Genomic DNA, 52691 nt, shown 5'->3' on the forward strand with positions numbered 1-52691 from the left:
CGACGGCTCCGGCGGCTACTACCGCAATGCGGTGGACCCGGTCGCACGCTCGCGCATGAACGTGCCGTTCACCCTGCACGACAGCGCGCTGGACGCAGCCTTCCTCGCCGAGTCCGAGGCGGCCGGCCTGGTCGCGCTGAAGGGCCACAAGGCGTTGGGCGGCATGCGTGCCTCGCTCTACAACGCGGTGCCGCCGGAGGCGGTGGATGCGCTGGTCGCGTTCATGCGCGATTTCGCGACGCGACACGGCTGAACGTTTCGGGCATCATCGGTGAGCGGCATTTGGCCTTCTATCCATCTAGAACTCCGATATGACTGAAAGCAAGATCTCGCTGGCCGACGTGCGCGAGCGCATCGACAGCATCGACCGGCAGATCCAGGAGCTGATCTCCGAGCGTGCGAACTGGGCGCAGGAGGTGGCCCGGGTGAAGGGCGAAGGTCTGTCCGCGATCGACTACTACCGCCCCGAGCGCGAGGCGCACGTGCTGCGCATGGTGGTGGACCGCAACAAGGGGCCGCTGTCCGACGCCGAGATGGTGCGGCTGTTCCGCGAGATCATGTCCTCCTGCCTGGCGCAGGAAGACCCGTTGAAGATCGGCTACCTAGGTCCCGAAGGCACGTTCAGCGAGCAGGCGGTGCGCAAGCACTTCGGCCATGCCGCCTACGGTTTGCCGCTGGGCAGCATCGAGGAAGTATTCCAGGAAGTCGCCGCCGGCCACGCCGACTTCGGCGTGGTGCCGGTGGAGAACTCCGGCCAGGGCATGATCCAGGTGACGCTGGACATGTTCCTCACCTCCGACGCGCGCATCTGCGGCGAAGTCGAATTGCGCGTACACCAGTGCCTGCATTCGATGGCGGGGCGGCTGGAGGACATCAAGCGCGTCTATGCCCACGCGCAGTCGCTGCAGCAGTGCAAGACCTGGCTGCGCATGAACCTGCCGAACGTGGAATGTGAGGCGGTGGGGAGCAATGCCGAGGCGGCGCGGCTGGCGCGCCATGCCGACGACGTCGGCGCGATAGCCGGCGAGACCGCCGGCAAGGTCTACGGCCTGAAGACGCTGGCCAGCGGCATCGAGGACCGCGCCGACAACACCACCCGCTTCCTGGTGATCGGCCGCAGCCTGTTCCCGCCCTCGGGCAACGACCGCACCTCGCTGCTGATCACGGTGAACGACCAGCCGGGCGCGCTGTACCACGTACTGAGCCCGTTTGCGGCGCACGGCGTGAGCCTCAACCGCATCGAGTCGCGACCCGCGCACAGCGGCAAGTGGCAGTATGCGTTCTTCATCGACGTCTCCGGCCACATCCAGGACGAGACACTGCAGGCGGCGGTGAAGGAGATCGAACAGTCGGTGGCGCAGCTGCGCGTGCTCGGCTCCTACCCGGTGGCGCTGCCGTGAGCGGGCGGCTGGACTGGCGCAGCGGCCCGGCCGGCCCGCTGCGGGGCAGCGTGGGCGTGCCGGGCGACAAATCCGTCTCGCACCGCGCGCTGATGTTCGCCGCGCTGGCCGACGGCAGGTCGCGCATCCGCGGTTTCCTCGAAGGCGAGGACACCCGCGCCACCGCCGTCGTGCTGCAGCAGCTCGGCGTGCGCATCGAGACGCCTGCCGACGGCGAGCGCGTGGTGCACGGCGTGGGCCTGCATGGCCTGCGCGCAAGTGCGCAGCCGCTGGACTGCGGCAATGCCGGCACCGGCATGCGCCTGCTGGCTGGCCTGCTGGCGGGGCAGGTGTTCGACAGCACCCTGATCGGCGACGCCTCGCTGTCGAAGCGGCCGATGCGCCGCGTCACCGATCCGCTGGCCGCGATGGGCGCGCGCATCGACACGCAGGATGGTCTGCCGCCGCTGGTGGTTCGCGGCGGCCAGCGCCTGCACGGCATCCGCTACGAACTGCCGGTGGCCAGCGCGCAGGTGAAGTCCGCGCTGCTGCTGGCGGGCCTGTATGCGGAAGGCGAGACCGAGGTGATCGAGCCGCATCCCACGCGCGACTACACCGAGCGCATGCTGGCCGCCTTCGGCTGGCCGATCGCGTTCGAGCCCGGCCGCGCGAAGCTTTCCGGCGGACACGCGCTGCGCGCCACCGACGTGGACGTGCCGGCGGATTTTTCTTCCGCGGCGTTCTTCCTGGTCGCCGCGGGCATCGTGCCCGGCTCCGAGCTGCGCCTGCCGGCGGTGGGACTCAACCCGCGCCGCACTGGCCTGCTCGAAGCGCTGCGCCTGATGGGCGCGGACATCCGCATCGAGAACGAGAAGAACAGCGGCGGCGAGCCGGTGGGCGACCTGGTGGTGCGCCACGCGCCGCTGCATGGCGTCGAGCTGCCCGAGGCGCTGGTGCCCGACATGATCGACGAGTTCCCCGCGCTGTTCGTCGCCGCGGCCGCGGCCAAGGGCCGCACCGTCATTCGCGGCGCCGCCGAATTGCGCGTCAAGGAATCCGACCGTCTCGCCACCATGGCCACGGGCCTGCGCACGCTGGGCATCACGGTGGACGAGACACCGGACGGCGCGACCATCCACGGCGGCACGCTCGCCGGCGGCACGGTGGAAAGCCTCACCGACCATCGCATTGCGATGAGCTTCGCGGTGGCCGGGCTGGCGGCGCAGGCGCCGGTGCGCATCAACGACTGCCGCCACGTGGCCACCTCGTTCCCCGGCTTCATGGCACTGGCCAACGGCTGCGGCTTCGCGCTGGACGTCGTCGGCTGAGTGCCGCGCATCGCGCCCGCGCAGGCGCGATGCGCTAGGCTTGGCGGCCTTGCCGCGAGGTTGCCATGTCCGCCGTCCCGCCATTCATCGTCGCCATTCCCGCCCGCTACGCCTCCACCCGCCTGCCGGCCAAACCGTTGCGCGCCATCGCCGGCGTGCCGATGGTGGTGCGCGTGGCGCAGCGCGCCTTGCAGGCGGGTGCGACGGACGTGGTGGTGGCGACGGACGATGCGCGCATTGCCGAGGCGCTGGCCGGGCAGGGCGTGCAGGTCTGCATGACGCGCGCCGACCACGCCTCCGGTAGCGACCGCCTTGCCGAATGCGCCGCGCTGTGCGGCTGGGACGACGACGCCATCGTGGTGAACCTGCAGGGCGACGAGCCGTTCGCGCCGGCTGCCGGCATCCGCGAGGTGGCGCGCGCACTGAGCGGGGACGATGCGCCGATGGCGACACTGGCCACCCCGATCTCCGACGCGCACGAGCTGTTCGACCCCAACGTGGTGAAGCTGGTGCGCGGCGCGAACGGCCGCGCGCTGTATTTCAGCCGCGCGCCGCTGCCGTGGGCGCGCGATGCGTTCGCCGCGAACCGTGATGCGCTGCCGCCGGATGTACCGTTCCTGCGCCACATTGGCATCTACGCGTATCGCGCGGGTTTCCTCGCGCAGTACGCGCGGCTGGCGCGCACGCCGCTGGAACAGGCCGAGTCGCTGGAGCAGCTGCGCGTGCTGGAACACGGCCACGCGATCGCGGTGCGGCTGACTCCCGAGCCGTTCCCGCCCGGCATCGACACCGAGGCCGATCTCGCACGCGCCGAGCAGTGGCTGCGCGCGCAGGCGTGAGCATGCGGCGCATCCTGTTCGTCTGCCTCGGCAACATCTGCCGTTCGCCGCTGGTCGAGGCCGTGGCCCGCGCGAGCCTGGCCGAAGCGGGGCTGGCCGTGGCCGTGGCTTCCTGCGGCACCGGCGACTGGCATGCGGGCGAGGGTGCCGATCCGCGCATGCTCGCGGCGGCGCATGCGGCGGGCCACGACCTGTCGCGGCATCGTGCCCGCCAGCTGCGCGAGCGCGATTTCGTCGAGCACGACCTGCTGCTGGCGATGGACCGCGCGAACCTGCGCGACTTGCGGCAGCGCGCGCCGGCACCGGAGCTGGCCGCGAAGGCGGCGCTGTTTCTGGAATGGAGCGGCGCGGCGCCGCCGGTCGAGTTCCCCGATCCCTGGCATGGCGATGAGGCCGGTTTCGCCGCGGCGGTGGCGCTGGCCGAGCGCAGCGTCGCCGCCCTGGTCGAACGGTTGCGCCACGCCAGCCGCTAGAATTGTCCGCATGGCATCCGATTCGCCGCAGGCCTTCGACGGCAAGGCCTTCGTCCGCACCCTGACCACCTCGCCCGGCGTCTACCGCTATTTCGACGCGCAGGGCGAGCTTCTGTACGTGGGCAAGGCCGGCAATCTCAGGAAGCGCGTCGGCAGCTATTTCCTCAAGCCGCGCCTGGAGCCGCGCATCGCCGCGATGATCGCGCAGATCGCCCGCTGCGAGATCACCGTCACGCGCACCGAGGGCGAGGCATTGCTGCTGGAATCGCAGCTGATCAAGTCGCTGAAGCCGCGCTACAACATCATGCTGCGCGACGACAAGAGCTACCCGTACATCTACCTGTCGAGCGGCGAGGATTATCCGAGGCTGGCCTTCCATCGCGGCGCGAAGAACCTGCCGGGACGCTACTTCGGGCCGTATCCCAGCACTTTCGCGGTGCGCGAGAGCCTGGGCCTGATGCAGAAGCTGTTCAAGGTGCGCCAGTGCGAGGACAGCTATTTCCGCAACCGCTCGCGGCCCTGCCTGCTGTACCAGATCGGCCGTTGCAGCGCGCCGTGCGTGGGACTGATCTCGAAGGAGGACTATGCCCGCGACGTGCGCCACGCCGAGATGTTCCTGGAGGGGCGCAGCAGTGCGGTGATCGACGAACTGGCCGCGGCGATGGAACAGGCCAGCGCGAAGCTGGACTTCGAGCGCGCCGCCAGGTTGCGCGATCAGGTGGCGGCGCTGCGCCAGCTGCAGGCGCAGCACCACGTGCAGGGCGCCAGCGCCGACATGGACGTGATCGCCTGCCGCATCGAGTCGGGCCTGGCCTGCGTCAGCGTGCTGTTCTTCCGCGACGGCATCAGCCTCGGCACGCGCGACTTCTTCCCGCGCCTGCCGCTGGATGCCGAGCCCGCCGACGTGCTGGCCCAGTTCGTGGCGCAGTACTACCTGGATCGCCCGGTGCCGCGCGAGCTGATCCTCGGCGAGGAACTGCCCGAACGGACCATGCTGGCCGAGATGCTGGCGCAACAGAGCGGGCATGCGGTGGAACTGAAGAGCAGCGTGCGCGGCGAACGCGCCCGTTTCCTGCAGATGGCCGAGCGCAACGCGCAAGCCTCGCTGACCCAACGCCTCGCCAGCCGGCAGACCCTTGGCACGCGTTTCGAGGACCTGCGGAAACTGCTGCAGTTGCCCGAGCCGCCGCGGCGCATCGAGTGTTTCGACATCAGCCACACCCGCGGCGAGCTCACGGTGGCCTCCTGCGTGGTGTTCGGGCCGGAGGGGCCGGAGAAGTCGCACTACCGCCGCTTCAACATCGCCGGCATCACGCCAGGCGACGACTACGCCGCGATGCACCAGGCACTGACCCGGCGCTTCCGCAAGGTGGCCGACGGCGAGGGCGCGAAGCCCGACGTGCTGTTGATCGACGGCGGCGGCGGACAGGTGGCACAGGCGCTGGAGGTGCTGAAGGAGCTCGGCGTTGCCGGCATCCACGTGGTCGGCGTGGCCAAGGGGCCGGCACGGCGGGCGGGCGAGGAGACGCTGATCCTGGTCGACCAGGGGCGCGAGATCCACCCCGGTCCCGCTTCGCCGGCGCTGCACCTGGTCGCGGCGGTGCGCGACGAATCGCACCGCTTCGCGATCAGCGGCCACCGCAAGCGGCGCGAGAAGGCGCGCGAGCGCAGCGTGCTGGAGGACGTGCCCGGGGTGGGCGCGCGCCGGCGCAGCGCGCTGCTGAAAACCTTCGGCGGCCTGGCCGGGGTGGAGGCCGCCGGCGTGGAAGAGCTGATGCGCGTGAAGGGCATCGACCGCGGCCTGGCCGAACGCATCTACGCCGCGCTGCACGGTTGAAGACGCGTCGACCGGGCGGCAAGCGCCTTTCGCTGCGCCGTGACGCGGCGGCATGCGACACTGTGGCAAACCGACGGACTCCCGCATGCGCATCAACCTACCCACCTGGCTGACCCTGTTCCGCGTGGCCTTGCTGCCGGTGATGGTGCTGGCGTTCTACCTACCGTTTCCCGGCCACAACATCACCGCTGCGATCGTGTTCCTGCTGGCGGCGTTCACCGACTGGCTGGACGGCTTCCTGGCGCGGCGGATGAACCTCACTTCGGCGTTCGGCGCCTTCCTCGATCCGGTGGCCGACAAGCTGATGGTGGCGGTCACCCTGTTCCTGCTGGTGGAGTCGCACCCGGAGGGCTGGTCCAGCATCGTGATGGCGGTGACCGCAGCGGTGATCGTGGGACGCGAGATCAGCATTTCGGCGCTGCGCGAATGGATGGCCGAAGTCGGCATGCGCGCCACGGTCAAGGTGGCGTTCATCGGCAAGCTGAAGACGGTGATGCAGATCGTGGCGCTGGTGGTGCTGATCGTGCAGCACGAGAAGGAGGCCACCGCGTTGCGGCTGTACCACATCGGCGAGGCGCTGCTGGTGATCGCCGGCGTGCTCACCATCTGGTCGGGCCTGTACTACCTGCACGCGGCCTGGCCCACCCTGCGCGGCGACGCGCCGCGGCAGCCGGGCACGCACGGCGGCGCCTGAAGAGCCCGGCGAGGAAGTCTTGACGCGGCGCGTTCGCGTATTAGAATGCGCGCTCCCAAGCGGGAATAGCTCAGTTGGTAGAGCACGACCTTGCCAAGGTCGGGGTCGCGAGTTCGAGTCTCGTTTCCCGCTCCAGATTCGCGCACGAAGCCCCGGTCCGCCGGGGCTTCGGCGTTTCCGGGAGGCGCATGCGCAGCCCGGGTTCGGTACGGAGAGGCGCGCGCCGAGGGCTTCACATCCGCCGCTGTTCTGCTATCATTTGCGGCTCCTCAAGCGGGAATAGCTCAGTTGGTAGAGCACGACCTTGCCAAGGTCGGGGTCGCGAGTTCGAGTCTCGTTTCCCGCTCCAGTTTTCCTGCAGAACCTCGCTAAGCCGGGGTTTTGTTTTATCAAGCCGGCGGCGATGCCTCGCGATCGCAACGGCTGGACAATGGCCTGGTGGCAGAGTGGTCATGCAGCGGACTGCAAATCCGCGTACGCCGGTTCGATTCCGACCTAGGCCTCCATTGTTCGCTGGCCGCCGAGCCAGTCGCGAAACCCGCCACACGGCGGGTTTTTCGTGTGCGAAGTCCGGGAGTCGCGCGCGTGCCCGCGACGGCCGTGCCGGGGGCGCATGCTACGATCCCGCGGCCTGCACGCAGGCATTCCACTCGCCGCCCGGATGGCGAAACTGGTAGACGCAAGGGACTTAAAATCCCTCACCCTCGCGGGTATGCGGGTTCGATCCCCGCTCCGGGCACCAAGGATCCGCCCATTGCGATCCAGGACACGCTGGCCAGCAGAGCACTGAGCTGGTTGATGCGTTAGGGCGCGTCGCGGTTGCTGCCGCGTCGTGCCCAGAGCGGCGGCACGATCGTTCTGCGCTTGAGCGCAATTGCCAGGAAGGTCGACGCCACCAGCAGGCTGCACGCCACTGCAATCAGCGAGTTCTCGGGGCCGAAGGAGCCGCCGCTCAGCCAGTCCGGTCCGGTCAGGTGCGAATTCAGCAGTCCTTGGGGAGGCAGGCCCGAGACGGAGTTGCCGAACACCGGACCCTCCATCACATTCCAGGCTCCATGAAGGCCCATGCAGAACCACAGCGAGCGCGTCACGTGATAGGCCAGTGCGAGCAGCAGACCTGCTTCGATGACGATGGCCAGGCCGCTCCAGAGCGTGGCGTTCGGGTTGCCCAGGTGAACTATGCCGAAGGCAAGGGCCGAGATCAGAAGGGCGGCCCAGGTCCCCAGGCCTTCTTCGGAAATTCGGAACAGCACGCCACGGAACATGATTTCTTCGCCGATGGCCGCGCTCGGACCCACCATGACGAACAGCACCAGAAGTTTCAGGGGGGATGTCGTGCTGTCCACGTGGTAGCTGCCCGCTAGCCACAGCACACCGATCACGGAACCGAAGATCGCTGCGCCCAGGGCGATGCCTGACAGACTGCGTGAAACGAGCTTGCGCCATGCCAGCTCGGCCGGCTGGCGGCGCTCGATGACGCGCACCAGGAATAGATAGGCCAGCAACGCAGGGATGGTCTGAGCGAAGACGACCAGCAAGGTTAGTCCATCGATGTTGGATGTCGATGTTGAACCCAGGCCGGTATGCAGCATCAGGGTCTTCGTGGGGAGTGCAAGACCGACGAGGACCAAAATGAAGATGCCGATGCGCGCCAGTGGCGAGTACACGAGCCAGCGCTTCCAGCGAGGTGCGGTCGCGGGCGTCGTGAAGGCAATGGCGTGAGGGCCCATGTCCCGCTTCTCTATGATGAGGTGCTGCAACACTAGCAGGCACATTGCTTCGTTGGGAGAGGGCTTCCAGCCTATGACGAGGCTGCATCGCCGACGGTTTCGTTTGATGGCAGCCGGTAGAATCACGGTTTCGCCATCACCGCACACCGCCATGCCAGCCAGCCTTCGCGTCTGTTTGATCGTCGCCGTCCTGTGTCTGGGCGTCGCCTTGCCGTCGGTGGCGAGCGAGCCGGCCAGGCCCAGCATCGGCCAGCAGCGCGAGGGCGTGCTGTTCTGGTCGCAGGCCGAGCGCGATGCGCGGTTCCGGCACATGTACGAGCGCTTTCCCAGCGATCGCGCGACGCACGGTGCGCACGTGCATGCGCTGCCCGCGGGCAAGCCGCTGAGGGTGGATGGGCGCGACGGGGCGGCGTGGCTGGCCGGCTACATGGCGAAGTACCACGTCGCCGGGGTGATGGTGCTGCAGGACGGACGCGTGCGGCTGCAGCGCTACGCGATGGGCTTCGGGCCGACGCAGCGCTGGACCTCGTTCTCGGTGGCCAAGTCGGTGACTTCCGTGCTGCTGGGCGTCGCCCTGCAGCAGGGCTACATCCATGGCATGGGCGACAGGCTCGGTCGCTACATCCCTGAGCTGCGCGGCAGCGCCTACGCCGACGTCACGGTGGAGCAGCTGCTGACGATGACCTCGGGCGTGCGCTGGAACGAGGACTACGACGACGCGAAATCGGACGTGGCGCAGATGTACCTCGGCGCCTGCGCCGGCGGCCGCGCGCACGTGCTGTCGTACCTGATGAAGCTGCCGCGGCAATGGCCGGCCGGCACGCACTGGAACTACAACACCGCGGAGACCGACCTGCTCGGCATCCTGGTGCAGCGGGCCACGCACCGCTCGCTGGCGGCGGATCTGTCCGCGGCGGTCTGGAAGCCATACGGCATGGCTTCCGACGCGTACTGGATCAAGGACGAATGCGATGGCAGCGACACCGGCGGCAGCGGCCTCTCGGCCACGCTGGGCGACTACGCGCGACTGGGGCAGTTCATGCTCGGTGGCGGGCGCATCGGCGGCAAGCCGGTGATCGCGCCGGCCTGGCTGCATGGCGCCACGCGCGAACACGCGAGCACCGATGCGCCGGACCGCGGCTACGGCTACCTGTGGTGGACGGATACCGACGGCAGCTATGCGGCGATCGGTATCTTCGGGCAGATGGTCTATGTCGATCCCGCGCGCAGGCTGGTGATCGCGCAGGTGGCGTCGTGGCCGGACGCGACCTCGAAGGAACTGGTGGCCGGGCGGCGCGCGTTCGTCGAAGCGATCAAGCAGGCGGTGGACGCCCAGCCGTAGGAGCACACCCCGTGCACGACCGGGCCGTAGCGGCAGCCGCATCGCGCGTGCGGTGCGCTCCTACGCCACGAACTGCAGCCGCGCCAGCTCCGCGTACAGGCCGCCTTCGGCCAGCAGGCTCTCGTGCGTGCCCTGCGCCACGATGCGGCCACCGTCCATCACCACGATGCGGTCGGCGCGCTGCACGGTGGCGAGGCGATGGGCGATGACCAGCGTGGTGCGGCCCTGTTCCAGCCGGGCCAGCGCCTGCTGGATCGCGGCCTCGGATTGCGCGTCCAGCGCCGAGGTGGCTTCGTCGAGCAGCAGCAGCGGCGCATCGCGCAGGATCGCGCGGGCGATCGCAATGCGCTGGCGCTGGCCCCCGGACAGGCGCACGCCGCGCTCGCCCAGTTCCGCCGCGTAGCCTTCGGGCAGCGCGCTGATGAACTCGTGTGCCTCGGCGGCGCGGGCGGCGTCGGTCACCTCGTCGTCGCCGGCGTCCTGGCGGCCGAAGCGGATGTTGTCGGCGGCGCTGCCGGCGAAGATCGCGGTCTCCTGCGGCACCAGCGCGATCGCGCCGCGCAGCTCGGGCAGGGCCAGCGCGCGCAGGTCGACGCCGTCGAAGCGGATGCTGCCGGACTGCGGGTCGTAGAAGCGCAGCAGCAGCGCCAGCACCGTGCTCTTGCCCGCGCCGGACGGGCCGACCAGGGCCACCGTCTCGCCGGGGCGGATGTCGAGGTTGAAGTCGTGCAGCGCGGGCGCGTCGGGGCGGGTGGGGTAGTGGAAGCGCACGTGCTCGAAGCGGAGCGCGCCACTCACCGGGCGCGGCAGCGCCTGCGGCTGCGCGGGGCTGGCGATGTCGGCATGCTCGCCGAACAGCTCGCCGATGCGCTCCATCGCGCCGGCCGCGCGCATCACGTCGCCCCATACCTCGGAAAGGCCCGCCACCGAGCCGGCGGCGAATACCGCGTAAAGGACGAACTGGCCCAGCACGCCGGCGCCGAGTGTGCCGGCCAGCACGTCGCGCGCGCCCGCCCACAGCACCAGGGTGATCGCGCCGAAGAACAGCACGATCACCGCGGCGGTGAGCCAGGCGCGCATGCCGATGCGCTGGCGCGCGGAAGCCAGGGCACGGGTGATTGCGCCGGCGTAGCGGGTGCTCTCGATGTCCTCGCGCGCGTAGGCCTTCACCGCGGGCGCGGCGTTGAGCGTCTCGTTGGCGATCGCGGCGGCGTCGGCGAGGCGATCCTGGCTGGCACGCGACAGCTTCTGCACGCGTCGGCCGAACACCAGGATCGGCAGCATCACGGCCGGGATCACCAGCGCGGTGAGCCCGGCCAGGCGCGGGCTGGTCCAGACCATCATCGCGCTGGCGCCCAGCAGCATCACCGCGCTGCGCAAAGCCACCGAGATGCCCGAGCCGATCAGCGCCTGCACCACTTCGGTATCGGTGCCCAGGCGCGAGTTGAGTTCGCCCACGCGGCTGCGCTCGAAGAAACCCACATCGAGCCGGATCACGTGCGCGTAGAGCTGGCTGCGCAGCGAGGCCAGCGCGCGTTCGCCAAGCAGGGTGATGCAGAAGTAGCGTGCCGCGGTGGCCGCGGCCAGCACCAGCGCCACCGCGAACAGGCCCAGGAAGGTGGCGTTGATCGCGCCGGGATCGGTGTGCTCGAAGCCGCGCTCGATGATCCGCCGTACCGCCATCGGCAGCACCAGGGTGGCGGTGGACGACACGCCGAGGAAAAACAGCCAGCCCAGCGCCAGCCGCCAGTGCGGCCGGAGGAACGGCCACAGCTGGCGCAAGGCGCCTAGGCGGCGGGCGGGGCGGGGCTGGGCGGAGTCGCTCATGGCGGGTCGTGAGGAACGAGCGGCGGACCGCGATCCGTTGGACATGGGGCTGGCACGGGGCGATTCAATCGCGGACGGCCGCTCAGGCCGACGCCGCCTGCGTTTCGACGACTCCACGCGAACCGGTACGGACCAGCCGCGTACGCAGGCGCAGGAACGGCCGCTCGACGGCATAGTGGAGCAGCGCGCCGGTGGTGGCGATCGCCAGCGCGTACGCAGCGAAGGCGGCAAGCCCGTGCAGCGCGGGCCAGCGCAGCAACAGGCCGTGCACCGCATGCAGCGCCAGCTTGTGGCTGAGATAGAGGCTGTAGGAAATGCCGGCAACCCAGCCCGCGCCGGGAACGCGCCAGCGCCCCAGCCAGGCGGTGCTCCCCGCGCCGGCGGCCACCAGCAGGGCCAGCCCCAGCGACAGCAACGGGAAGCCGAACACGCTGGCGGCGAACGCGGTCTTGTCGCGGAACAGCCAGATCGCGGCGCCGACCAGCAGCAGGCCTGCGCCGGCGAGCAGCTGGGCGTGCCGTTGCAGGGTGGTCCATCTATCCGGCAGGTAGGCCTGGATCGCCGCCAGCAGCACGCCAGCCAGCAGGCCGTCCAGCCGGGTCCAGGTGGGGAAGTAGATGCTTTCCAGCCAGTCCTTGCCATGCAGCGAGGCGTAGCCGCGCAGCAGCAGGCCCGCCACGACGACGAATGCGGCGCCGGCGACGACGCGCCCCCGCGAAGGGTGCCGCGCCAGCCACCAGGCCAGCACCGGGAACAGCAGGTAGAAATGCTCCTCCACGCACAGCGACCAGGCATGCGAGAACGCCTGGTTGTGCCGGTAGTCGATCAGCAGGTTCAGCGTGAAGGTGAGGAACTGCCACGCCGGCTGCATGCCCGGCGCCTCGCGCCAGTCGGGAAACAGCAGGTAGAGCGACAGCACGGCCAGGAAGGCCGGCAGGATGCGGAACGCACGGCGCAGGTAGAACGCGCCGAAGTGCAGCGGTTCGCCGCGGCTCAGCGGTTCCAGCAACTGGTAGCCGATGAGATACCCGCTTAGTACGAAGAACAGGTCCACGCCCATCCAGCCGTAGTCGGCCACGGGTTGGAGCGGCCCGCCGAGGCCGCCGATCATCCACGAGTGGAACAGCATCACCCAGACGATGGCGATGGCGCGCAGCAGGTCGAGGCCGGGCAGACGTTGCATGAGCTCCCCTGTGGACGAGGCGTCCGACACCCGGACCCCTTGTCCGGTGCCAGTACCTGCCCGTGACCGCGCAGTGTGTGGAGCGCATCGGTGTTCGACAAGCCAGATATCTGGCGTTTTGATGACGGCATTGAAACGAGGCTCAATCCAGCTGCCTTGCCGCGATGCGGCCGCGGCTGAGGTCGGCGATGCGCCGTTCGGCCTCGGCCACACGTTGCGCGGGCAGCTCGAGTTCCAGCGCCACGCCGTCCGCGCCGAACTGCTCCTGCGTCGGCACCGCGCCCAGTTCGCGCAGGCGCGCCTTGAGCAGAGCCAGTTCCGCGAAATCGCAGTGCAAGCCCAGCCGTGCCATCGCCACGATGGCCACCCGTTCGGCCGTGCGCAGGCATTCCGCTGCGGTGCCGCCGTACGCGCGGGCGAGGCCTCCGGCGCCGAGCTTGATGCCGCCGAACCAGCGCGTCACCACCACCGCGACGCGGTCGAGACCCTGGCCCTCGATCGCCTGCAGGATCGGCCGGCCCGCAGTGCCGCCGGGCTCGCCGTCGTCGTTGAAGCGGTAGTCCTGGCCGATGCGCCAGGCCCAGCAGTTGTGCGTGGCATCCGCCGCGGACACCGCGCGCACGAAGGCCAGCGCCTGCTCCGGCGAGTCGACCGGCGCGGCCTGGGCCAGGAAGCGGCTCTTCCTGATTTCCTCGGAGTGGCGGCAAGTGGCGGCGAGGGTGTGCAAGGTTTCGCTCATGCCGGGCAGGGTAGGCGATGCACGCCATCGCGTCATGCCTTTGCATTAGGCTGCCGGTCTTGGCGGTGGATGCCGGGAGGAGGGTGCCGATGTCGCTGGACGTGCTGATCGTTCTCGTGCTGCTTGGCCTGCTGTCGCTTGCGCTGGAATGGCGGCGCACGGCACGTGCCGTTTTGGGACTGGCGGCGTTGCTGTTCATGGCCGTGGGTTGCGGCCTGCTGCCGGCATGGCTGCTGCATGTACTGCAGCAGCCGTATGCGCAGCGGCCGGTGATTGCCTGGGCGCCGCGCAATGCCATCGTGGTGTTGGGCGCCGGCGCGGTGCGGACGCCGGACGGCACGGTGAAACCGACGTTGTACGGGTACGGCCGCATCGACGAGGCGCTGGTGCAGTACCGCGACTGCAAGGCGGGCGGCAGGGAGTGCAAGCTGGTGGTGAGCGGCGGCGACGCGCTGCACGCCGGCCGGTCGGAAGCTGCGGTCTACGGCGACTTGCTGGAACGCATGGGAGTGCCCGCCGGCGACCTGCTGCTGGAACCGCATAGCATGAACACCTGGCAGAACGCCCAGTTCAGCGCGCCGCTGCTGCGCGGCTACGGTGCGCGGCACGTGGTGCTGGTGTCCTCGGCCGGCCACCTGCGCCGCGCCAGCCTGTACTTCGCGCATTTCGGCGTCGCGGCCACGCCGGTGCGCAGCGACTGGATCGACGCGCGTGTCGACTGGTGGCCCCAGTCGTGGAATTTCGCGATGACCGACCTCGCGCTGCACGAATTCGTCGGCGTGCTGCGCTACCACGTCTACAACGCGCTGGGCTGGAACGTGCGGGCGACCCGGCCGGGGGCGCCATGAGCATGGTGCAGGTCCTGCCGACCCCGGAGCATGCATGGTCCTGTCCGCGCTGATCGCCTTGCTCGCCTGCGCGTGGCTGGCCGGGCGCTGCGGCCGGCACCGCCTGCGGCTGGCGGGCGGCGTGCTGGCGCTGGTGGCCGTGTTCGCGGTCGGCTGCGGCCCGGTTCCCCACCTGCTGCTGCGTGGCTGGGAGGCGCCGTATGCGCACCGTCCGGCGCTGCACTGGGCACCTGCCAACGCGATCGTGCTGCTCACCGCCAATGCCAACAACCCGCCCGGCGGCGAGCCGGAGCCGGGACTGGCCGGCTATGCGCGGGTGGCCGAAACGATGTCCTTGTACGACGCGTGCCGCGCCGCGGGCATGCGCTGCACGGTGCTGGTCAGCGGCGGCGAGGATGGCGCCTCCGACGAGCCGCTGGCGCGGGCCTACGGCGCGGCACTGGCCCGGCTCGGCTTGCCGGCCGCCGCCATGATGCTCGAGTCGCGCAGCCGCACCACCTGGCAGAACGCCGAGTTCGCGCGGGCGCCGCTGGCGCGTATCGGCGCGCAGCGGGTCTGGCTGGTGAGTTCGGCGCTGCACCTGCGGCGTGCGGAGTTCGCGTTCCGCCACTTCGGCATCGTGGCCACGCCGGTGCGGGCGGACTACTCGCGTGGCGTGTGGTCGCCGTGGCCGCTGACGGCAAACCTGCGCCTCACCGACCAGGCGCTGCACGAGTACGCCGGCATGGCCTGGTACCGGTGGCTGGCGTGGCGCAGCCGTGGCGAGGCTCCGCCGGAAGCCGCCACGCCTCCCTCCGGCTGAGCCATCGTGCGGCCGACCTAGCGCCGCATGACCATCAGGCGCAGTTCGCTCATGTCCTCGATCGCGTAGCGCACGCCCTCGCGGCCGAGGCCGGAGAGCTTCACGCCGCCATAGGGCATGTTGTCCACGCGGAAGCTGGGGATGTCGTTCACCACCACGCCGCCCTGTTCCAGCTCGTCCCAGGCACGCATGGCGTGCTCCAGGCTGTCGGTGAAGATACCGGCCTGCAGGCCGTAGTCGGAATCGTTGACCAGCGCGATGGCTTCGTCGATGGTCTGGAACGGCGCGAGCAGGGCGAACGGGCCGAACGCTTCCATGCGGTTCGCCTTGGCATCGGCCGGCACGTCCTCCATCAGGGTGGCGTCGAGCATGTTGCCGCGGCGCCTGCCGCCGCAGAGGATCTTTCCGCCCGCCTGCTTCGCCTCCACGATCCAGCCGTGCAGGCGCTCGGCGGCGGCCTCGTCGATCATCGGGCCGAGGAACACGCTCTTGTCCTTCGGATCGCCGGCCTTGAGCTTTTTCGTGGCCGCGACGAGTTTCCGCTTCAGCGCCTCATAGACGTCGGCGTGGGCATAGATGCGCTGCACGCCGATGCAGCTCTGGCCTGACTGGTAGAACGCGCCGAAGATGAGCCGCTCCACCACCTTGTCCAGCTTCGGTCCCTGGTCGCCGTCGACGATGCAGGCTGCGTTGCCGCCCAGTTCCAGCGTCACCTTCTTGTGCCCGGCACGGGCCTTGAGGTCCCAGCCGATCTGGCCGCCGGTGAAGGAGAGCAGCTTGAAGCGCGGATCCTCCACCAGTGGCGAGGCATGCGCGCCATCCAGCGGCAGGACCGAGAACGCGCCCTTCGGCAGGTCGGTCTCCGCCAGCACGGCGCCGATGATCAGCGCGCCGATCGGCGTCTTCTCCGAGGGCTTCAGCACGAACGGGCAGCCCGCGGCGATCGCCGGCGCCACCTTGTGCGCCACCAGGTTCAGCGGGAAGTTGAACGGCGTGATGAAGGACACCGGCCCCAGCGGCACGCGTTTGGTGTAGCCGTGGTAGCCGTCGAGGCGCGCGGCGAGTTCCAGGTTCAGGGTCTCGCCGTTGATGCGCACGGCTTCCTCGGCGGCGATGCGGAAGGTCTCGATCAGTCGCGTCACTTCGCCGGCCGCGTCCTTGATCGGCTTGCCCGCCTCGATGCACAGCGCCTCGGCCAGCTCGTCGCGGCGGGCGCTGAAGCGGTCCACGCAGTGCTGCAGCACCGCCTGCCGCGCCCAGGGCTTGAACTCGCGCATCGGCTTGGCCGCCTTCACCGCGGCGGCGATGGCCTTCTCGGTGGCCTTCGCGTCGGGCATGGCCACGCGCGTGGCCAGCTTGCCGCTGTACTTGTCGAAGACGTCCAGCAGGGTCTTCGACGTCTGCGGCTGGTTGGCGAGGTAGTAGGGGTAGGTCTTGTCGAGCATCGGGTTCTCCGGTTCAGACCGCCGCGCTCAGCTGGCGGATTTGTTCGTCGAGAATGCGGTGGTTGTCGGCATAGTCGATCGCCAGGTCGATCAGGTGCACGCCGCCGGCGTCGAACGCCGCGCGCAGCGTGGGCAGGAACGCGTCGGCGCTGTCCGGGCGATGGCCGTGCGCGCCATGCGCCTCGGCGAACATCACGAAGTCGGGGTTGCCGAACTGCATGCCGTAGTCGGCGAAGCCCATGTCCGCCTGCTTCCAGCGGATCATGCCGTAGCCGCCGTCGCGCAGCAGCAGGATCACCAGGTCGAGCTTCAGCCGCACCGCGGTCTCCAGCTCCTGCGCGTTCATCATGAAGCCGCCGTCGCCGCAGATCGCCAGCACCTTGCGGTGCGGATGCACCAGCTTCGCCGCCATCGCCGAGGGCAGGCCGGCGCCCATGGTCGCCAGCGCGTTGTCGAGCAGGATCGTGTTCGGCTGGCGGGCGCGGTAGTAGCGCGCGTACCACAGCTTGTACATGCCGTTGTCCAGGCACAGCACGCCGTCGTCCGGCATGCAGGCGCGCGTGTCGGCGACCACGCGCACCGGATGCATGGGAAAGCGCGCGTCGTCGGCGTGCTCCTTCAGCTGCGCGTGGAAGGCCTTGCGTACCTTGTCGAAGTAGCCGAAGTCCCAGTGCGGCTGCTTCTGCAGCGCATCGGTGAGCCGTTCGATGGTGTGCGCGATGTCGCCCACCACCTCGATCTGCGGGAAGTACACCGCGTCCACCTCGGCGGTGGAGAAGTTGATGTGGATAACCGTGCGCCGCCCCTTGTGCATGAAGAACGGCGGCTTCTCCACCACGTCGTGGCCGGCGTTGACGATCACGTCGGCGGCGTCGATCGCGCGGTGCACGAAGTCGCCGTCGGACAGCGCGGCGTTGCCCAGCCACAGCGGGTGGTCCTCGTCCACCACGCCCTTGCCCATCTGCGTGGTGAAGAACGGGATGCCCAGCTTGTCGATGAAGGCGCGCAGCGCCACCGCGGTGCGCTGGCGGTTCGCCGCCGCGCCGATCATCAGGATCGGATGCTTCGCCTGGCTGATCGCCTCGCCGGCCTGCACCAGCGCGGCGTCGTCGGGCGAGGGGCGGCGCGCGTACTCGGTGGGCAGCAGGATCGCGTCGTCCACGTCGTCGCGCGCGATGTCCTCGGGGAGTTCCAGGTGCGCCGCGCCGGGACGCTCCTCCTCGGCACGGCGGAACGCCTCGCGGATCCGCGCCGGGATCGTCGCGGCGGACACCAGCTGGCGCGTGTACTTGGTGAGCGGCTGCATCATGTCCACCACGTCCACCAGCTGGAACAGGCCCTGCTTGTGCAGGCGGATGGGTTTCTGCCCGGTGATCATCAGCATCGGCATCGCGCCGAGTTGGGCGTAGGCCGCCGCGGTGACCAGGTTCGTCGCGCCCGGTCCCAGCGTGGACAGCGCCACGCCGGCCTCGCCGGTGAGCCGGCCCCAGGTGGCCGCCATGAAGCCGGCGGCCTGCTCGTGGCGGGTGACGATCAGCCTGATCGAGGACTCGCGCAGTGCCTCGACCAGATCGAGGTTCTCCTCGCCCGGCAGGCCGAAGATGCAGCGCACGCCTTCGGCTTCCAGCGCCTTCACGAACAACAATGCAGCTTTCATGCACGACCTCCGTGGGGAGGCGGCAGGATGCGCGATGGCGCGTTCAGTGGGCGTGAGCGGACGTCAACCTTCGTCCACATGCAGCGCCAGCTCGCCGTCGACAAGGCGGGCGCGCAGCGCGGCGCCAGGTTCGACGCGTCGCGCCGAACGCAGCACCTGGCCGTCGGCATCGAACAGGATCGCGTAGCCGCGCTCGAGCGTGGCCAGCGGGCTGACGGCATGCAAGGTGCGGGCAGCCTGCTGCAGGGCATGGCGGTCGCGTTCCAGCTGGCGCGCCATCGCCTGGCGCAGGCGCTGGGCCTGCTCGGCGAGTTGCCGTTGCAGCAGGGCAAGGCGCTGTTGCGGGTGGCGGGCCAGCAGGCGCGCATGCAGCCGATCCAGCCTGGCGAGCTCGCGTTGCCGCCGCTCGCGCTGCACGGTGGACAGGCGATGCTGCAGGTAGGCGAGGCGTTCGCGGTCGCGCGCCAGCCGCGCCTGCGGACGCTGCGCCTGCAGGCGTGCGAGCAGGTGGTCGACGCGCTGGCCGAGCGACTGCAGCCGGCGTTGCTCGAATAGCGCCAGGCGTTGCCGCAACTGGCGCAGGTGGCGCAGCGTGGCTTGCGCATCGGGCACCAGCAGTTCGGCGGCGGCCGAGGGCGTGGGTGCACGCAGGTCGGCCACGAAGTCGGCGATGCTGAAGTCCACCTCGTGACCCACCGCGCTCACCACCGGCACCGCGCAGGCGTGGATCGCGCGTGCCACGGTTTCGTCGTTGAACGCCCACAGGTCTTCCAGCGAGCCGCCGCCGCGGGTGACGAGCAGCACGTCGTAGCGGGCGCTGGCCGAGGCCTTCTTCAGCATCGCCACGATGGCGGGCGGCGCCTCGCGGCCCTGCACCGGCACCGGCAGCACCTCCACCTCGGCCAGCGGCCAGCGTCGCGCGAGTACGCTGAGCACGTCGCGGATCGCCGCGCCGGTGGCGGAAGTGACGACGCCGATGCGCCGTGCGTAACGGGGCAGCGCGCGTTTGCGCGCGGCGTCGAACAGGCCCTCGGCGTCGAGCTGCGCCTTCAGCCTTTCGAACTCGCGCTGCAGCGCGCCTTCGCCGGCCGGCTCCATGTGCTCGGCGACCAGCTGGAATTCGCCGCGTGGTTCGTACAGGCCGACCCGGGCACGCAGCAGCACCTGCATGCCATCGACGGGCTTGAAGCGCAGTGCGGCGCTTTTCGGGCGGAACATCGCGCAGCGCACCTGGGCGCCGCTGTCCTTCAGCGTGAAGTAGAGATGCCCCGATGCCGGGCGCGCCACGTTGGACAGCTCGCCCTCGATCCACACCAGCGGCAGCGCGTCCTCCAGCAGCCCGCGCACCAGCCGGTTCAGCGTGCTGGGCGTGAGGATGTGGCGGGGTGGAGCGGCGTGGTCGTCGGGCGGGTGCATGAGAGCGGGAGCCTAGCACGTCTTGCCGGGCACAAGCGGCTTGCATAACAGAGGCTTGGCGGACCTTGTGCAGGTGATGCCTGATCTATGGAGGGCGGCGGCTCAGTCCGCGTCATCCGGTCTGCGCCGCCGCTCGCGCCACGCCCGGATGGCGAGGTTGAGCGCCAGCCACGCGCACAGCAGGCCCAGCGGCCAGGCCAGCACCGCGGGCTGCCACCATGCCAGCGCCGCGAGCAGCAGCAGGGCGATCGCGCCCAGCGCCAGGGGGCCGGCGTCGGCGCGGCCCAGCACGCGCTGGTCGATCAGCGCCGCGCCCATGCGGTTGGCGAGGCGGACCGCGCCCGTGGCGGCGCGGCTGGAGCTGCCGCCGTCGTGGTGCGCGCGCGGCGGTCGCTCGGTGGCGCCGCGCAGCTTGTCGCGACGGCGCCTGCGCGGGCTCAGCACGATCTCGGTGGCACGGGTGAGGTCGTGCTCGTATTGCGCGGCGAGCTGTGCGGCGAAGCCGGCATCCTCGATCGCCACGTCGATCTCGCGGTTGTTCAGCCAGCTGGCGAGGTTGAGGTTGGAGGAGCCCACCCGGGCCCACTGGCCGTCGGCCACCGCGGTCTTGGCGTGCAGCATGGAGCCGTTCCATTCGAACACGCGGATGCCGGCCCGGAGCAGCGGCCGGTAACCCGAGCGCGACAGGCTGGCCACCATGGGGATGTCGCTGGCGCCGGGCACCAGCAGGCGCACGTCCACGCCGTCGCGCGCGGCGGCGGTGAGCGCCTGCACGTAGGGCGCGGTGCCCACGAAATAGGCATCGGTGAGCCACAGCGTCCTGCGCGCCAGGGCGGCGATCATCTGGTCGAGCCGGTAGATGCCGGCGCTGGACGGCTGGGTGGCGATCAGGCGCAGCGTCACGTTGCCGGCGGCGGCTGCGGGGAGCGGCGCGAGCGCCGGCAACTCGCCGCCGGTCTCGGCCCAGCTCTGCGCGAATGCGGCCTGCATCTCGGCCACCACCGGGCCGCGCAGCGCCACGCCGGTGTCGCGCCACGGCGGCACGTTGCGGCGCGCGTCGCCCAGCCATTTCGCGCTGATGCACACGCCCGACAGGAAGCCCTGCGTGCCGTCCACCACCAGCAGTTTGCGGTGGTCGCGGCTGAGCCAGCCGAACGGCTGTCCCAGCTGCGGCGGATTGAACACGCGCACCTGCCCCCCGGCGGAGCGCAGCGGTTGCCAGAACGCGTGGCCGGACTGGCCGAGGCAGCCCATCCAGTCGGCCACCACGGCGACGAACACGCCGGCGCGCGCACGCTCGACCAGCGCGTCGCGAAACGCGCGGCCCACGGCGTCGTCGCGGACGATGTAGTTTTCCAGCAGCACGCTGCGCCGTGCGCCGCGGATCGCGTCCAGCCAGGCGGCGAAGTGCGCCTCGGCATCGATCAGCAGCTCCACCGCGTTGCCGCCCAGCAGTGGTGCGCCCGCGCTGCGGCTCAGTGCCTGCTCGGCCAGCAGGCGGGTGGCGGGAGAGGACAGCGGCGAAGTCGCGGGCATGGAGGCAGTGTGCCATGCCGGGCGGCGCGATTTCGCCTTGCGGTCATGGGTGTTCCGTTATGCTTGTCGCCTGCGCCGCGACGTCGAGCGGCGGAATCTTTCCCGGTTGCCTGCATGAACGAATCCTCTACCCCGAAACCGCGTGCGGCCGAGCCGGCGGCGCGCCGTCCCAGCGTCGGCGTGCAGATCGGCAATGTGACGGTGGGCGGCGGCGCCCCCATCGTGGTGCAGTCGATGACGAACACCGACACCGAGGATCCGGTCGCCACCGCGAAGCAGATCGCCGAACTGGCCCGCGCCGGTTCCGAGCTGGTGCGCATCACGGTGAACACCCCGGCCGCCGCCGCCGCGGTGCCGCGCATCCGCGACCGGCTGGCGATGATGGGCGTGGAGGTGCCGGTCATCGGCGACTTCCACTACAACGGCCACCAGCTGCTGGAGGCCGAGCCGGCCTGCGCCGAGGCGCTGGCGAAGTACCGCATCAATCCCGGCAACGTGGGCTTCGGCAAGAAGAAGGACGTGCAGTTCGGCGCGATCATCGAGAAGGCGATCCAGTACGGCAAGCCGGTGCGCATCGGCGCGAACTGGGGCTCGCTGGACCAGGCAATGGTCGCCACGCTGATGGACGAGAACCACGCGCGCGCCGAACCGTGGGACGCCAGCCACGTGGCGCGCGAGGCGCTGATCCGCTCGGCGCTTGATTCCGCCGCGCTGGCCGAGCGGATTGGGCTGCCGCGCGAGCGCATCATCCTTTCCTGCAAGGTGTCCGGCGTGCAGGAACTCATCGCGGTGTACCGCGACCTGGCCCTGCGCTGCGACTACGCGTTGCACCTGGGCCTCACCGAGGCGGGCATGGGTTCCAAGGGCATCACCGCCTCCGCCGCCGCACTGGCGGTGCTGCTGCAGGAAGGCATCGGCGACACCATCCGCATCTCGCTCACGCCGGAGCCGGGCGCCGCGCGCAGCGGCGAGGTGGTCGTGGCGCAGGAGCTGCTGCAGACCATGGGCCTGCGTTCGTTCACTCCGCTGGTCACCGCCTGCCCGGGTTGCGGCCGCACCACCAGCGAGTTCTTCCAGGTGCTGGCCAAGACCGTGCAGGAGCACGTGCGCGAGCAGATGCCGGTGTGGCGGGTGAAATACGACGGGGTGGAGAACCTCACCCTGGCCGTGATGGGCTGCGTGGTGAACGGGCCGGGCGAATCGAAGCACGCCAACATCGGCATCTCGCTGCCCGGCAACGGCGAGGCGCCGGCCGCGCCGGTATTCATCGACGGCGAGAAGGCGATGACCCTGCGCGGCGACAACATCGCCAGCGAATTCGTGGGCATTCTCGACGACTACGTGGCCCGCAAGTACGCCAGCCGCGCCGGCTGAGCGCGGCGCGTTTCACTGCAACAACCAGACAACGACACGCTGGACCGAGCATGAGCGACCTCCCCAACTGCCCGAAGTGCAACTCCACCTACACCTACGAGGACGGCGCCATGTTCGTGTGCCCGGAGTGCGCACACGAGTGGCCCAAGGTGGCCGAGGCCGCGGCGGAGACCGACGAGCTGGTGGTGAAGGACGCCAACGGCAACCTGCTGGCGGACGGCGACAGCATCACGGTGATCAAGGACCTCAAGGTCAAGGGCTCGTCCCTCGTGGTGAAGGTCGGCACCAAGGTCAAGAACATCCGCCTGGTGGATGGCGACCACAACATCGACTGCAGGATCGATGGCATCGGCCCGATGAAGCTGAAGTCGGAGTTCGTGCGCAGGGCCTGAACCGGGTGGCCGAAGCCCGGCGCCGAGGCAGGGCATGCGGCCGGACGGCAGTTGAGAAACCCATCGCAGGATCGGTAGCCATGCCTCGACGGCGGCGCCGTGGCGTGGCGGAATAGGCATATCAGGTAGGCAGGGGTATCGCTGCATGCAGACGAGTCCGCCATTGCGCATCGCGGGCGTGTACGTGCTGTTCGCCGCGGTGTGGATCTGGTGCTCCGACCGCGCCGTGGAGGTGCTGGTGGCGGACGAGACGCTGCGCATGGAGCTGCAGACGCTCAAGGGATGGGGCTTCGTGCTGGCCACCGGCCTGCTGCTCTACTGGATGATCCGGCGGGACGTGCGACGCCTGGAACGGAGCAACAGCCGCCTGCGTCTCGGGCGTGAGCAGGCGTTGCGCGTGCTGGTGACGGCGATGGACGTGCGCCACCAGGAGACCGGCCATCATTCCGAGCGCGTGGCGCGCATGGCCGCGGAGCTGGGGCGGCTGGACGGCGTGCGTGGCCGTGCCCTCGACGAACTGCGGCTGGGGGCGCTGCTGCACGACATCGGCAAGCTGGCGCTGCCCGACACGATCCTCACCAAGCCCGGTCCGCTGGACGAGCGGGAGCTGGCGCTGATGCGCCAGCATCCGCGGATCGGCCACGAGCTGCTGCAGCAGGTGGATTTCCTGCGCGGCTCCAGCGACGTGCCGCACAGCCACCATGAGCGCTGGGACGGCGGCGGTTATCCGCAGGGTTTGCGCGGCGAGGAGATCCCGCTGGCCGCGCGCATCTTCAGCGTGATCGACGTGTGGGACGCGCTGATCACCGAGCGCGTCTACAAGCCGGCGTGGCCGGAGGAGCGCGTGCTGGCCTATCTGCGCGAAGTCGCGGGCAGCCAGCTCGATCCGCGGCTGGTCGAGTTGTTCCTCGGCAACTACGCCGACCTGAAACGCCTGGCGGCGCTGCCCGATACGGCGTTCGTTGCCCCGGTTCAGCGCGTCGCCTGAACCTCGCCGGGCCGCGGCAGCAGCGTCCCGGCGTCCGCCCAGCTGCCTGTGTGGCCGGGCAGGGCGGCCAGCCGGGCCGCCTCGCGCAGGAAAGCTTCGCGCGGTATCTCCTCGGCACCCAGACCCAGCGTGTGCGCATTGGCCACCTGTGCGTCGATCAGCGGCCAGCCCCATTGCCGCAGCAGTCCGGCCAGCGCCATCAGGGCAAGCTTCGAGCCGCCGCTTTCGGCGCTGAACATCGACTCGCCGCAGAACAGCCGGCCGACCGCCACGCCGTAGATGCCGCCCACCAGTCGCGCGCCGTCCCACACCTCCACGCTGTGCGCGTGGCCGAGCCGGTGCAGTTCGGTGTAGGCCGCGACCATGCCGGGCAGGATCCAGGTTCCCGCATGGCCTTCGCGCGGCGCGGCGCAGGCGCGGATCACCGCCTCGAACGCGCTGTCCACGCTGAGCCGCCACGGCTTGCCGCGCAGCTGCCGGCGCAGGCTGCGGTTGATGCGCAGGGCCTCGGTGCGGAACACGCAGCGTGGATCGGGGGACCACCACAGCACCGGTTCCCCTTCGCCGTACCACGGGAAGACGCCGCGGCCGTAGGCCGCCAGCAGGCGCGCGGGCGAGAGGTCGCCGCCGAACGCGAGCAGTCCGTTCGGTTCGCGCAGCGCCGTGCGCGGGTCGGGGAAGCGCGTCGGCGAGGCGGGATCGAGTTCGGGCAGCCGGATCATCGCGCACCGCCTTGCGCATACGGGCTGTGTTCCAGCAGCTCCTGCGCATAGTCGTCCATCGACGCCGCTTCATGCAGCAGCGCCTCGCGCACGGCGGCGCGGAAGCCCTCGTGCAGGATCAGGTGGCGCGAATGGGTACGCACGGGCAGGAAGCCGCGTGCCAGCTTGTGCTCGCCCTGCGCGCCCGGCTCGAAGCGCCGCAGGCCGCGGGCGATCGCGTGCTCGATGCCGCGGTAGTAGCACAGCTCGAAATGCAGGCCCGGCCATTCGACGCGGCTGCCCCAGTAGCGGCCGTACAGCACGCCGTCGCCTTCGAGGAACAGTGCCATCGCCGCGATGCCGTCCCCGTCGCGCGCCAGCGCCAGTTGCGCCATGCCGCCCAGCGTGCCGAGCCGGCGGAAGAAGTCCGCGGTGAGCGCGGCGTGGTTGCCCTTGGCGTCGAAGGTGGCGAGGTAGAGCGCGTGCACCGCGTTCCACTCGGCCCCGTCCAGCGTGTCGCCGCCACGCCACTCCACCCGCAGGTCGCTGGCAGCGACGCGGGCGCGTTCGTGGCGGATGTTCGCGCGCTTCTTGTGGTTGAGCGCGGCAAGGAAGCCGTCGAAGTCGCGCCAGGCGCGGTTGACCCAGTGGAACTGCATGTCCGAACGCGCCAGCCAGTCGTCGTCGAAGGCGGCGGCTTCGTCGTCCGGCAGGAAATTGGCGTGCACCGAGGACAGCCGCAGGCGTTCCGCCTCGCGGCGCATCGCGTGCACCAGCGAGCGCTGCAGTTCGATGTCGCCGCCGGCGAGCAGGCGCGGCCCGGTCGCGGGCGAGTAGGGCACGCCGCAGAGCAGCTTGGGGTAGTAGTCGCCGCCGGCGCGCTCCCACGCCGCGGCCCAGCTCCAGTCGAACACGAACTCGCCGTGCGAATTGCCCTTGAGGTAAAGCGGCGCGGCGGCGATCAGCCGGCCGTGTTCGTACAGCCCGAGGTGATGCGCCTGCCAGCCCCAGGCGGGGCGAACGCAGCCGCCGTCTTCCAGTGCATGCAGGAACGCGTGCGACACGAAGGGATTGCCGTCGGGGCGCAGCGCATCCCAATCGGCGGCGGGGATGTCGGCGATGCGGTCGTGGAAGCGTGCTTCGATCACGCGCAAAGGTTAGTGCAGCGCGGGCAGCTGCGCGGCCAGCATCTGCACGAAGGCTTCGGGCCGGCCGTAGTAGTGGTGGTGCTGCAGCGGCGCGCGGCGCCCGTCGGCTTCCAGCAGCAAGGTAGGAAAGCCTTGGCCGCCAGCTTCGTCCAGCAGGCGGCGGCTGGCCTGCACGTGTTCGAACACGGCGTGGCCGTCGGCGCGTGCCCAGGCCAGCGCGAAGCTCGCACCGTCCAGCCCGATCTCCTCGGCCAGTTCGGCGAGCACGGCAGGTTCGGCCACGCGCAGGCCGCGCCGATAGTGCGCGTCCTGGATCGCCACCAGCATCGGGTACGCCATGGCCGCGTCGAGCGACTCGGCGGCCAACACCGCGGCGGTCGGCGGCAGCGAATGCAGCACGGTGCCGTCCTCGGCCAGCAGGCCTTGCCGGTACGCCTCGCCGAACGGCTGGCCGCTGAGCTGCGCGATGCGCTCGTCGGCATGCACGATGTGCTGCGCCAGTTCGGCATCGACCTGGCGCGGCTCGTCGAACAGGCCACCGCCGTGCAGGCGCAGCGCGAGGCGGCCGCCCAGCTGCGCCAGCGCCGCGCCCACCAGCGGCTGCGCGGCGTAGCACCAGCCGCACAGCGGGTCGTGGATGCAGTGCAGCGTGACGGTGCTCAAGCGGGCTTCTGCTGATCCAGCCAGCGCTCGGCATCCAGCGCGGCCATGCAGCCGAAGCCGGCCGACGTGATCGCCTGGCGGTAGACGTGGTCGGCCACGTCGCCGGCGGCGAACACGCCGGGCACCGAGGTCATGGTGGCCATGCCGCTCTGGCCGCTGTGGATCTTGATGTAGCCGTCGTGCATCTCCAGCTGGCCTTCGAAGATGCCGGTGTTCGGCGTGTGGCCGATCGCCACGAAGAAGCCGGTGGCGGCAATGTCGCGGGTGGCGCCCGAGTTGACGTCCTTCACGCGCACGCCGGTGACGCCGGAGTCGTCGCCCAGCACCTCGTCCACGGTGTGGTTCCAGACCAGCTCGATCCTGCCGGCGGCAGCCTTCTCGAACAGCTTGTCCTGCATGATCTTCTCCGCACGCAGCTTGTCGCGGCGATGCACCAGGTAGACCTTGCTGGCGATGTTGGACAGGTACAGCGCTTCCTCGACCGCGGTGTTGCCGCCGCCGATCACCACCACCTCCTGTTCGCGGAAGAAGAAGCCGTCGCAGGTGGCGCAGGCGGACACGCCCTTGCCCTTGAACTTCTCCTCGCTGGCGATGCCGAGGTACTTCGCGGTGGCGCCGGTGGCCACGATCAGCGCATCGGCGGTGTACTCGCCGGAGTCGCCCTTGAGGCGGAACGGGCGCTGCTTCAGGTCCACTGTGTGGATGTGGTCGAAGATCATCTCGGTGTGGAAGCGCTCGGCGTGCTCGGCCATGCGTTGCATCAGCGCCGGACCCTGCAGGCCTTCGACGTCACCGGGCCAGTTGTCCACGTCGGTGGTGGTCATCAGCTGGCCGCCCTGCTGCAGGCCGGTGATCATGGTCGGCTTCAGGTTGGCGCGCGCGGCGTACACCGCGGCGGTGTAGCCGGCGGGGCCGGAGCCGAGGATCAGCAGGCGGGTGTGCTTGGGCGTGGCGGTCATGCGGGGGTCCTCAGGGTGATCGGCGGCATGTGTGGCTGTTCGCCGGCGCCGCCGCGAAGGTTGCATCGTGGTGGATGCCGGTCCGCAAGGATGGGGAAGGCGGGCGGCCGATTCAAGGGAGGCGCCGTCCTTGCGGCACGGCGCGAGCGGCTCGGCGGTGCCGGCGGCACCGCGCTCGCCGCATCGAAAAATCGCCGGGAGCGCGGTTTTTCCGGATTCCCTGTGTAGACTTGCCGGGAATCCCGACCACAAGGAAGCCCGTCCCGGTGGCGCGCAGCGCAAACGTCAAGCAGAAGAAGGAAACGGTCGCCCTGAGCGACGAGTTGAAGCGTCGCCTGCGCGAGGCGGGAGCGTTGGTGCTGCTGCCGCTGGCGCTGTACCTGCTGGTGTGCCTGTTCAGTTACGACGCGCAGGATCCGAGCTGGTCGCACGTCGGCACGGCGGCGCACGTGCACAACCTGGGCGGCACGGTGGGTGCCTATGTCGCCGACCTGCTGCGCTACCTGTTCGGCGGCGTGGCGTATTTCTTCCCCGTGCTGCTGTTGCTGCTCGGCGTGCAGGTGCTGCGCCAGCGCGGCATGCAGCCGGTGCATCCCTGGGAATCCTCGCTGCGCCTGGTCGGTGCGGTGTTCTTCTTCGTCACCGCGCCGGGCCTGTGCTGGCTGAATTTCCCGCAGAGCACGATGGCGCCGGAAGGCGCGGGCGGCGTGATCGGCCATGCGGTGGCGCGCGGTCTGCTTGCCGCCTTCGGCGACAGGGGCGCACCGCTGCTGCTGCTGGCGCTGTTCCTGGTGGCAGTGACGCTGGCCACCGGGTTGTCGTGGTTCAAGCTGATGGACTGGACCGGCCAGGCCACCTGGCGCGCGATCGAGTGGCTGCGCGGCAAGCTGCGCGAGGCGCCCGAGGCGATCAAGGCGCAGCAGGCGCGCGCCGAGCGGGAAACGGCGAAGAAGGTCGAGGCGGTGAAGCAGGCCAAGCGCGAGCCGGTGCGCATCGAGACGCCGCCCGCGCCGGTGGCGAAGAGCGAGCGCGCCCGGCTGGAGACGCAGATCCCGCTGTTCACTGGCGCCTCCGCGCCCGGCGAGCTGCCGCCGCTGTCGCTGCTGGACGAGGCGCCGGAGCAGGGGCCGGGCTACTCGGAAGAAACGCTGGAAGTGCTCTCGCGCCAGGTCGAGCTGAAGCTCAAGGACTTCCGCATCGAGGCCAAGGTGGTGGGCGTCTATCCCGGCCCGGTGATCACCCGCTTCGAGCTGGAGCCGGCCGCCGGCGTGCGCGGCTCGCAGGTGTCCAGCCTCGACAAGGACATCGCGCGCGGCCTGTCCGTGGTCAGCGTGCGCGTGGTCGACGTGATCCCCGGCAAGAACGTGATCGGCCTGGAGATCCCCAACGCCAAGAAGCAGATCGTGTACCTCTCCGAGATCCTGCGCTCGGACCGCTACGACCAGACCAAGTCGCCGCTGGCGCTGGCGCTGGGCAAGGACATCGGCGGCAAGCCAGTGGTCACCGACCTCGCCAAGATGCCGCACCTGCTGGTGGCCGGCACCACCGGCTCGGGCAAGTCCGTCGCGGTGAACGCGATGGTGCTCTCGCTGCTGTACAAGGCGAGCCCGAAAGACGTGCGCATGATCATGATCGACCCGAAGATGCTGGAGCTCTCGGTGTACGAGGGCATCCCGCACCTGCTCGCACCGGTCGTCACCGACATGAAGGAGGCCGCCAACGCGCTGCGCTGGTGCGTGGCCGAGATGGAGCGCCGCTACAAGCTGATGGCCGCGGTGGGCGTGCGCAACCTGGGCGGCTTCAACAAGAAGGTGAAGGACGCCGAGAACGCGGGCCAGCCGCTGCTGGACCCGCTGTTCCGCCCCAATCCCGAGATGCCGAACCTCGCCGCGGAGCCGCTGGAGCCGCTGCCGTACATCGTGATCATCATCGACGAGTTCGCCGACATGATGATGATCGTCGGCAAGAAGGTGGAGGAGCTGATCGCCCGCCTGGCGCAGAAGGCGCGCGCCGCCGGCGTGCACCTGGTGCTGGCCACGCAGCGTCCGTCGGTGGACGTGATCACCGGCCTGATCAAGGCCAACATCCCGACGCGCATCGCCTTCCAGGTTTCCAGCAAGATCGACTCGCGCACGATCCTGGACCAGAGCGGCGCCGAGGCGCTGCTCGGCCACGGCGACATGCTGTACCTGCCGCCCGGCACCGCCACGCCCGAGCGCGTGCACGGTGCCTTCGTCGACGACCATGAAGTGCACGGCGTGGTCGCCTGGCTGAAGGCGCAGGGCGCGCCGCAGTACATCGAAGGCGTGCTGGAGGAAGTGCAGGCCACCAGCGACGGCAAGTTCATCAACGACTCCGGCCTGCCGCAGGACGGCGAGGAAGGCGGCGACGCCGACGCCCAGCTCTACGACAAGGCCGTGGCCGTGGTCACGCAGACGCGCCGCGCCTCGATCTCCGGCGTGCAAAGGCATTTGCGCATCGGCTACAACCGCGCCGCGCGGCTGATCGAACAGATGGAAGCCGACGGCGTGGTCAGCGCGCCGCAGCACAACGGCAACCGCGAGGTGCTGGCGCCGCCGCCGCCCAGGGATTGAGGCGGGCGGCGTGGCCGTCACGCCCCGAGGTAGCGGCGCGGCACGCGCTTCAGCGCACACAGCAACCGGTAGGAGCTGGTGTTGCAGAGCGGCGCCAGCGCCGAGACCCCCGGCACGTCGCCCCACAGCTGCACCAGGCTGCCGACGCCCGCCTGCGGGTGGTCGGTGAGGTCGACCGTGAGCATGTCCATCGACACGCGGCCGATCGTCTGCCCGGGCTGTCCGTCGATCAGCACCGGCGTGCCGTTGGGGGCGAACTGCGGGTAGCCGTCGGCGTAGCCCATCGCCACCACGCCGACACGGGTGGGGCGCCGGGCGACGAAGCGCGCGCCGTAGCCCACCGGTTCGCCCACGCCGATCTCGCGCACCAGGAACACCTGCGACTGCAGCGTCATCACCGGGCACAATTCGTCGGTGTGCTCGTGGGGTTGCCCGTGCAAGGGATCGGCGCCGTACAGCATCAGGCCCGGGCGCGCCCAGTCGTTGCGCAGTTGCGGCCAGCCCAGCGCGGCCGCCGAGTTGCACAGGCTGGTCTCGCCGGCGAGGCCGGCGGTGGCGCGGCGGAAGTTTTCCAGCTGTTCCAGCGTGCGTGCGCTGTCCAGTTCGTCCGCGCGCGCGAGGTGGCTCATCAGCACCAGCGGCGCGACATGCGGCAGCGCCGAGAGGCGGGCGTGCGCGGCGCGGAAGTCCTCCGGCGACAGGCCGAGCCGGTGCATGCCGCTGTCCAGCATCAGCCACAGGTGCAGCGTGGCACGGGTCTCGAAGGCGAGCACGGCTTCGAGCTGCTCCGGCGAGGCGACCGCCGTCCACAGGCCGTGCTCCACGACCAGCGGCAACTCGTCGGCGTCGAAGCAGCCCTCCATCAGCAGGATCGGCGCGGCGATGCCGGCCTGGCGCAGCTCCAGCGCCTCCTCGATGCAGGCCACGCCGAAGCCGTCGGCTTCCGCTTCCAGCGCGCGCGCGCAGGCGACCGCGCCGTGGCCGTAGGCATCGGCCTTGACGATCGCCAGCGCCTTGCCGCCGCCCATCCTCTTCGCCAGCCGGTAGTTGTGGCGCAGCGCGTCGAGGTCGATCAGGGCCCGGGCCGGACGCATCAGTGCCGTCCCGCCCGGCCGAGGTAGCGGAAGATGTCCAGTCCTTCGGTGTCGATGGCCGGCTGCCGGCCGGCGATCAGGTCGGTGAGGTAGCGGCCCGAGCCGGCGGCCATGGTCCAGCCCAGCGTGCCGTGGCCGGTGTTGAGGTAGAGGTTGCGGTACGGCGTGGCGCCCACCACCGGCGTGCCGTCCGGCGTGGCCGGGCGCAGGCCGGTCCAGAACGTGGCCCTGGCGAGGTCGCCGCCGTGCGGGTAGAGGTCGTTGACCACCTTTTCCAGGGTGGCGCGGCGCCGCGGATTCAGCGACAGATCGTAGCCGACCACCTCGGCCATGCCGCCGACGCGGATGCGGTCGTCGAAGCGGGTCACCGCGACCTTGTAGCTCTCGTCGAGGATGGTGGAGGTGGGTGCGCGCTCCGGGTCGGTGATCGGCACGGTCAGCGAATAGCCCTTGAGCGGATAGACCGGCAGGCGCAGGCCCAGCGGCGCGAGCAGCCGCGGCGAGTAGCTGCCCAGCGCGACCACGTAGGCGTCGGCGCTTTCCAGGCGCCCGCCGATGCGCACGCCGGCGATGCGGTCGCCGTCGCGCTGCAGGCCTTCCACCTCCTCGCCGTAGCGGAACTCGACGCCGGCATCGGCGGCCAGCGCCGCCAGCCTGCGGGTGAACAGCTGGCAGTCGCCGGTCTGGTCCATCGGCAGGCGCAGCGCGCCGACCAGCCTGTCGACCGTGGCCGCCAGCGCCGGTTCGGCTTTGACGATGCCGGCGCGGTCCAGCACCTCGTAGGGCACGCCGTACTCGCGCAGCACCTCGATGTCGTGGGCCGCCGCGTCGAGCTGCTGCTGGGTGCGGAACAGTTGCGTGGTACCGAGCCGGCGTCCTTCGTAGTCGATGCCGGTGGCCTGGCTGAGCTCGTTGATGCAGTCGCGGCTGTAGTCGGACAGGCGCACCATGCGCGCCTTGTTGACGGCATAGCGGGAGGCGTTGCAGTTGCGCAGCATCTGCCACAGCCAGCGGTACTGGTCGGGGCTCGCGGTGGGGCGGATCGACAGCGGCGCGTGCGCGGCGAACAGCCACTTGATCGCCTTCAGCGGCACGCCCGGGGCGGCCCACGGCGAGGTGTAGCCAAACGACAGCTGTCCGGCGTTGGCGAAACTGGTCTCCAGCGCCGGGCCGGTCTCCCGGTCCAGCACCGTCACCTCGTGTCCGGCCTGGCGCAGGTACCACGCGTTGGTCACGCCGATCACGCCGCTGCCGAGCATCAGAATCCGCATCGTTTCCTCCTGGCCACATTCCCTGCGCCAAGCGCCGCGCAGTGGATGAATCGCACAGTATATTTCCCGTCAATTGGAGGTTTTCACTGGATTGGATCATCATTGCGGGATATTTCACCGTTTCGACCCGCCGGAGCCAGGGTGCCATGCCTTCCCGTCAGCGCGAGCTGGACAAGATCGACCGGAAAATCCTGAGGATCCTGCAGCAGGAAGGGCGCATTTCCTTCACCGAGCTGGGCGAGCGTGTCGGCCTGTCCACCACGCCGTGCACCGAGCGCGTGCGCCGGCTCGAGCGCGAGCGGGTGATCACCGGCTACTACGCCCGGCTCGATCCGCAGCACGTCAAGGCGGGGTTGCTGGTGTTCGTGGAGATCAGCCTGGCCTACAAGTCCGGCGACATCTTCGAGGAGTTCCGCCGCGCCGCGCTGCGCCTGCCCAACGTGCTCGAGTGCCACCTCGTCTCCGGCGATTTCGACTACCTGATCAAGGCGCGCATCAGCGAAATGGCCTCCTACCGCAAGCTGCTCGGCAGCACCCTGCTGACCCTGCCGCACGTGCGCGAATCCAAGAGCTACATCGTGATGGAAGAAGTCAAGGAGACGCTGTGCCTGCCCGTCGCGGAATGAGGGTGCGGGTTAAGCCTGCAGCGGCGACAATGGCGACCATCGCCATGCCGCGGGGAATCCGATGAACCGTTTCAAGCTTGCCCTGGCCGCGTTCGCGCTGCTGTCGCTGGGCACCGCTGCCCAGGCCGCCACCGGCGCCGCGCGCGCGCGCCTGGATGCTTTCGCCAGCGGCCTGCACTCGCTCACCGGCAGCTTCACCCAGACCCTGGTCGACCCGAACGGCAACGCCGGCAAGACCAGCAGCGGCACGCTTGCGCTGCAGGCGCCGCGGCAGTTCCGCTGGGAAACCCTCGCGCCGTACAAGCAGACCATCGTGGCCGACGGCAGCCGCGTGTGGATGTACGACCCCGAGCTGGAGCAGGTCACCGTGCGCATCCAGTCGAGCGAGGAGGCGCACAGCCCGCTCACCGTGCTCACCGACCTGAAGCAGATGGACCGCGAGTTCACGGTCACCGAGCGGGGCGAGCGCGACGGCCTGGCCTGGCTGCGCCTCACTTCCACCGCGAAGGACCCGCAGTTCGCCTGGGCCGACCTCGGCTTCGACGCGAACGGCCTGGCGCGCATGAGCTTCCGGGACCAGCTCGGTTCCACCACCGACATCCGCTTCTCGAACTGGAAGCGCAACGTGGAGATCCCGCCGTCGGTGTTCACCTTCGTGCCGCCCAAGGGCGCCGACGTGATCGGCGACGCACCGGTGCTGCAAGTGCAGCCGTTGAAGAACTGAGCACGGCAAAACCCCGATGCCAGTACTCCGTCAATTGCCGCGCTGGGCATGGTTCGGCACGGCCGTGCTCGCGTTCATCGCCGGCCTGGTCAACGCGGTGGGCTACCTCGGCTTCCGGCACGAGTCCATCAGCAACATGACCGGCAACACCAGCCTGCTCGGCATCGCGCTCGGCCAGGGCGACGGCGGCGAGACCGTGCACTGGGTGCTGGCCATCGCGGCTTTCGTGTTCGGCAACATGCTGAGCGGCATGATCGTGCAGCAGAGCACGCTGAAGCTCGGGCGGCGCTACGGCGTGGCCCTGGTGCTGGAGTCGGCGCTGCTGTTCGCCGCCGTGCCGCTGCTCGACGCTGCGAATCCGGCGGGCCTGTATCTCGCGTCGGTCGGCATGGGGTTGCAGAACGGCATGGTCAGCGCCTACAGCGGCGCGGTGATCCGCACCACGCACGTCACCGGTATCCTCACCGACCTCGGCATCTACCTCGGCCACCTGCTGCGCGGCTTGCCGGTGGACCGGCTGCGGTTGCGCGTCTGCGCGCTGGTGGCGACCAGCTTCGCGCTGGGCAGCGCCGCGGGCGCACTGTTCTTCCATGCGCTGCACGAGCGTAGCCTGCTGATTCCCGCGACGCTCACCGGGGCCTGCGGCCTCGGTTACGGCCTGTATCGCCAGCGGGCGCTGCAAGCGGCCCGCGACAGCGGGTGACCGCGCCGGTGCAGGCCGGGCGCCAGCTCCTCAGCCGGCCAGCGTGCAGCAGTCGCGGCCGCGGTGCTTGGATCCGTACAGCGCGGCGTCGGCGCGCGACAGCCACGAGGTCATGCTCTCGCCGGGGCGGAGTTCGGCCACGCCGATGCTCACCGTGATGGCGATGGCGCGGCCCTCGTGCCAGATGCGCGCACCGCGGACCGACTGGCGGATCCGTTCGGCGATCGCCATCGCCTGCTCGCCGGAGTTGTTCGGCAGGCAGAGCACCAGTTCCTCGCCGCCATAGCGGCCGATCAGGTCGCCGGTGCGCAATTGCTGGCAGATGATGCCGGCGGTGGAGCGCAGCACCTCGTCGCCGGCAAGGTGACCGTGTTCGTCGTTGACGCGCTTGAAGCGGTCCAGGTCCAGCAGGGCGATGCAGGCCGGTGCCGTGGCAGCGCCACGGCGCACGCCTTCGGCCAGTTCGAGGAAGCGGCGGCGGTTGCAGACGCCGGTCAGCTCGTCGGTGCCGGCCAGCAGATCGAGGCGCCGGTTGGCCGCGCGCAGTTCGCGGGTGTGTTCGTCGATCTGCGCCTGCAGCTGCGCGGCGCGGCGGCGCAGGTAGATCGTGCGCAGCTGCACCAGCAGCACGACCAGCGCCAGCAGCAGCACGACTGCCAGCAGGCGCGCCCACAGGGTCTCGTACCACAGCGGCGCCACGCTGACCGCCAGCGTGCTCTCGGCCATGCGCGCATGCAGACCGCGTGGCACGGCCCGCAGGTGCAGCACGTAATTGCCGTGCGGCAGGTTGGTATAGATCGCGCTGGGCGTGCCGCCCTTGGGCACCTCGATCCAGCTGTCGTCGAAGCCATCCATGCGGTAGCTGTAGGCGGTCTCCTGCGATCCCTGATAGTCGAGCAGGGAGAAGTCGACGCGCAGGCTGCGCTCGTGCGCAGACAGCGCCAGCGCGCCGTGGTCGCCGGGCAGGCGGCCGAATGGCAGCGGGTGCCCGTTCACCACCGCGTTGGTGATGCGCAGCGGCACCTGCGGTTCGGCAGGCGCGTGCCACCGTGGCCGGACCACGGTAAGGCCGCCGAGGCCGCCGAACAGCAGCGTGCCGTCGGGCATGCGCGCGGCGGCGGCGTAGATGTAGCTGGAGATGCGCTGGCCGTCGCGGACGCCGAGGTTGCGTATGTGCAGCGTGCGGCCGTCTACCACGGAGATGCCGTTGGAGGTGCTTACCCAGAGGTTGCCGGCACCATCGGACAGCAGGGCAGTGATCTTGTCGCTGGCCAGCCCCGCGGCGGTGCCGAACCGCTGGAATCGGTAGGGCGGCGCGTTGCCGTTCGGCAGCATGGCGAGGCCGCCCAGCGTGCCCGCCCACACGCGGCCGCGCGTGTCGACGGCGAGGGAATCGACCAGGTTCTGCGGCAGGCTGGCGGGGTCGCCGTCGCGCTGCGACAGGTTGATGAAGCCGTCGGTCTGCAGCGGATCGCGCGCGATGCTGATGCCATTGTTGGTGGCGTACCAGACCGCCTTGCCGACGCGCACGATCTGCCGCACGGTGTCGTTGGCCAGGCTGTCGGGCTGGCCCGCGACGTGGCGGAAGTGCACCAGCTGGCCGTTGCGCGTGTCGTAGCGGTACACGCCGTTGTAGGTGCCGATCAGCATGTACGTTCCCATGCGCAGCAGGCTCAGCACCGGGCTGTCGCCCAGCGCAGGCAGGATCGCCTCGCGCACGGTCAGCGTGTCGGGATCGATCCGCGCCAGGCCCTGCGTGCCGACCCAGATGGAGCCGTCCGGCGCCTCGGCGAGGGTCTGCACGTCGCGGCGCAGCTGCCTGCCGGTCAGCTGCAGGTGGCGCACGGTGGCGGCGGCCGGGTCGACGACGTCGATCTCGCCCGCCGCCATGCCCAGCCAGACCCGGCCGCGCGCATCGACGTGGATGCCGCGCACGTTGGGGTTGGCGAGCGAGTGCGCGACGTCCGCCGAGGGCACCATGGAGAACGCGACCTCGGGCCTGGCGTTGCTGCGCGCCGCGCCGAGGTCGGTGGCGGCCCAGACGTTGTCGGCCCGTCCCAGCAGCAGTGCGCGCACGGAGTTGCCGGGCAGCGAGGAGGGCAGCGAGGTATCGTGGTCGAACACGCGCGTGCCGGCGTCGCCCGCGGTGTAGGCGACGATGCCGTCGCCGTCGGTGGCGATCCACATGCGGTCCGGCGCCACTTCCAGGAAGTCGCGCACGGTCGCCTGCCGTGCCGCACCGGCGTAGCCGCTGAAGCCGGGGACCGTGCGCCAGCGGCCGTCGGCTTCGCGGTAGACCGCCCCCATCTGCACGCTGCCCACCCACAGCCGGCCCTCGGCGTCTTCGCGCACGGCCCAGATCTCGTCGTGCAGCACCTGGTCGACCACGCCCGCGGGATGCGCCGGGCGCACGAAATCCCTGCTGCCCGCGTAACGCACGAACAGGCCCTTGTCGTTGCCCAGCCACAGGTTGCCGGCGCGGTCCTGGTACACGGTGAAGTCGCGCGGGGCGGTCTGTGGCCCGGTGGCCACCGTCTCGATGCGGTTGCTGCCCAGGTCGAGGTGGTCCAGCCCGCTGTCGGTGGCGATCCACACGCCGCGTTCGCCGTCCGGCGCGAGGGCGTAGATCTTGCGGTTGCTGGTGCCGCCCGGGCCGACCGGGTAGCTGCGGAAGCGTCCGCTCTGCGGGTCGAAGCGCGCCAGCCCGCCCGCATTGGTGCCCACCAGCAGGCCGCCATCCGGCAACGCCAGCAGGCTGCGCACATAGGTGTCGGGCAGGCCGGCGGCCGCGGCGTCGGCCAGCTCGAAGACCTGCACGCGGTAACCGTCGTAGCGCACCAGGCCGCCCATGGTGCCGATCCAGAGCAGGCCGTCGCGGTCCTGCGCCAGCGCGGTGGTGATGGAGTGCGGCAGGCCTTCGGCCATGCCCACGTTGTCGAACCACTGCCGTTCCAGCGGCCGCCAGGGATCGGGGATGCTGGCCGCGCGCAGGCCGGGCCAGGGCAGCAGCATCAGCAAGACGAGCAGGACCGCCCCCTGGCCGGATCCCCGCCTCACGCCCACGCCTCCGGCCGACCGCCACGCTTTCGGCGATGGCGGCGCGGGTCACGACGGCAGTGGCTTCCCCCGGACATGCGCGGCTCCTTGCATCGTGCGCTGTTCCCTGCCACATGATAGCTGGCGGGGTTCTTCCCCGGGGCGGGCCGGTGCCTGCCGCCGTATCATGGCGGGCATGCCCCGCACCCCTTTCCAGCCGTCCGCCTCCCTGTTTGCCGAACCCGATGCGCTGAAACCGCTGGCCGAGCGCATGCGTCCCCGCAACCTGGACGAGATCGTCGGCCAGCGCCGGCTGGTAGCGCCCGACCGCGCCCTGCGCCGCGCGCTGGAGGCGGGCCGGCTGCATTCCATGGTGCTGTGGGGGCCGCCCGGCTGCGGCAAGACCACGCTGGCCCTGCTGGTGGCGCAGTACGCCGACGCCGACTTCAAGGCGATCTCGGCCGTGCTCTCCGGCCTGCCCGAGGTACGCAAGGCGCTGGCCGAGGCCGAGGCGAACTTCGCCCAGGGGCGGCGCACCGTGCTGTTCGTGGACGAGGTACACCGCTTCAACAAGGCGCAGCAGGACGCCTTCCTGCCGCACATCGAGCGCGGCGTGATCCTGTTCGTGGGCGCCACCACCGAGAACCCGTCGTTCGAGCTGAATTCCGCGCTGCTCTCTCGCTGCCGCGTGCACGTGCTGGAGGCGGTGTCGGCGGACGACATCGTGGCCGCGCTGAGGCGCGCGCTCGCCGATGCCGAACGCGGGCTCGGCGCGCAGCAGCTGCAGGTGGACGACGCCTCGCTGCAGCTGATCGCCCAGGCCGCCGACGGCGACGTGCGCCGTGCGCTCACCCTGCTGGAGATCGCTGCCGAGCTGGCCGAAGGCGGGCGCATCGACCAGGCCACGCTGGAGCAGGTGCTGGCCGACCGCACGCGCCGCTTCGACAAGCAGGGCGAGCAGTTCTACGACCAGATCTCGGCGTTGCACAAATCCGTGCGCTCCTCCGACCCCGATGCCGCCGTGTACTGGCTGGCGCGCATGCTCGACGGCGGCTGCGACCCGCGCTACCTGGCGCGCCGCATGACCCGCATGGCGGTGGAGGACGTGGGCCTGGCCGAGCCGCGCGCGTGGCGCATGGCGCTGGATGCCTGGGACACCTACGAGCGCCTGGGCAGCCCCGAGGGCGAGCTGGGCCTGGCCCAGCTGGCGATCTGGCTGGCAGTGGCGCCGAAGAGCAACGCCGCCTACATGGCCTGGAACCGGGCCCGCGACGCGGTACGCGAGGCGGGCACGCTGGACGTGCCGATGCACCTGCGCAACGCGCCGACGAAACTGATGAAGGGTCTCGGTTACGGCAAGGGCTACCAGTACGACCACGACGCCGAAGGCGGCATCGCGCTCGACCAGCAGTGCCTGCCCGACGCGCTGGACGGCACCGTGTTCTACGAGCCGGTGGAGCGCGGGCTGGAGCTGCAGTTGCGCGACAAGCTGCTGGCGCTGCGCGAAGCGCGTCGCAAGGCGCGCGGAGGCAAGTCCTAGTGAACCCCTCTCCCCGGGAGAGGGGAGCAAGCCGGCTTGCGTCGCGTTGCCACTCGTCACGCGCGGCGGCGATAATCCGGGCCTTCGACCGCTTTCCGGACACACCTCATGCTCGATCCCGCCCTGTTGCGTTCGCGCCTCGCCGAAACCGCAGCGCGCCTCAAGGAAACCCGCGGCTTCGAGCTCGACGTGGCCGCCGTCGAGGCGCTGGAAGCCGAGCGCAAGCGCCTCGCCACCGAGACGCAGGACCTGCAGAACCTGCGCAACACCCGCTCCAAGGCGATCGGCCAGGCCAAGGCCAGGGGAGAGGACACCGCGCCGCTGATGGCCGAGGTCGCCGGCCTCGGCGACAGGCTCAAGGCCAACGAGGCCGCGCTGGCCGAGGCGCAGGCGAAGCTCGCCGGCATCGCGCTGGGCATCCCGAACATCCCGCACGAGTCCGTGCCGCCGGGCAAGGACGAGACCGACAACGCCGAGCAGTCGCGCTGGGGCACGCCTCGTGCGTTCGACTTCGAGGTGAAGGATCACGTCGACCTCGGCGCCCGCCACGGCTGGCTGGATGCCGACGCCGGCGCGAAGCTTTCCGGCGCGCGCTTCACCGTGCTGCGCGGCCAGCTGGCGCGGCTGCATCGCGCGCTCGCGCAGTTCATGCTCAACCTGCACACCGGCGAGCACGGCTACCTCGAGTGCAACGTGCCGCTGCTGGTGAACGCCGAGACCATGCAGGGCACCGGCCAGCTGCCGAAGTTCGAGGAAGACCTGTTCAGCACGCTGGTGGGCGACAGCAAGCGCTACCTGATCCCCACCGCCGAGGTGGCGCTCACCAACCTCGTGGCGGACACCATCGTCGAGGCCGACCAGCTGCCGATGCGGCTCACCGCGCACTCCATGTGCTTCCGCGCCGAGGCCGGCAGCTACGGCCGCGACACGCGCGGCATGATCCGCCAGCACCAGTTCGAGAAGGTGGAGATGGTGCAGATCGCCGCGCCCGGCCAGTCGCACGCGCAGCTGGAGGAGATGGTCGGCCACGCCGAGAAGGTGCTGCAGCGGCTCGGCCTGCCGTACCGCAAGGTGCTGCTGTGCACCGGCGACATGGGCTTCGCCGCGATCAAGACCTACGACCTCGAAGTGTGGCTGCCCAGCCAGCGCACTTACCGCGAAATTTCCTCCTGCTCCAATTGCGGTGACTTCCAGGCCCGCCGCATGCAGGCGCGCTGGCGCAACCCGGACACCGGCAAGCCCGAACTGGCGCACACGCTCAATGGCTCCGGCCTCGCCGTGGGCCGCACCCTGGTGGCGGTGATGGAGAACTACCAGAACGCCGACGGCTCGATCACCGTGCCCGAGGCGCTGCGCCCGTACATGGGCGGGCAGGAGCGCATCGCGTGAACACCCCTGCCGGGCGCGGTTGGGACAAGGTCGAGTACTGGACCAGCTGGTTCCTGCTGGCGGTGCTCGGCTCGGTGATCCTCACCCGCCTCGGCTTCGCCACCGTGTGGTCGGTGCCTGCGCCCGACCTCTTGCTGGGCAGCATCGCGCTGCTGCTGATCCTCGCCAGCCCGTGGATCGCCCGCCGCCGCCGCGCCCTGCGCATCGGCATCGTCGCCTACGCCACCGCCACCCAGCTGGTGCCGATGTCGATCCGCCATCCCGCCGTGCTGCTGCCGCTGCTCGGCGCGCTGATACCGGTTGCGATCATGATCTGGGCGCTGTTCGCGCTGTCGCGCAAGGGCCGCACGGGGCGGGGCACGGGGCAGAGCTGATACGATGCACGCCTGCTGCGGCAACGGTCGGTTTTCGAGTCCGTCCGGCAGGTGAAGGCCGAGTGTTCCAAGGCAGCAGTCATCGCTTGCCGACGCCGGAGCGAACAGCGGCGCAGCCGCTGGCCCGAAGGACGAGGGGCGGGAAGCCCCGAGTCAAACCGGCGAAGAGGGCGCGCAAAGCGCCCGTGACGACTGAATACGGAGAGATGGCCGAGCGGTTTAAGGCACCGGTCTTGCTCGCGGAGGCAGGATGCCCGAGCGAACAGCGGCACAGCCGCTGGCCCGAAGGGCGAGGGGCGGGAAGCCCCGAGTCAAATTGGCGAAGAGGGCGCGCAAAGCGCCCGTGACGATTGAATACGGAGAGATGGCCGAGCGGTTTAAGGCACCGGTCTTGAAAACCGGCGAAGGGTCAAACCTTCCGTGGGTTCGAATCCCACTCTCTCCGCCATCGTCAAGACGCAAGCGGACCTGACGCACGGTCCAGCCATCGCAGCCGCACTGGCTGTCGCCCTCGCACGACCTGCGGATTCAACAACCACCCCACGGCGCCCCCTTGGCCAAGCCTTCGCCAACGCAGTGACCCCGCGCACGCAATCCTGCCGCGTCTCTTTTTTTCTCGGTGGGCGGCGGAGTAGGTTCGGTCGCAGGGGGATACGGGGCCAAATGAGGGGAGTGCAGATGCCTAAGCAACGAGGTGTCAACGTGGTGCTCGTGCGCGCGGTCCGGGCGGCGCTGGCCGCAGCGGCGCTGGTGGCGTGGTCCGCGCAGGCGCAGGATCCGGCCGCGGCGGACGGCGGGCAGGCGGCCAGCGGCCAGACGGCCCAGGCGCAGGGGAAGAACAACGCATCCAAGACCAAGACGACCACCAACCTGCAGGAGGTGGTGGTGACCGGTACGCACCGGGCCGGCCTGTCGCCCACCGAATCGGTTTCGCCGATCGATGCGTTCAGCGGCGCCCAGATCGCGAACCAGCCGTCGGCGGACCTGACCGATTCGCTGACCGGCATCGTGCCGTCGCTGACCACGCAGCGTTTTCCGATCGCCGACGGCACGGCGTTCGTGCGGCCGGTGTCGCTGCGCAACCTGTCGCCGGACCAGACGCTGGTGCTGGTCGACGGGGTGCGCTTCCACCGTTCGGCGCTGGTCAACCTGCAGATCGATCCGCTCGGCACCTTCAACCAGGGCGCGCAGGCAGTCGACTTCTCGGTGTTTCCGTCCAACGCGATCGAGCGCGTCGAGGTGCTGCGCGACGGCGCCTCGGTGCTGTACGGCTCGGACGCGATCGCCGGGGTGGTCAACGTCATCCTCAAGAAGGCACCCAAGGGCGCGACGGTCAGTGCGGAGTGGGGCGAATACGGCAAGGGCGACGGCGACCTGCGGCGCTACGACGCCGACGCGGGCTTCCCGCTCGGTGCCGACGGCTTCGTGCACGTGAGCGCCGAACGCGAGACCACCGACCCCACCTCGCGCGGCGTGCCGCAGGGCGGCGCGGCGGCCGTGGCGGCGGTGGTGGGCGCGAACCAGGTGCCGTACGACGGCCTCGGCCAGCGCTGGGGCGATCCGCAGACCAGGGCGAACAAGCTGTTCGTGAACGCGGGCCTGCCGCTGGCCGGCGACGTGCAGCTTTACGGCTACGGCGACTTCATGGACAAGAAGGTGCTGTCCAGCTTTTTCTACCGCAACCCGGTGCTGCCGGCGCAGTACGGCATCAGCGGCCGCTCCACGCTGGTGAGCTACGCCAACGGCACGCTGACGCCGGCGAACGCGCCGCAGTCGCTGGTGGACAGCATCACCGCCGGCGGCGGCAACCCGGCGAACTACCTCACGGCCGACGCCGCCAGCCCGAGCGGCTGGGTGCTGCTCAACCCGATCTACAAGCAGTTCCCCGGCGGCTACAGCCCGCTGTTCGGCGCCGACATCGCCGACCACCAGCTGGTGGGCGGCGTGCGCGGCGGCGGCGAGGGCAACCTGCAGTGGGACGTGCACTACCGCAACGGCAGCAACGAGGTCGACTACCGGCTGCAGGGCTCGATCAACCCCAGCCTGGGCAACCTCTCGCCCACCAGTTTCCATCCCGGCAAGCTGACCCAGCGCGAACAGGGCGCCGGCGCGGACTTCGTCCGCTCGTTCGACAACTCGCCGCTCACGCTCGCCTTCGGCGCGCAGTGGCGCCAGGAGACCTACATCATCCACCAGGGCGACGCCGCCTCGATCGAGGTGGGGCCGACCGCGGCGGTATTCGGCGTGGGCTCGGACGCGTTCCAGGGCTTTCCGGCCAACGCGGCGGGACGCTTCACGCAGAACAGCGACTCCGCCTACTTCGACGCCGAGACGAACCTCACCGACAAGTGGTCGGGCGCCGCGGCGGTGCGTTACGAGCACGCGAACGGCTACGGCTCCAAGGTGGTGTACAAGCTGTCCAGCCGCTACGCGTTCACCGATGCGTTTGCGCTGCGCGGCACCTACAACACCGGCTTCCGCACGCCCACTCCGGGCCAGGCCAACACGCTCAACGTCACCACCACGGCAAACGCCCAGGGCGGCCTGGTCCCCAGCGGCACCTATCCGGTGAACAATCCGGTGGCGCGCGCGCTGGGTTCGGCGCCGCTGAAGACGGAGACGTCGAAGAACCTCTCCGTTGGCGCTGTGTGGACGCCGACCGACAACGTCACGACGACGCTGGACTACTACCTGATCCGGATCGACAACCGCATCGGCCTGGTCAGCAAGAGCGTGACCCAGGCCACCGTCGACCAGCTCGCCGCCGAGGGCTACCCGAACGCGCAGCTGCTGCTCGGCAGCGACGCCAGCTATTTCGGCAACGCATTCGGCTCGCATGTCCGCGGCTTCGACTTCGTGCTGGACACGCGGCACCAGCTGGGTGCCGGCACGCTCAACGTCGATCTCCGCTACAACCGCAACAAGCAGGACGTGGTGAAGGTCAAGCCGGACACGCTCAACAACGATTTCGTGTACGACCTCGAGCACCAGGTGCCGAGGAGCCGGGCCGTGCTCAGCTTCGACTACGGGCTGCACCGGTTCGACGCCATCGCGCGGGTCAACCGCTACGGCGGCTGGAGCACCACGGTCGGCCTGTTCGGCAGCAACAATCCGCCGGACGACGTGAACCACTACAGCGGCAAGACGCTGCTCGACCTGGAGGCGCGCTACAAGTTCAACGACACCTTCTCGGTGGCCGTCGGCGGCAACAACGTCTTCGATACCTACCCGGGCAAGGAGCAGAACGCCACCCTGCAGTTCCTAGGCGTCAAATACGCGCTCACCTCGCCGTTCGGTTTCAACGGCGCGTTCTGGTACGCGCGGGTGACGGCCAACTTCTGACCGCCGCCCGACCGAGAACGGACCGGGCTCGCCGGGACCGGCGGGTAGCCGGGCCGCCCAGACAAAACGCCCCTCGCGGGGCGTTTTGTCTTTCCGCCTTCCGGCGAGCCTTACTGGATGCGCATGATGTTGCCGTTCGCGTCCACCTGCACCATGTCGCCTTCGCGGATGGCGCTGGCGTCCTTCACCTGCACGTTCTGGATGCTGCCGTTGCCCATCTTGATGCGCACGGTCCAGCTGTCGCTGCTGCCCGTCTTGTTGCCGATCGCGTGGCCGGCGAACCCACCGCCCACGGCGCCGCCCACGGTGGCGAGCGTGCGGCCGCTGCCCTTGCCGACCTGGTTGCCGAGCACGCCGCCGGCGATCGCGCCGATCACCGCGCCGGCGGTGCCGTGGCCGCTGCCCTGGCTGACGTTGTGCTCCACGCGCTGCACGGTGCCGCACTGGTCGCAGCGCAGGTAGATGCCGTCGGAGCGCACCAGCACGCCGCTGCCGCTTTGCGCGGCGGCGGCGCCGGTGCCGGCGAGGCCGAGCACGGCGGCCAGGGCGAGCGAGAACAGGGGATGGGTGTTCATGGGGAGCCTCCTTGGGTGGTGTGCCGGTGCGCCAGTGTAGGAGCGCGCAATGGCAAGGATTCGTTTATGCCGTCACCCGGCCGGCGGGGTACCCTCCGGCGAGCGCCGCAACAGCCATGCCAGCACCGGCGGCGTGACCATCGCGGTGAGCAGGGACATCGCCACGATGATTGCGTAGACGCGGTTGCTGAACACGCCGGCGGCGAGGCCGAGGCTGGCGATCACCACGCCCACCTCGCCGCGCGGCACCATGCCGAAGCCCACGATGGTGGCGCCGCGCCGGCCCAGCGACAGCGCGCCCAGGCCGCCGCCGACCAGCTTGGAGACGATCGCGATCGCGGTGACCACCAGCAGCATCCACAGCGCGTCGGCGCCGGCCAGTTCGTGCAGGTCGATCTTGCTGCCGGTGATCACGAAGAAGAACGGTGTGAGCAGGGTCAGCAGCGGCTGGGTCTGCTGCTCCAGCGTGTGCTGCTGGCGGGTCTCCGAGGCGATCATGCCGGCGAGGAACGCGCCGATGATCGCGGCGAGGCCGAACAGGGTGGAGACGTAGGCCAGGCCCAGGCACAGCGCGAGCGCGATCAGCAGTGGCGACTGCGTGTGGCGCGGCTTGTCCAGCCAGCTGGAGTTCCAGCGCATCACCCGCGCGCCGCCCCAGCCGATCACCGCGATGAAACCCACCGCCTCGCCCAGCACCACCAGCAGGTGGCCGGGCTTGAAGCCTTCGCCGCCCTGCAGCGACACCACCACGCCGAGCAGCAGCATGGCGAGGATGTCGTCGATCACCGCGGCGCCCAGGATCACCTTGCTCTCCACTCGCTGCAGCGCGCCCAGCTCCTGCAGCACGCGCGCGGTGATGCCGGCCGAGGTGGCCACGAAGGCGGCGGCCACGAACATCGACTTGTCCCAGCTGAAGCCGCGGCCGTGCGCCCACAGCGCGCCCATGGCGAACGGCACCACCACGCCGATCACGCCGACCAGGAAGGCCGCCTTGCCGACCTTCTTCAGGTCCTCCAGCCGCGTTTCCAGCCCCACCGAGAACAGCAGCAGCACCACGCCGACCTCGGCCAGCACGTCCAGCGGCGTGCCGGTGGCGACCTGCTCCGGCGTGATCCAGCCCAGCAGGGAAGGGCCGACCACGCAGCCGGCGGCGATCTCGCCCACCACGCCGGGCAGCCTCAGACGCTGCGCGACCTCGCCGCCGACCTGCGCGGCGACGAACACGATGAACAGGGTGAGCAGGATGTCGCTGGCGTGGTGCATGCGGCGCGTCCGGGCGGGGGCGAAGCCAGCATGCTACATGCCGCTGCGCGCGTGGTGGCGCTCAGGGCGCGGCCGGCAGCGCCGCGGCAGGTCGGTCGGGGCGCAGGTGTCCGAACACGCGGCTCGCCGCGGCGGTGACCAGGGCCAGCAGCAGCACCGTCCAGCGGAACGCGACCACGAAATCCTCCGGCGTGTGGCCGCGCAGCAGCGCCTGCATCAGCAGGGTGGACAGCGCGATGCCGAAGCTCATCGCCAGGTACTGCACGGTGGAGGCCATCGACGAGGCCATCGAGGCGTGCCGGATGTCCAGGTCGTTGTAGATCAGCGTGTTCATGGTGGTGTACTGCAGGCCGGTGAAGCAGCCGTAGCCGAACGTGAGCAGCGAGATCAGCCACGCCGGGGTGCCCGGGCCGAACAGCGCGAACGCGGCCAGCAGCAGCGCCACGATCATGGTGTTGCCCAGCAGCAGGCGGCGGTAGCCGAAATGCACCAGTGCGCGGTTGATCACCCACTTCGCGGCGATCGAGCCGAGCGCCTGCGGCACCATCATCAGGCCCGCCGCCAGTGGCGACCAGCCGCAGCCCACCTGCAGGAACAGCACCAGCAGCAGGAACATGCCGGAGATGCCGAGCCGGGTGGACAGGCCGCCGGCGAGCGACACCCACACGCTGCGCACGCGCAGCAGGGCCAGATCCGCCACCGGGTGCGCGGTGCGCCGGCTGTGCCAGACGTAGGTCACGCCGAGCAGCAGGGCGATGCCGCCGCAACTGGCCATCTCCGTCCAGGGCACCGGGTCGGCGCCGGCCAGTTCCGAGGCGGTGAGCAGCAGCGCGGAAGCGGCAGCGAACAGCACGAAACCGGCCAGGTCGAAACGATGGGCGTGTTCCAGCCGGTATTCGGGCATGTCGCGCCGGTTCATCCACACGCCGGCGATCGCCACCGGCACGTTGATCAGGAAGATCAGCCGCCACGAGGTGTATTCCACCAGCGCGCCGCCCAGCAGCGGGCCCAGCACCGAGCCGAGCAGGCCGAAGGTGGCCACGGTGCTCATCGCGCGCACGAATTCGTGCCTGTCGATGCTGCGCACCAGCACGTAGCGGCCCACCGGCATCAGCGCGGCGCCGCCCACGCCCTGCAGCACGCGCGCGGCCACCAGTTGGGGCAGCGACTGCGACAGGCCGCACAGCAGCGAACCCACGCCGAACAGCACGATGGCGGCACCGAACACGCGGCGCGTGCCGAAGCGGTCGCACAGCCAGGGGCTGGCCGGGATCAGCACGGCCAGCGTCAGCACGTAGCTGGTCAGCGCGCTGCGCATGCCCAGCGGCGTCTCCCTGAGCGCATCGGCCATTGCCGGCACCGCGGTGTTGACCACGGTGGAGTCCAGCGCCTGCATGAAGAACGCCGCCGCCACCAGCCACAGCAGGCCGCGGAAACGCTGGCGCGAGGAGATCGCGGGCTCCGCTTCGGCCGCACTCGATGCTGCGGAGGCATCGGCGGGTGGGAGGGGCTCGGCGGCGTGCGGGGGCATTGCGCGAATGATAGCTGCTGTGACAGCTTGCTTCCCGCGGGGCCCTGCGCAAAGTCAGCCTTGTTTCATCGATCGCCGCCCCCAGATCGTGGGCGCGAGACAACCAAGACCAGCGTGCGCCGGGGTGCCCATCGCTCCGGCGCATGTTTTTGCGCGACCTGCATCGCTCGCGACAGGACAAGGACCATGAGCCGCAAACCCGCCGTCACCATTTCCCGTCTCGATCTGGAGCGCATCGAGGCCTTGCTGGATCGCATGCCGCCGGCGCAGGCCGCGGCCCATGCCGCGCTGCGCGAGGAGCTGGATCGCGCAACGGTGCTGGAGCCCGCGGAAATGCCGGGCAACGTGGTGACGATGAATTCCACCGTTCGCTTCACCGACGAGGAAGGCGGCGTGCCGCTGACGATGACCCTGGTCTACCCGAATGCGGCAGGCAAGCCCGGTACGGTGTCGATCCTGGCGCCGGTGGGGAGTGCCTTGCTGGGTCTGGCCAAGGGCAAGCACATTGACTGGCCCACGCCGGACGGCCGCAAGCGTCGCCTCACCGTGCTGTCGGTGGAGCACCAGCCGGAGGCGGCGGGGCACCTGCACCATTGAGCGGGTGCCTTCGCTCCAGACCCGTTCCGGAGGAACCGTCGGGCAGTCCGCCTAGGGCTTGAAGTGGTGCACGAAGCCGACCTGGAAGCCGCCCGGCAGCCAGCCGATGATCAGCGGCGAGTTCCGGTGCGCAGCCCAGATGCCCACGCCCGCACCCAGCGCGGCGCCGGCCAGCACGTCGGTCTGCCAGTGGCCGCGCGTCTTCATGCGCGCCACCGCATCGTAGGCCGGCAGCAGCGCCAGCGCATAGACCGCGGGGTGGTCGTGGCCGTAGTTCAGGATGAAGGGCGTCACTGCAGCGGTGACCGCGGTCACCTCGCCGCTGGGGAAGCTCTGCGCGTGCACGCCCTTGAAGAAGCGGTTCGGGTCGGAGGTCTGCGAGGGGCGCTCGCGCTGGAACGTGTACTTCAGCGCCTGCGCGCCGAGGCCGGACACCACCATCGCGTCCACCGAGCGCCAGAACGTGTCGCCCAGCTTGTCCTGGTCGCCGAGCGCGAGTGCGCCGCCGCCCACGGCGAGGATGGTGCCGTACATCAGCGTGGTCTGGTTGCTGCGCTTCCAGATGCCGCTGTTGTCGTAATGCAGGCGGTGGTCGATGCCGAGCGGTCCGCCGCCGGCGAGGGCAGGGGCGGACAGCATGAAGGCGAGCAGCAGCAACGCAAAACGTGTCGTGCGCATGGAATGCCTCCCTTGCGGCCCGGAGACATGGCCGCCTGTGGGTCAGCCTAGCCGCGCCGGCTTTCGGCTTGCTTACTTCGGCGGTCCGTCGCGACGCGCGGCTCGCTAAACTGCGCGCATGAGCGCATCCCCCGTTTCCGCCGACAGCAAGACCCGTGCCGCCGACCTGCGCGAGCGCATCGAGCAGGCCAACTACCGCTACCACGTGCTCGACGACCCGGAGATCTCCGACGCCGAGTACGACCGCCTGCTGCGCGAGCTGGAGGCGCTGGAGGCGGCGCACCCCGAGCTGGCCACGCCGGATTCGCCCACCCGCAAGGTGGGCGCGCGTGCCGTCGGCGGCTTCGCCGAGGTACGCCATGCGATGCCGATGCTGTCGCTGTCCAACGCCTTCGAGCAGCAAGTCAATGGGGAGCAGGACGGTGACGAGCGCACGCGCTTCCACGAGGTGGCCGAGTTCGAGCGGCGCATCGAGCACACGCTGCACCGCTCCGCGCCGGTGTTCTCGGTGGAGCCCAAGCTGGACGGCCTGGCGATCAGCCTGCGCTACGAGCACGGCCGCTTCGTGCAGGGCGCCACCCGCGGCGACGGCGAGACCGGCGAGGACGTCACCGCCAACCTGCGCACGGTGCGCGCGATTCCCCTGAAGCTGCGCGGCACGGGCTGGCCCGACGTGCTGGAGGTGCGCGGCGAGGTCGTCATGCTGCGCAAGGATTTCGAGGCGTTCAACGCATACGCCCGTGCGCACGGCGAGAAGACGCTGGCCAACCCGCGCAACGGCGCGGCCGGTTCCCTGCGCCAGCTGGACCCGGCGATCACCGCCAAGCGCAAGCTGAGCTTCTACGCCTACGCGGTGGGCGTGGTCGAAGGCGGCGAGCTGCCGTCCACGCACTCGGCCACCCTGAAGCAGCTGCGCGAGTGGGGCTTCCCGGTGTCGCCCGAGGTGGGCACGGCGCGCGGCTTCGCGGGGCTGATCGCCTACTTCAAACGCATCGGTGCGAAGCGCGACCGCCTGCCGTACGACATCGACGGCGTGGTCTACAAGCTGGACGACTACGAGGGGCAGCGCACGATGGGCTTCGTGGCGCGCGCGCCGCGCTGGGCCATCGCGCACAAGTTTCCCGCGCAGGAGCAGACCACCACGGTCGAGGCGATCGAGATCCAGATCGGCCGCACCGGTGCCGCCACGCCAGTGGCGCGGCTGGCGCCGGTGCAGGTGGCCGGCGTCACCGTCACCAACGCCACGCTGCACAACGCCGACCAGGTGGCGCGGCTGGACGTGCGGGTGGGCGACAGCGTGATCGTGCGCCGCGCCGGCGACGTGATCCCCGAAGTGGTACGCGTGGTGCCCGAGCGGCGTCCGCCGCATACCCGGCCGTGGAAGATGCCCATGCATTGCCCGGTGTGCGGCTCGGCGCTGCTGCGCGCGGAGGGCGAGGCGGCGTATCGCTGCTCCGGCGGCCTCATCTGCGCCGCGCAGCGCAAGGAGGCGCTGATCCACTTCGCCTCGCGCCGCGCGATGGACATCGACGGCCTCGGCGAACGCTACGTCGATGCGCTGGTGGATTTCGGCTACGTGCGCACGCCGGCCGACCTCTACAAGCTCACGCTGGACGATTTCCTGGAGATGAAGCGCCGCGCCGACGAGCGCGACGGCACCACCCCGGAAACGGTGAAGCAGGGCAAGGTGGCCACCAGGTGGGCGGAGAACCTGCTCGACGGCATTGCCGCCAGCAAGTCCACCACGCTGGCGCGCTTCCTGTTCGGGCTGGGCATCATGCACATCGGCGAGAGCACGGCGAAGACGCTGGCCGCCTGGCTGGGCCGGCTGGAGTTCGTGCGCAGCGTGCCGGCGCCGGTGCTGCGCACGCTGCCCGATATCGGCGGCGAGGTGGCCGCGTCCATCGCCGGCTTCTTCGCGCAGCGTGGCAACCAGAAGGTGGTCGACGCGCTGCTCGCCGCGGGCGTGCATTTCGGCGACGAGGGCGAGCCTTCGCCGAAGCTGCGCGATCGCCTGGATCTGGCGGTGCTGCTCGACATGGCGGGCGTCAACAAGCTCGGCCCCAAGAGCACGGCGCTGCTGGCCGGGCACTACCCCACGCTGCAGCGTCTGCTCGATGCGGGGCAGGCACATTGGATCGCCGCCGGCCTGCCGCAGGCGGCGGCGATCAATCTCGAAGCGCACCTGGCCGACGCCTCGCGGCTCGCGGCGCTGCGCGAGGCCGAGGCGGCGATGCAGCGGCTGCTCGACGCGATTCCGCGATCGGCGCGGTCGGCCAGCCTGCCGCTGGACGGCCAGACCGTGGTGCTCACCGGCACGCTGCCAACGATGAGCCGCGACCAGGCGAAGGAAAAGCTCGAAGCCCTCGGCGCGAAGGTCGCCGGCAGCGTGTCGAAGAAGACCAGCTTCGTGGTGGCCGGCGCGGAGGCCGGTTCCAAGCTCGACAAGGCGAACGAGCTCGGCGTGCCGGTGTGGGACGAGGCGCAGTTGCTGGCGTTGCTGGCCGCACACGGGGTTGCGCAGTGAACGACGCAAACCGGCACGAAGCGCTGCGGCTGCGCGCGCGCCTCTACGCGTTGATCCGCGCGTTCTTCGCCGAACGCAAGCTGCTCGAGGTGGAAACGCCGATCCTCTCGGCGGCCGGCAACACCGAGCCGAACATCGAGAGTTTCAGCACCTGCTTCAGCGGCCATGTCGATGCCGGCGCGCGCGAGCGCTGGCTGCGCACCTCGCCGGAGTACCCGCTGAAGCGCCTGCTCGCCGCCGGCGTGGGCGACTGCTACGAGCTGGGACGGGTGTTCCGCAACGGCGAGGCGGGCGGACGGCACAATCCCGAGTTCGCCATGCTGGAGTGGTACCGGCTGGGCTGGGACCATCGCCGCCTGATGCATGAAGCCATCGAACTGGTGGAGGCGGCGCTGGCGATGTCAGGCCGGCGTGCCGAGGTGCTGATCGAGGGCTACCGCCAGCTGTTCATCGACGAACTGGGCATCGATCCCGCGCACGCGCCCATCGACGCATTGCGCGCGCCGCTGGCCGGGCAGGGCATCGCGCCCGAAGGGCTCACCCGCGACGACTGGCTGGACCTGCTGCTCACCCACAGGCTGCAGCCGGCATTCCCGCGCGACCGCATCACGGTGATCCACGACTACCCGGCCAGCCAGTGCGCGCTGGCGAAGGTGCGCCCCGGCGACCCGCCGCTGGCCGAGCGCTTCGAGCTGTACCTCGGCCCTTACGAGCTGGCCAACGGCTACCACGAGCTCAATGACGCGGCGGAGCAGCGCGCGCGCTTCGAGCGCGACAACGCGCGTCGCCGCGAACGCGGCCAGCGCGAGATCCCGCTCGACGACCGGCTGCTCGCGGTGCTCGACGCGATGCCCGACTGCGCGGGCGTGGCGCTGGGCATCGAGCGGCTGCTGATGTGCCTGGCCGGCACCGACGCGATTGCCGACGTGCTGGCGTTCGCCTTCGCGGAGGCATGAGCGTGGACGCCCCCCTGCTGCGCGGCATCCACCACGTCGCACTGATCTGCTCGGACTATCCGCGCTCGAAGGCGTTCTACAGCGGCGTGCTGGGGCTGCGCATCGTGCGCGAGGTGTACCGCGAGGCGCGCGATTCGTGGAAGTGCGACCTGGAGGTCAGCCCCGGCGTGCAGCTGGAGCTGTTCTCCTTTCCCGATGCACCGCCACGCCCGTCGTGGCCGGAGGCGCAGGGACTGCGCCATCTCGCCTTCGTGGTGGCCGACGTGGACGCGGCGGTGGCTGCGCTCGCGGCGTGCGGGGTGGCCTGCGAGGCGGTGCGCTTGGACGAACACACCGGCAAGCGCTTCGTCTTCTTCGCCGACCCGGACGGCCTGCCGATCGAGCTCTACGAAGCGTAGGCTGGCGTGGGCCCCGGGCCCCGGGCCCGGGGGGCCCCCCCCCCCGCCCCCGCGCCCCCCCGCGCCCGCGGCGGGGGGCGGGGGCGCCACACGTATCGGGGGTAGGGCGCGCCCGCGCCGGCCCCCCCCCCCCGCCGAAACCCCAAAAAACCCCACAAACCCCACCCCCCCCC

44 protein-coding genes and 5 tRNA genes (1 of these 49 cut by a window edge) are annotated in these 52691 nt (G+C 70.2%); 30 read left to right on the forward strand and 19 right to left on the reverse strand.

Features of this window, described 5'->3' with window-relative positions:
• From serC to ACQGNW_RS01630, 11 genes are all read left to right on the forward strand, one after another.
• Positions 1 to 253 carry the 3' end of a 3-phosphoserine/phosphohydroxythreonine transaminase gene (gene serC / locus ACQGNW_RS01580; RefSeq protein ID WP_426661304.1) on the forward strand. 833 nt of this gene lie to the left of the window's left edge, so 253 of the gene's 1086 nt are visible here — the last part of the coding sequence; its start codon lies off the left edge, out of view; its stop codon occupies positions 251 to 253.
• Between the two features lie 58 nt (positions 254 to 311).
• Positions 312 to 1400, forward strand: coding sequence for a prephenate dehydratase (gene pheA / locus ACQGNW_RS01585; protein ID WP_426661305.1), 1089 nt, complete (start codon positions 312 to 314; stop codon positions 1398 to 1400).
• Complete coding sequence (gene aroA, locus ACQGNW_RS01590) at positions 1397 to 2707, forward strand: 3-phosphoshikimate 1-carboxyvinyltransferase (protein ID WP_426661306.1); 1311 nt, start codon at positions 1397 to 1399, stop codon at positions 2705 to 2707. Before pheA ends, aroA begins: the two co-directional genes overlap by 4 nt.
• Before the next feature lie 65 nt (positions 2708 to 2772).
• A complete protein-coding gene (gene kdsB / locus ACQGNW_RS01595; protein ID WP_426661307.1) occupies positions 2773 to 3546 on the forward strand; it encodes a 3-deoxy-manno-octulosonate cytidylyltransferase in 774 nt (257 codons plus the stop codon).
• 2 nt (positions 3547 to 3548) lie between these two features.
• Entirely contained in the window at positions 3549 to 4019 is a 471-nt protein-coding gene (locus tag ACQGNW_RS01600) for a low molecular weight protein-tyrosine-phosphatase (protein ID WP_426661308.1), read from the forward strand.
• A gap of 10 nt (positions 4020 to 4029) precedes the next feature.
• Positions 4030 to 5856 carry an excinuclease ABC subunit UvrC gene (uvrC, locus tag ACQGNW_RS01605; protein WP_426661309.1) on the forward strand — a complete coding sequence of 609 codons (1827 nt, stop codon included), beginning with the start codon at positions 4030 to 4032 and terminating at the stop codon, positions 5854 to 5856.
• Positions 5857 to 5941: 85 nt separating this feature from the next.
• A complete protein-coding gene (gene pgsA / locus ACQGNW_RS01610) occupies positions 5942 to 6550 on the forward strand; it encodes a CDP-diacylglycerol--glycerol-3-phosphate 3-phosphatidyltransferase (RefSeq protein WP_426661310.1) in 609 nt (202 codons plus the stop codon).
• A gap of 59 nt (positions 6551 to 6609) precedes the next feature.
• Positions 6610 to 6685, forward strand: a tRNA-Gly gene (locus ACQGNW_RS01615).
• 138 nt (positions 6686 to 6823) lie between these two features.
• Positions 6824 to 6899 (forward strand) — tRNA-Gly (locus ACQGNW_RS01620).
• 83 nt (positions 6900 to 6982) lie between these two features.
• A tRNA-Cys gene (locus tag ACQGNW_RS01625) sits at positions 6983 to 7056 on the forward strand.
• A gap of 149 nt (positions 7057 to 7205) precedes the next feature.
• Positions 7206 to 7292 (forward strand) — tRNA-Leu (locus tag ACQGNW_RS01630).
• A gap of 61 nt (positions 7293 to 7353) precedes the next feature.
• On the opposite strand, the gene ACQGNW_RS01635 is transcribed toward ACQGNW_RS01630, so the two are convergent.
• Positions 7354 to 8280, reverse strand: coding sequence for a CPBP family intramembrane glutamic endopeptidase (locus ACQGNW_RS01635; RefSeq protein WP_426661311.1), 927 nt, complete (start codon positions 8278 to 8280; stop codon positions 7354 to 7356).
• A 151-nt stretch (positions 8281 to 8431) separates the two neighbouring features.
• On the opposite strand from ACQGNW_RS01635, the gene ACQGNW_RS01640 reads away from it, so the two are divergent.
• Entirely contained in the window at positions 8432 to 9622 is a 1191-nt protein-coding gene (locus ACQGNW_RS01640; protein ID WP_426661312.1) for a serine hydrolase domain-containing protein, read from the forward strand.
• Positions 9623 to 9682: 60 nt separating this feature from the next.
• Here ACQGNW_RS01640 and ACQGNW_RS01645 read toward each other — a convergent pair whose 3' ends face one another.
• From ACQGNW_RS01645 to ACQGNW_RS01655, 3 genes are all read right to left on the reverse strand, one after another.
• Positions 9683 to 11449: an ABC transporter transmembrane domain-containing protein gene (locus ACQGNW_RS01645; RefSeq protein ID WP_426661313.1), complete on the reverse strand. Its 1767-nt coding sequence runs from the start codon at positions 11447 to 11449 to the stop codon at positions 9683 to 9685.
• Between the two features lie 82 nt (positions 11450 to 11531).
• Positions 11532 to 12632: an acyltransferase family protein gene (locus ACQGNW_RS01650; RefSeq protein ID WP_426661314.1), complete on the reverse strand. Its 1101-nt coding sequence runs from the start codon at positions 12630 to 12632 to the stop codon at positions 11532 to 11534.
• Between the two features lie 142 nt (positions 12633 to 12774).
• A complete protein-coding gene (locus ACQGNW_RS01655) occupies positions 12775 to 13371 on the reverse strand; it encodes an IMPACT family protein (protein WP_426661315.1) in 597 nt (198 codons plus the stop codon).
• Positions 13372 to 13460: 89 nt separating this feature from the next.
• On the opposite strand from ACQGNW_RS01655, the gene ACQGNW_RS01660 reads away from it, so the two are divergent.
• Positions 13461 to 14219 (forward strand): YdcF family protein, encoded by a 759-nt coding sequence (locus ACQGNW_RS01660; protein ID WP_426661316.1) that lies wholly within the window; start codon positions 13461 to 13463, stop codon positions 14217 to 14219.
• Positions 14220 to 14253: 34 nt separating this feature from the next.
• Positions 14254 to 15021 carry a YdcF family protein gene (locus tag ACQGNW_RS01665; protein WP_426661317.1) on the forward strand — a complete coding sequence of 256 codons (768 nt, stop codon included), beginning with the start codon at positions 14254 to 14256 and terminating at the stop codon, positions 15019 to 15021.
• Positions 15022 to 15038: 17 nt separating this feature from the next.
• Here the strand turns inward: ACQGNW_RS01665 and ACQGNW_RS01670 are convergent, their stop codons facing one another.
• The 4 genes from ACQGNW_RS01670 to ACQGNW_RS01685 form a co-directional block, all read right to left on the reverse strand.
• Positions 15039 to 16466, reverse strand: a complete 1428-nt coding sequence (locus ACQGNW_RS01670) for an aldehyde dehydrogenase family protein (RefSeq protein ID WP_426661318.1) — start codon at positions 16464 to 16466, stop codon at positions 15039 to 15041.
• A 13-nt stretch (positions 16467 to 16479) separates the two neighbouring features.
• Positions 16480 to 18123 (reverse strand): acetolactate synthase large subunit, encoded by a 1644-nt coding sequence (locus tag ACQGNW_RS01675; protein WP_426661319.1) that lies wholly within the window; start codon positions 18121 to 18123, stop codon positions 16480 to 16482.
• 63 nt (positions 18124 to 18186) lie between these two features.
• Positions 18187 to 19539 carry an exodeoxyribonuclease VII large subunit gene (gene xseA / locus ACQGNW_RS01680; RefSeq protein WP_426661320.1) on the reverse strand — a complete coding sequence of 451 codons (1353 nt, stop codon included), beginning with the start codon at positions 19537 to 19539 and terminating at the stop codon, positions 18187 to 18189.
• A 102-nt stretch (positions 19540 to 19641) separates the two neighbouring features.
• Positions 19642 to 21075, reverse strand: a complete 1434-nt coding sequence (locus ACQGNW_RS01685) for a phospholipase D-like domain-containing protein (RefSeq protein ID WP_426661321.1) — start codon at positions 21073 to 21075, stop codon at positions 19642 to 19644.
• A 114-nt stretch (positions 21076 to 21189) separates the two neighbouring features.
• Here ACQGNW_RS01685 and ispG point away from each other — a divergent pair, with 114 nt between their 5' ends.
• The 3 genes from ispG (at position 21190) to ACQGNW_RS01700 (ending at position 23829) form a co-directional block, all read left to right on the forward strand.
• Positions 21190 to 22449 carry a flavodoxin-dependent (E)-4-hydroxy-3-methylbut-2-enyl-diphosphate synthase gene (ispG, locus tag ACQGNW_RS01690; protein ID WP_426661322.1) on the forward strand — a complete coding sequence of 420 codons (1260 nt, stop codon included), beginning with the start codon at positions 21190 to 21192 and terminating at the stop codon, positions 22447 to 22449.
• A 50-nt stretch (positions 22450 to 22499) separates the two neighbouring features.
• On the forward strand, positions 22500 to 22841 hold the full coding sequence (locus ACQGNW_RS01695) for a zinc ribbon domain-containing protein YjdM (protein WP_426661323.1): 342 nt from the start codon (positions 22500 to 22502) through the stop codon (positions 22839 to 22841).
• Positions 22842 to 22986: 145 nt separating this feature from the next.
• Positions 22987 to 23829, forward strand: a complete 843-nt coding sequence (locus tag ACQGNW_RS01700) for an HD-GYP domain-containing protein (protein ID WP_426661324.1) — start codon at positions 22987 to 22989, stop codon at positions 23827 to 23829.
• Here the strand turns inward: ACQGNW_RS01700 and aat are convergent.
• Genes aat through trxB form a run of 4 tightly spaced genes read right to left on the reverse strand, consistent with a single transcriptional unit; the run spans position 23814 to position 27300 of the window.
• Positions 23814 to 24551, reverse strand: coding sequence for a leucyl/phenylalanyl-tRNA--protein transferase (gene aat, locus ACQGNW_RS01705; RefSeq protein WP_426661325.1), 738 nt, complete (start codon positions 24549 to 24551; stop codon positions 23814 to 23816). The genes ACQGNW_RS01700 and aat overlap by 16 nt on opposite strands.
• Complete coding sequence (locus ACQGNW_RS01710) at positions 24548 to 25678, reverse strand: GNAT family N-acetyltransferase (protein WP_426661326.1); 1131 nt, start codon at positions 25676 to 25678, stop codon at positions 24548 to 24550. The genes aat and ACQGNW_RS01710 overlap by 4 nt, the downstream gene beginning before the upstream one ends.
• A gap of 9 nt (positions 25679 to 25687) precedes the next feature.
• Positions 25688 to 26341 (reverse strand): DsbA family protein, encoded by a 654-nt coding sequence (locus ACQGNW_RS01715; RefSeq protein ID WP_426661327.1) that lies wholly within the window; start codon positions 26339 to 26341, stop codon positions 25688 to 25690.
• The gene (trxB, locus tag ACQGNW_RS01720; RefSeq protein WP_426661328.1) at positions 26338 to 27300 is read right to left on the reverse strand and encodes a thioredoxin-disulfide reductase; all 963 of its coding nucleotides are present in this window, start codon (positions 27298 to 27300) and stop codon (positions 26338 to 26340) included. The genes ACQGNW_RS01715 and trxB overlap by 4 nt, the downstream gene beginning before the upstream one ends.
• 266 nt (positions 27301 to 27566) lie before the next feature.
• Between trxB and ACQGNW_RS01725 the strand changes: the two genes are divergently transcribed.
• Positions 27567 to 29894: a DNA translocase FtsK gene (locus ACQGNW_RS01725; RefSeq protein ID WP_426661329.1), complete on the forward strand. Its 2328-nt coding sequence runs from the start codon at positions 27567 to 27569 to the stop codon at positions 29892 to 29894.
• A gap of 17 nt (positions 29895 to 29911) precedes the next feature.
• Here ACQGNW_RS01725 and alr read toward each other — a convergent pair whose 3' ends face one another.
• Together alr and ACQGNW_RS01735 are read right to left on the reverse strand one after the other, a co-directional pair.
• Complete coding sequence (gene alr / locus ACQGNW_RS01730) at positions 29912 to 30988, reverse strand: alanine racemase (protein ID WP_426661330.1); 1077 nt, start codon at positions 30986 to 30988, stop codon at positions 29912 to 29914.
• On the reverse strand, positions 30988 to 32259 hold the full coding sequence (locus ACQGNW_RS01735) for a D-amino acid dehydrogenase (protein ID WP_426661331.1): 1272 nt from the start codon (positions 32257 to 32259) through the stop codon (positions 30988 to 30990). The genes alr and ACQGNW_RS01735 overlap by 1 nt, the downstream gene beginning before the upstream one ends.
• 146 nt (positions 32260 to 32405) lie before the next feature.
• Here ACQGNW_RS01735 and ACQGNW_RS01740 point away from each other — a divergent pair, with 146 nt between their 5' ends.
• The 3 genes from ACQGNW_RS01740 to ACQGNW_RS01750 all read left to right on the forward strand — a co-directional run bounded on the left by ACQGNW_RS01740 (position 32406) and on the right by ACQGNW_RS01750 (position 34312).
• Positions 32406 to 32885 carry an AsnC family transcriptional regulator gene (locus ACQGNW_RS01740; protein ID WP_426661332.1) on the forward strand — a complete coding sequence of 160 codons (480 nt, stop codon included), beginning with the start codon at positions 32406 to 32408 and terminating at the stop codon, positions 32883 to 32885.
• Positions 32886 to 32946: 61 nt separating this feature from the next.
• Entirely contained in the window at positions 32947 to 33609 is a 663-nt protein-coding gene (gene lolA, locus ACQGNW_RS01745; RefSeq protein ID WP_426661333.1) for an outer membrane lipoprotein periplasmic chaperone LolA, read from the forward strand.
• A 16-nt stretch (positions 33610 to 33625) separates the two neighbouring features.
• Positions 33626 to 34312: a YoaK family protein gene (locus tag ACQGNW_RS01750; RefSeq protein ID WP_426661334.1), complete on the forward strand. Its 687-nt coding sequence runs from the start codon at positions 33626 to 33628 to the stop codon at positions 34310 to 34312.
• Positions 34313 to 34342: 30 nt separating this feature from the next.
• Here ACQGNW_RS01750 and ACQGNW_RS01755 read toward each other — a convergent pair whose 3' ends face one another.
• Positions 34343 to 37369 carry a ligand-binding sensor domain-containing diguanylate cyclase gene (locus tag ACQGNW_RS01755; RefSeq protein WP_426661335.1) on the reverse strand — a complete coding sequence of 1009 codons (3027 nt, stop codon included), beginning with the start codon at positions 37367 to 37369 and terminating at the stop codon, positions 34343 to 34345.
• 175 nt (positions 37370 to 37544) lie between these two features.
• On the opposite strand from ACQGNW_RS01755, the gene ACQGNW_RS01760 reads away from it, so the two are divergent.
• The 5 genes from ACQGNW_RS01760 (at position 37545) to ACQGNW_RS01780 (ending at position 43993) form a co-directional block, all read left to right on the forward strand.
• Positions 37545 to 38888 (forward strand): replication-associated recombination protein A, encoded by a 1344-nt coding sequence (locus ACQGNW_RS01760; protein WP_426661336.1) that lies wholly within the window; start codon positions 37545 to 37547, stop codon positions 38886 to 38888.
• Positions 38889 to 38996: 108 nt separating this feature from the next.
• A complete protein-coding gene (gene serS, locus ACQGNW_RS01765) occupies positions 38997 to 40277 on the forward strand; it encodes a serine--tRNA ligase (protein WP_426661337.1) in 1281 nt (426 codons plus the stop codon).
• Positions 40274 to 40651 (forward strand): LrgA, encoded by a 378-nt coding sequence (locus tag ACQGNW_RS01770; protein ID WP_426661338.1) that lies wholly within the window; start codon positions 40274 to 40276, stop codon positions 40649 to 40651. The genes serS and ACQGNW_RS01770 overlap by 4 nt, the downstream gene beginning before the upstream one ends.
• Before the next feature lie 358 nt (positions 40652 to 41009).
• A tRNA-Ser gene (locus tag ACQGNW_RS01775) sits at positions 41010 to 41099 on the forward strand.
• Positions 41100 to 41329: 230 nt separating this feature from the next.
• On the forward strand, positions 41330 to 43993 hold the full coding sequence (locus ACQGNW_RS01780) for a TonB-dependent receptor plug domain-containing protein (protein WP_426661339.1): 2664 nt from the start codon (positions 41330 to 41332) through the stop codon (positions 43991 to 43993).
• Positions 43994 to 44103: 110 nt separating this feature from the next.
• Here the strand turns inward: ACQGNW_RS01780 and ACQGNW_RS01785 are convergent, their stop codons facing one another.
• The 3 genes from ACQGNW_RS01785 to ACQGNW_RS01795 all read right to left on the reverse strand — a co-directional run bounded on the left by ACQGNW_RS01785 (position 44104) and on the right by ACQGNW_RS01795 (position 47362).
• Positions 44104 to 44568: a glycine zipper 2TM domain-containing protein gene (locus tag ACQGNW_RS01785; RefSeq protein WP_426661340.1), complete on the reverse strand. Its 465-nt coding sequence runs from the start codon at positions 44566 to 44568 to the stop codon at positions 44104 to 44106.
• A 72-nt stretch (positions 44569 to 44640) separates the two neighbouring features.
• A complete protein-coding gene (locus ACQGNW_RS01790; protein WP_426661341.1) occupies positions 44641 to 45831 on the reverse strand; it encodes a cation:proton antiporter in 1191 nt (396 codons plus the stop codon).
• Between the two features lie 61 nt (positions 45832 to 45892).
• A complete protein-coding gene (locus ACQGNW_RS01795; protein ID WP_426661342.1) occupies positions 45893 to 47362 on the reverse strand; it encodes an MFS transporter in 1470 nt (489 codons plus the stop codon).
• A gap of 186 nt (positions 47363 to 47548) precedes the next feature.
• Between ACQGNW_RS01795 and rnk the strand changes: the two genes are divergently transcribed.
• Positions 47549 to 47959, forward strand: coding sequence for a nucleoside diphosphate kinase regulator (gene rnk, locus ACQGNW_RS01800; protein ID WP_426661343.1), 411 nt, complete (start codon positions 47549 to 47551; stop codon positions 47957 to 47959).
• A 51-nt stretch (positions 47960 to 48010) separates the two neighbouring features.
• On the opposite strand, the gene ACQGNW_RS01805 is transcribed toward rnk, so the two are convergent.
• Positions 48011 to 48637, reverse strand: a complete 627-nt coding sequence (locus ACQGNW_RS01805; protein ID WP_426661344.1) for a phosphatase PAP2 family protein — start codon at positions 48635 to 48637, stop codon at positions 48011 to 48013.
• A 118-nt stretch (positions 48638 to 48755) separates the two neighbouring features.
• On the opposite strand from ACQGNW_RS01805, the gene ligA reads away from it, so the two are divergent.
• Genes ligA through gloA2 form a run of 3 tightly spaced genes read left to right on the forward strand, consistent with a single transcriptional unit; the run spans position 48756 to position 52518 of the window.
• Entirely contained in the window at positions 48756 to 51164 is a 2409-nt protein-coding gene (ligA, locus tag ACQGNW_RS01810; RefSeq protein ID WP_426661345.1) for an NAD-dependent DNA ligase LigA, read from the forward strand.
• Positions 51161 to 52120, forward strand: a complete 960-nt coding sequence (gene epmA, locus ACQGNW_RS01815) for an EF-P lysine aminoacylase EpmA (protein WP_426661346.1) — start codon at positions 51161 to 51163, stop codon at positions 52118 to 52120. The genes ligA and epmA overlap by 4 nt, the downstream gene beginning before the upstream one ends.
• Positions 52117 to 52518: an SMU1112c/YaeR family gloxylase I-like metalloprotein gene (gene gloA2 / locus ACQGNW_RS01820; protein WP_426661347.1), complete on the forward strand. Its 402-nt coding sequence runs from the start codon at positions 52117 to 52119 to the stop codon at positions 52516 to 52518. Before epmA ends, gloA2 begins: the two co-directional genes overlap by 4 nt.
• Positions 52519 to 52691 lie beyond the last annotated feature (173 nt).

The sequence above is a fragment of the Rhodanobacter aciditrophus genome (genome assembly GCF_050026795.1).
Lineage (GTDB): Bacteria > Pseudomonadota > Gammaproteobacteria > Xanthomonadales > Rhodanobacteraceae > Rhodanobacter_A.

Bases quoted from the DNA above. Each gene is read 5' to 3' on its own strand.
- pheA (WP_426661305.1), top strand. From the start codon at position 312: ATGACTGAAAGCAAGATCTCGCTGGCCGACGTGCGCGAGCGCATCGAC.
- kdsB (WP_426661307.1), top strand. From the start codon at position 2,773: ATGTCCGCCGTCCCGCCATTCATCGTCGCCATTCCCGCCCGCTACGCC.
- ACQGNW_RS01600 (WP_426661308.1), top strand. From the start codon at position 3,549: ATGCGGCGCATCCTGTTCGTCTGCCTCGGCAACATCTGCCGTTCGCCG.
- uvrC (WP_426661309.1), top strand. From the start codon at position 4,030: ATGGCATCCGATTCGCCGCAGGCCTTCGACGGCAAGGCCTTCGTCCGC.
- pgsA (WP_426661310.1), top strand. From the start codon at position 5,942: ATGCGCATCAACCTACCCACCTGGCTGACCCTGTTCCGCGTGGCCTTG.
- ACQGNW_RS01635 (WP_426661311.1), bottom strand. From the start codon at position 8,280: ATGGGCCCTCACGCCATTGCCTTCACGACGCCCGCGACCGCACCTCGC.
- ACQGNW_RS01640 (WP_426661312.1), top strand. From the start codon at position 8,432: ATGCCAGCCAGCCTTCGCGTCTGTTTGATCGTCGCCGTCCTGTGTCTG.
- ACQGNW_RS01645 (WP_426661313.1), bottom strand. From the start codon at position 11,449: ATGAGCGACTCCGCCCAGCCCCGCCCCGCCCGCCGCCTAGGCGCCTTG.
- ACQGNW_RS01650 (WP_426661314.1), bottom strand. From the start codon at position 12,632: ATGCAACGTCTGCCCGGCCTCGACCTGCTGCGCGCCATCGCCATCGTC.
- ACQGNW_RS01655 (WP_426661315.1), bottom strand. From the start codon at position 13,371: ATGAGCGAAACCTTGCACACCCTCGCCGCCACTTGCCGCCACTCCGAG.
- ACQGNW_RS01660 (WP_426661316.1), top strand. From the start codon at position 13,461: ATGTCGCTGGACGTGCTGATCGTTCTCGTGCTGCTTGGCCTGCTGTCG.
- ACQGNW_RS01665 (WP_426661317.1), top strand. From the start codon at position 14,254: ATGGTCCTGTCCGCGCTGATCGCCTTGCTCGCCTGCGCGTGGCTGGCC.
- ACQGNW_RS01670 (WP_426661318.1), bottom strand. From the start codon at position 16,466: ATGCTCGACAAGACCTACCCCTACTACCTCGCCAACCAGCCGCAGACG.
- ACQGNW_RS01675 (WP_426661319.1), bottom strand. From the start codon at position 18,123: ATGAAAGCTGCATTGTTGTTCGTGAAGGCGCTGGAAGCCGAAGGCGTG.
- xseA (WP_426661320.1), bottom strand. From the start codon at position 19,539: ATGCACCCGCCCGACGACCACGCCGCTCCACCCCGCCACATCCTCACG.
- ACQGNW_RS01685 (WP_426661321.1), bottom strand. From the start codon at position 21,075: ATGCCCGCGACTTCGCCGCTGTCCTCTCCCGCCACCCGCCTGCTGGCC.
- ispG (WP_426661322.1), top strand. From the start codon at position 21,190: ATGAACGAATCCTCTACCCCGAAACCGCGTGCGGCCGAGCCGGCGGCG.
- ACQGNW_RS01695 (WP_426661323.1), top strand. From the start codon at position 22,500: ATGAGCGACCTCCCCAACTGCCCGAAGTGCAACTCCACCTACACCTAC.
- ACQGNW_RS01700 (WP_426661324.1), top strand. From the start codon at position 22,987: ATGCAGACGAGTCCGCCATTGCGCATCGCGGGCGTGTACGTGCTGTTC.
- aat (WP_426661325.1), bottom strand. From the start codon at position 24,551: ATGATCCGGCTGCCCGAACTCGATCCCGCCTCGCCGACGCGCTTCCCC.
- trxB (WP_426661328.1), bottom strand. From the start codon at position 27,300: ATGACCGCCACGCCCAAGCACACCCGCCTGCTGATCCTCGGCTCCGGC.
- alr (WP_426661330.1), bottom strand. From the start codon at position 30,988: ATGCGTCCGGCCCGGGCCCTGATCGACCTCGACGCGCTGCGCCACAAC.
- ACQGNW_RS01735 (WP_426661331.1), bottom strand. From the start codon at position 32,259: ATGCGGATTCTGATGCTCGGCAGCGGCGTGATCGGCGTGACCAACGCG.
- ACQGNW_RS01740 (WP_426661332.1), top strand. From the start codon at position 32,406: ATGCCTTCCCGTCAGCGCGAGCTGGACAAGATCGACCGGAAAATCCTG.
- lolA (WP_426661333.1), top strand. From the start codon at position 32,947: ATGAACCGTTTCAAGCTTGCCCTGGCCGCGTTCGCGCTGCTGTCGCTG.
- ACQGNW_RS01750 (WP_426661334.1), top strand. From the start codon at position 33,626: ATGCCAGTACTCCGTCAATTGCCGCGCTGGGCATGGTTCGGCACGGCC.
- ACQGNW_RS01760 (WP_426661336.1), top strand. From the start codon at position 37,545: ATGCCCCGCACCCCTTTCCAGCCGTCCGCCTCCCTGTTTGCCGAACCC.
- serS (WP_426661337.1), top strand. From the start codon at position 38,997: ATGCTCGATCCCGCCCTGTTGCGTTCGCGCCTCGCCGAAACCGCAGCG.
- ACQGNW_RS01780 (WP_426661339.1), top strand. From the start codon at position 41,330: ATGCCTAAGCAACGAGGTGTCAACGTGGTGCTCGTGCGCGCGGTCCGG.
- ACQGNW_RS01785 (WP_426661340.1), bottom strand. From the start codon at position 44,568: ATGAACACCCATCCCCTGTTCTCGCTCGCCCTGGCCGCCGTGCTCGGC.
- ACQGNW_RS01790 (WP_426661341.1), bottom strand. From the start codon at position 45,831: ATGCACCACGCCAGCGACATCCTGCTCACCCTGTTCATCGTGTTCGTC.
- ACQGNW_RS01795 (WP_426661342.1), bottom strand. From the start codon at position 47,362: ATGCCCCCGCACGCCGCCGAGCCCCTCCCACCCGCCGATGCCTCCGCA.
- rnk (WP_426661343.1), top strand. From the start codon at position 47,549: ATGAGCCGCAAACCCGCCGTCACCATTTCCCGTCTCGATCTGGAGCGC.
- ACQGNW_RS01805 (WP_426661344.1), bottom strand. From the start codon at position 48,637: ATGCGCACGACACGTTTTGCGTTGCTGCTGCTCGCCTTCATGCTGTCC.
- ligA (WP_426661345.1), top strand. From the start codon at position 48,756: ATGAGCGCATCCCCCGTTTCCGCCGACAGCAAGACCCGTGCCGCCGAC.
- gloA2 (WP_426661347.1), top strand. From the start codon at position 52,117: ATGAGCGTGGACGCCCCCCTGCTGCGCGGCATCCACCACGTCGCACTG.